The following is a 57335-nucleotide window of genomic DNA, read 5'->3' on the forward strand; positions in this document are numbered from 1 at the left end:
GAAAGCTATTTAGGTAGCGCCTCATGTATCACTGTAGGGGGTAGAGCACTGTTTCGGCTAGGGGGTCATCCCGACTTACCAAACCGATGCAAACTCCGAATACCTACAAGTGCCGAGCATGGGAGACACACGGCGGGTGCTAACGTCCGTCGTGAAAAGGGAAACAACCCAGACCGTCAGCTAAGGTCCCAAAGTCATGGTTAAGTGGGAAACGATGTGGGAAGGCTTAGACAGCTAGGAGGTTGGCTTAGAAGCAGCCACCCTTTAAAGAAAGCGTAATAGCTCACTAGTCGAGTCGGCCTGCGCGGAAGATGTAACGGGGCTCAAACCATGCACCGAAGCTACGGGTATCATCTTTTGATGATGCGGTAGAGGAGCGTTCTGTAAGCCTGTGAAGGTGAGTTGAGAAGCTTGCTGGAGGTATCAGAAGTGCGAATGCTGACATGAGTAACGACAATGGGTGTGAAAAACACCCACGCCGAAAGACCAAGGTTTCCTGCGCAACGTTAATCGACGCAGGGTTAGTCGGTCCCTAAGGCGAGGCTGAAAAGCGTAGTCGATGGAAAACAGGTTAATATTCCTGTACTTCTGGTTATTGCGATGGAGGGACGGAGAAGGCTAGGCCAGCCTGGCGTTGGTTGTCCAGGTTTAAGGTGGTAGGCTGAGATCTTAGGTAAATCCGGGATCTTAAGGCCGAGAGCTGATGACGAGTGTTCTTTTAGAACACGAAGTGGTTGATGCCATGCTTCCAAGAAAAGCTTCTAAGCATCAGGTAACCAGGAACCGTACCCCAAACCGACACAGGTGGTTGGGTAGAGAATACCAAGGCGCTTGAGAGAACTCGGGTGAAGGAACTAGGCAAAATGGCACCGTAACTTCGGGAGAAGGTGCGCCGGTGAGGGTGAAGCATTTACTGCGTAAGCCCACGCCGGTCGAAGATACCAGGCCGCTGCGACTGTTTATTAAAAACACAGCACTCTGCAAACACGAAAGTGGACGTATAGGGTGTGACGCCTGCCCGGTGCCGGAAGGTTAATTGATGGGGTTAGCGCAAGCGAAGCTCTTGATCGAAGCCCCGGTAAACGGCGGCCGTAACTATAACGGTCCTAAGGTAGCGAAATTCCTTGTCGGGTAAGTTCCGACCTGCACGAATGGCGTAACGATGGCGGCGCTGTCTCCACCCGAGACTCAGTGAAATTGAAATCGCTGTGAAGATGCAGTGTATCCGCGGCTAGACGGAAAGACCCCGTGAACCTTTACTATAGCTTTGCACTGGACTTTGAATTTGCTTGTGTAGGATAGGTGGGAGGCTTTGAAGCGTGGACGCCAGTTCGCGTGGAGCCAACCTTGAAATACCACCCTGGCAACTTTGAGGTTCTAACTCAGGTCCGTTATCCGGATCGAGGACAGTGTATGGTGGGTAGTTTGACTGGGGCGGTCTCCTCCTAAAGAGTAACGGAGGAGTACGAAGGTGCGCTCAGACCGGTCGGAAATCGGTCGTAGAGTATAAAGGCAAAAGCGCGCTTGACTGCGAGACAGACACGTCGAGCAGGTACGAAAGTAGGTCTTAGTGATCCGGTGGTTCTGTATGGAAGGGCCATCGCTCAACGGATAAAAGGTACTCCGGGGATAACAGGCTGATACCGCCCAAGAGTTCATATCGACGGCGGTGTTTGGCACCTCGATGTCGGCTCATCACATCCTGGGGCTGAAGCCGGTCCCAAGGGTATGGCTGTTCGCCATTTAAAGTGGTACGCGAGCTGGGTTTAGAACGTCGTGAGACAGTTCGGTCCCTATCTGCCGTGGACGTTTGAGATTTGAGAGGGGCTGCTCCTAGTACGAGAGGACCGGAGTGGACGAACCTCTGGTGTTCCGGTTGTCACGCCAGTGGCATTGCCGGGTAGCTATGTTCGGAAAAGATAACCGCTGAAAGCATCTAAGCGGGAAACTTGCCTCAAGATGAGATCTCACTGGAACCTTGAGTTCCCTGAAGGGCCGTCGAAGACTACGACGTTGATAGGTTGGGTGTGTAAGCGCTGTGAGGCGTTGAGCTAACCAATACTAATTGCCCGTGAGGCTTGACCATATAACACCCAAGCAATTTGCGTCGAATGACCAGATTGCGGTGACTGTGAAGATGACACGAACCGAAAGTTTGCGTCACAAGCGACACCTGAATAACTGACTGTCACATACCCGATTTGCTGAAGCGCGCCGTATGGCACGACTCGGTACCCGAATTTCTTGACGACCATAGAGCATTGGAACCACCTGATCCCATCCCGAACTCAGTAGTGAAACGATGTATCGCCGATGGTAGTGTGGGGTTTCCCCATGTGAGAGTAGGTCATCGTCAAGATTGAATTCCAGAAACCCTCATCGCTTATGCGTTGAGGGTTTTTGTTTTTATGGCGTTCGCCAAACTTCTCCGTTCGATTATGCACCTCAGTTGAACGCTCCCATACCTGTCAGCTTACTGCCAGGGCGCGGATGAAAACTGCGCATCACAGGCAGGCTTCCGTCTGACTGCCGTGGTGCGTCCCAGCCACGGTGTGAGACATCCTCGAAGTCTGCATCTGTTATGGGCTCCGGCAACGTCCACGAGTTGTGTGTCATATCCAGCCCCTCAGTGTTAACCGTCAACCTTCCCTTGTAAGCAATGTTGTTGACCAGATTGCCAAGGGCAATCGGCGAACCGTCCGCTGCGATGCCCAACATGTTGTAATTCGCGCCATTGGAAAAGGCAGTGTTGTTAATGAAATCAAGTGCCAGCGTGTGGTGGTTGGCATAGAAGCCAGCAGACTTATTGTCGAAGGCGACTGAGTTGCGAACGGTATGTTTGACGCCGTTAGGTACATACTTCCCGCCGTAGCCTCCCGCCTTGATGCCGTTACCGTTTCCCGCCTCAAGTTTCGTACGCGTGCCAGGCAGGTAACCTTGCTGCCATGCCCACGAGTTTTCGATAGTTACTGGCGAGAAGGCATTGATCAGGTCAAAACCATCGTCGGAGTTGTCCCAGGCGCGGCAACCGCGGAATATATTGCCTGGGTGGCCCGCTTTGATATGCGCACCGAAGCCATCGGCACTCTGGCCTGCACCGTTTGAGGTGTAAGGGTCGTAGTTGTGGTGGGAGTCAGTGTTCAGCACCAGATTGTAGCCGCCGTTTTGAATGAACAGGCCTGGCCCCATGTTGTGATGCAGATTGAGTTGCTCGAAGGTATTGTGGCTGCCGCTGTTCCAGATGCCCCAGGATTCGTGATTAAGATGGTTTTCCGGTTGCTGCGGGACACCGGTCACCTCCAGCCCTTTCAGGTGTAACCAGCTGCCGGTTACATTGAAACCTTTGACGCGGCAATCGTCTTTCATGGCAGAGAAGTCGAAGACAGGTGTTTCGCCCGGATAGGCCCAGTAGCGGATAGGTTTGTTTTCGCTGCCGCTGTTGTTCAGGGTGATGGCATTGACGGTGTCTGTACGCGTGGCACAGCTGTTTACGCCCGCGGTGTACGCATAGACTCCACCGCGGAAGTAAACCGTGTCGCCAGCCTTTGCGGCTTGCTGCGCACGCATGATGGATCGCAGCGGTGCGGCTTTTGTACCGGCAGCGTGATCATCACCGTTGGGGGCAACGTAATAGTCAGTTGCATGGGCTGTTGCAGCAACGGCCAGCAAGGCCGTCAACAGTATCGTTCTCATGAGGTTACTCCAAGCCTGCCTCATGTGATCGTATGCGTGTTTGCTGCAACCCATTATGAATTCGATGAACAAAGAGCGTCTTCGCCGATGGCCTGCAACAAGGCCTCGCTCTATTCAAAGACAGCAAAAAGGCCGCCTTCTCATGCGGCCTTCTGCTTACAACTTGTCCCGTCCTGAATAAGGTTTACACCTTCTGAACTTTCCTCAGGAGGACTCAATGGATTCGGGTAAAAGGCGCAGCCAGCGCGATTACACGCTAGCCTTTAAATTATCGGTCGTAGATCAAGTTGAAAAAGGCGAGTTGAGTTATAAAGAAGCCCAACGACGCTATGGCATCCAAGGCCGGTCGACGGTGCTGGTCTGGTTACGAAAGCACGGTCGACAGGATTGGAGCCAAGGCGCATCAATTCGAGAGCAGAGGAGCAGGTCCATGACCGAGCCAACCCTCCCGCCGACACCCGAGCAGCGGATTAAAGAGCTTGAAGAACAGCTGGCGCTGAGCAACCAGAAGGCTCAGTTCTTTGAAGCCGTCGTCAACGTTCTGAAAAATGACTACGGCGTTTCTGTCGTAAAAAAGCGACCCGGCAAGTCCTCTCGCAAGGGCAAATCCAAGACCTGAGCATTACCAGGGCTTGCCTGTTCATGGGGATTTCGCGCCAAGCGTATTACAAGCGTAATCGCGCTTTTGACGCGAGGGTCTGCCGAGACCAAGAGGTGGTGGACTTCGTTTTGGAAAAGCGGCGTCGCCAGCCCAGGCTGGGAACGCGCAAGCTGCACTACTTGATGAGCGTCGAAGCTCCTGCGTCGTTGTGCGTGGGTAGAGATCGTATGTTTACCATCCTTCGTGATGCGCGCGAGCTGGTTCCGCGCAAACGGGCTTATCACAAGACCACTCATAGCCATCATCGCTTCCGTCGCCACCCCAACCTGCTCAAAGCAGGTCCGCAACAAGTCGTGGCCCATGGACCCGAACAGGTCTGGGTTGCAGACATAACTTACCTGCCTACGCAGGAAAGCGTGGCCTACATGAGCCTTGTAACAGATGCGTACTCACGCAAGATCGTTGGCCATCACGTGCATGAAAGCCTGCATGCCCAATCGGTGATAAAGGCACTGGAAAAAGCGGTAGGAGAGCGAAAAACCGATCAGATGCTGATTCATCATTCAGATCGCGGCGTCCAGTACTGTTCCGATCTCTATCAGCAGCTGCATACCAGGCATGGAATCCGGTGCTCGATGACGGATGGCTATGACTGCTATCAGAACGCTATGGCCGAGCGAGTAAACGGGATTTTGAAGACCGAGTTTCTACTCCGTCGCCCTAAAGACTTGGCAGATGCAGTGAAAATGGTTGATGAATCAGTGCAGATCTACAATGGGGAGCGGCCACACTTAGCTCTGAAATACAAAACGCCCGATGCGGTGCATCGGGCATTTTGAGCGTGAAACAGGTGTAAACCTATTTCAGGACTAGACAACTGACAGTCCTTACGAAACGACTTCCGGAACCTCCGGCTTCACTTCATCGCGACGCTGAATGTATTTCCAGTCCGCCTCATCGATGTAGATGCCATTCGGTCCGCTGCCGCCTTCCAGGTCGATGGCCACATGAGCTGAAACCTGCGGCTTCACACTTGCAAGGATCGGCACGAAGCCCAGTTGCAGGCTTGTTTCCAGCAGCGCAGCCTGGTTCTTCTCGTCGATGTCTGCCGCTTCGTCGAGGTAGTAGGGCAGGCGCACGCGACCCGCCTGATCTCTATCCATCAAGTGCAGCAACAGGTACATGTTGGTCAGCGCCTTGATGGTCATCGTGGTGCCGTTGGACGCTGCGCCGTCGATATCTGTATGAATAACCGGCTGACCATTGACCTTGGTAATCTCGAACGCCAGCTCAAACAGGTCTTTCAGGCCCAGCTGGTTGTGATTGGCAGCCACCAGTCTTGCCAGGTATTCCTTGGCCTCTTCGTTCTTGTTGTCCTGTTCGGCGCTCTGACTGAGGTCGAAAACCGACAATGTCTCGCCTTCTTCGTACTGTCCGGCGCTGTGGATGATCTGATCGATGTGTTTCAACGCTTCCTTGTTCGGGGCAAGGACGATGCGGAAGCTCGCCAGGTTCGACACCTGGCGCTTGTTGATCTCGCGGTTGAACAGTGCCAGTTGATGCTCGAGGCTGTCGTAGTCGCTGCGGATATTTCGCAGTGTACGAGCGATGTCGGTCACTGCAGCGCGACGAGCCTTGCCCAGCGTCAATGCTTCCTCGCTGCGGTGCGCGTAGGCATTGATCAACAGTTGCAGACGGCGCTCCATGTCGTCTTCACTATCGAACTTGGCCACACCTTTCAGACGAACCTGAGCATACAAGGCTTCTATCTGGCCATCGCTGCGCAGCAGGCCCTGCCAGCTGTCTTGATAGTCATTGAGCAGAGGCAGCAGGTTATCCATCGAGTCGTCGATCGGGTCCATGAACGGCGTGCCGAATGGCAGGTCAGCGGGCAGCAACTGGCGGCGTCGCAGAGCATCGTCCAGCGTGCGCTGCTTGGATTCCATATCGCCGATCTGGCGTGCGATCAGTTGCAGCTTGGCTGACAGTTGCTGAACGCGTTCGGTGAATGCATCACTGGAGCGTTTCAGCTCATCCTGAGCTGCTTCCATCTGTGCCAGTTCTTCCAGCTTGCCGGACTCTTCTGCGCTCAATGTCTGGCAGCGACGGAAATCTTCCAGGGCTTTCTGGGCATCCAGCACCTGCTGATACAGCGCTTCGGTCTGTGTCTTGCTCGCCGAGCGGTCTGCAGCTACCGCCTGTTGGGTTTTCAGTTGCTTGAGCTCTTTCTCCAGGCGTTCCTTCTGGTCACGCAACGCAGCGCGGTCCGCCAGTGCCTGCAATGCAGGAGGCTCGATATTCGACAGGTTGATGTTCAGTCCAGGCACAGCAAACTGCTCGCCTTTGAAGCTGTCCAGAATGGCTTCCAGGGACTTGACCCAAGCACCATTCTCGTCCAGCGAAATACCCTGCTCGCCCAGCGGCAGGCTGAACAACGCGCTGTTGAACAGGCGCATCAACCGCTCTACATCCGGCTGGGAAAACTCTTCACGCAGGCGCGCGTAGCTGTTGTTGTCGGCATGGTCGAGTTGCTGCCTGACTGACTTGAGGCGTTTTTCCAGATCCCGCAGACGCTCGTCCAGGTCTTCCGCGCTGAACTGCCGGGACTGGGCCAGCGCACCGGCGAGTTCGTCGTGGGCATCCTTGGCGGCCAGCAACTGCTGTTCGAGGACCTTGACGTCGTCGACCAGCGCGAAGCGATTCTTGAGCACAGACAGCTCGCCAACCCAGCGCTGAATACTGCTGATTTCACGCTCCAGACGCATCAGCTCTTGAGTGCTGCTGCGCTGGTCGTTCTGCATTTCATCCTGCTGAGCGCGGTAATGCTCGGCCTGAATGACCAACTCTTCCTTGCGCGCACCCGAATAGTCCGACCAGGTGCCCAGCAACGAATCGAGGATGGGCGACAGGCGATGCAGCTTGCCACGCAGCAGGTCGCGTTGTTTGACGCCAGCAGCCAGAGCCTCGACCAGCGGGCCAGCCAGCACCAGCGAATTGTAATCCTGCTCCATGCGCCGCACGTCGCGGAAGGCCTCTTCGCAGGCAGCGATGTAATCGACGCTGCCCGAGCGCAGGCTGTGCTCGAACGCATCCAGAAACAGCTGCTTGAGTTTGGCGGCAGTGATTTCGCGCATGTGCAGCAAATTGATGAACAGCGCGCGGAATGTCTTGAGGCTTTGCTCGCTGGTAGAGCGCAGCGGGATCAGTGTCAGGTCCAGCGGAATCGACGTATGGCCGCCGACCAGCAAGCGGCGCAGCTCGTCCGGCTTGAGTTCGTAGGCCTTCAGCCCTTGGCTTTCCAGATTGCTGAACAGCTCTTTCTGACGCAGGCAGGTGTCGTTCTTTTGGTAATGACCCAGGTCCAGCTCGCCAGCGTACGCGAAGAACTGATGGCCGAAGCCACCCCCCGGGCCGCGTCCTACAACGCCGATCACGTGTGGGCCGTGGGGCAGGGAGACTTCGACCAGAATGTAGCTGGTGTCAGAGGCAAAGTAGAAGCGTCGCGACTGCTCGAGACTGTACTTGCCGAAGCTCATGTCCGACATGCGCGCCAGAATCGGAAACTGCAGGGCGTTGATCGAGGCACTTTTGCCAAGGTTGTTCGCGCCATACACCGACAGCGGGTTTTCCAGCGGGAACAGGCCCAGGCTGTAGCCGGCAGTGTTCAACAGAGCAAAGCGGCGGATGCCATAACGTTCCTGGCTCATGTGTCCATCTCCTGTCGTTGCTCATCGGCAATTGCCCGGGCCAGCGCCTCTTCCTCGGTTTCTTCGCCAAACTCGGCGAGATCCAGAGGATCGTCTGTTTCCAGTAGTTTTTCGTCGCTGTCATCATCGATAAGCACAGGCGTCGGCAGCGGCAGGGCGCTGTGCAGGCTGGCCGCCAGATCGCGGTCCTGTTGCACCGACAGGCACACATCGAGAAAACGGTGCATCGGCGGCAGAAAGCGGTAGATGCCGACTTCTTCGCTGGCGAAACCCAGTTGCGTCATGCGGCGCATGATCTTTTCTTCCAGTTCTTCCTGAGTCTGCACTTCGGCCTGGAGAAACAGGTCGCGGTACTTTTCCAGCATGGAAGGCAATTCGTCGCGTCCCAGGCTGCCGCCGTCCAGCACCGACATAGGGTCACGGCCCTGATCGGCCAGATGCTCGACGAGAATGAAGGTGAACAGCGCCAGGCGCTGAGCGGTCTTGTTGACCTGCGCGGCGGCCAGTTCCGGTACGAAATAATAGAAACCGCGTGTGTCGCAGACCAGCTCGTAGCCCAGAGCCTTGAACAGCGTGCGGTACTGATCCTGACAATTGGACAGTTGGGCGTACAGCTCCGGGTCGCGGCGGCTGATGTGGTAGCCCTTGAACAGCTCGCGAAAGATCGGCGCAAGCTGGGACATTTCGGATAGATCAAGATGCATGAACGGTGCTCTCGGAATTCTCTGGCTGCTCGTCTTGAGGAGCGAACAGGGCAAAGGAGCGCAGGCTGACGCGGTGCTCCCGGGTTAAATATTCGCGACGCTCCAGGCGTTCGCGGACGAAACGCTTGTCACGCGACAACCGCGAGAACCAGTACAGCAGCTCGTCGGTTTCGCCGGTCGGCTCCTGCTCCAGCAACCAGACCATCAGGTCGGGCATCGGCAGGGCGTTTTCGCAGCGTTCAAGCATTTCCTTGACGGTGCGCGGCGCACGTGGCGGCTCGCCTTTGCGTGTGCCGCTGGCCTTGGGGAATTTAGCGGGTTTGGGCTCGAAGCGCGCCAAGGCATATACATAAGCCTCGACCTGGCTCGCGCTGCCCAGAAAGGTACTTTGCGGACGAGTGAACATCGGCATGGCCGCCTGTGGCACCGCGTCCAGGCCTTTGCGGCGGATAGCCGACAAAGCCAGCGCCGCTCCTCGGGTCACCGCATTGTGACGACGGGCCTCTTCACGCAACGGCAGCAGCAGCTCGCGCGCATGACGCAGTGTCAGCTGGGCGCTGGTCTGCATTTCAAGGATGCGCGCATGCGTTCGCAGCAGCATGTCGTCATCGACCAGATGGCCAAGACGCTGTTGCTCGGTCAACAGGCGCAGCAGCACGTTCTCGACCTTGCGCACGCCCTGTTCGAAAGCACCATCGGCGTTGACCAGTTGAATCATCGGCTCGACGTATTCATCCCAGGTGGCCAGCACTTCTGCATAGCGCTGGCGCAACGGGATCTGCCGGTCGCTGGTCTTGGCCCGGTCAGCGACTGCGACCAGTGCCTGCTCGTCGTTGGCCAGCTTCTTGAGCACGTCGCGGACGCGCATGTCCAGCAGCCGCAGCTGTCTGGCCAGGTCGTTGGCATCGCGAACATCGAAGGCGTCCTGAATGTAACCTGCCAGTCGTTCAAGGTGGCGCAGGTAGGCTTCGATTTCCAGGCACAGACCAAGGCGATGCTCGCGGCGCAGATAGGACAGGAAGTCGTGAATCTGCGCGTTGAGCTCGAAGCGGTTCGGGCTTTTCGCGACGGGCACCAGAATGTCCAGACGAATCCACACGTCCAGCAGGTTGGTGATGTCTTGCGGGGTGCTGTCCTGTTGCTGTGCGGCCAGTTGCAGACGCAGTTCGCTCAGGCTCAACGTACCCTGGTCGAAATGTTCGCATAAGGGCTCGAGTAGCGCCCAGTGCTCGGCAAGGGCGCGCAGGACGCGCTTGGGTTCGATCATCGTTAGGCCGGCTTGTTGGCAAGTGAAAAGCGGCAATTGTACTGCATCGGTCGCCTGATATTTCACCTCGCGGCGATATGCTGCAGCGCGAAAACACGAACAAGGCTAGAATTGCGCGCTTAACTTATCCACAGGTGGCTGACCCTTGCTCAACGAGTCCCGTCGCCGCGCTTACTTGACCGCCATGCAGGTGGTCAACTGGCTGCCGCGCACAGAACTGCCATTCGCCGCACCCTCACGCCCTGAACTGCTCGTGCCGTTGCCAGCTTTGGTCGAAACGCAGAGTGTTGCACCTGTTGCTGCACCTGCGGCCCAGGCTGCTCCCGCTGAGGCGTCGAAGGTCGTGCCGATTGCACGTCAGCCCGAACGACCGAAGATCGAGGTGCCTCGTCCTTCGTTGGCCAGCACCCGCACGGCTGCCCCGGTAGCCGAAGAGGCCGAGCCGACGCCGCCCAAGGCGCCGGTCGTGCCGCCCCCGCGCTTTGCTTTGCAATTGTTGCGTGCCGGACGCTGTCTGCTGCTGGTCGAGTTGACGACCGGCCAGCCTTTTCAGAGCCGCGATCCTTCCTATCTGCTGCTCAAGGACATGCTGCGCGCAGCCGGTCTGCCCGACAGCCCGCAGATTATTGGCGAACCGGTTCGCTGGCCGTTGCTGGTACGCGGGCAAATGGACCAGGGGCCGGAAGCGGCGCGCGACTTCGTGCAGGGCTTTGTCGGGGCACGCCTGGAAGACGAAGCCTGCGCCTGCCTGTGGCTGATCGGTCTGCCGTCGATGAAATACGCCGGTGAAGTCGATGCCGAATCTTACAACCGCGAACTGCAGGTCGAGGGTCTGGGCGTTGCCTGGGCACTGCCAGGCCTGGAACTGTTAATGGACGAGCCTGAACGCAAGGCTGATGTCTGGAAAGCCATGCGTCGGCTGATGACGCGCTGGAAATCGATTGATGAGTGACGCCGTAACCTTTCGCCGCATGACCGAAGCCGACATGGACGCTGTGCTGAAAATCGAATATGCGGCGTTTACCCATCCATGGACGCGCGGGATTTTTCTCGACGGGCTCAAATCCTATGAGATCTGGCTGATGTTCGAAGGCGCGCAGCAGGTCGGTCATGGTGTCATTCAGGTCATCATCGACGAAGCACACCTGCTCAACATCACTGTAAAGCCGGAGAATCAGGGACGTGGTCTGGGGCTGCTGCTGCTCGATCATCTGATGAAGCGTGCTTACCAGCTCAATGCACGGGAATGCTTTCTGGAACTGCGCGACAGTAATCGGCCAGCCTATCGTCTGTATGAAAACTATGGTTTCAACGAGATAGGCCGGCGTCGTGATTACTACCCGGCAGCGGACGGTCGTGAAGATGCCGTGGTCATGGCCTGCACGCTGCTGGACTAACCGTTTACATCAGCGCTGATTGCTGTCCAGTGGGTCGATGATCGCCATTTCCTCTTCATCGAGACCATTGCCTGCGCCGATTTCATCTTCATCGACGACGGTCAGATCAAGATCAGCCGGGTCGCCATCGCCCTGCTCGGACGGCGACCGCGCCCCGTCTTCATGGATCAGCGTTTCCGGAGACAGGTCGTCGTCAGTCGAGTGGTGGTCGTCCGTCGAAGCGCCCGTCAGGCCGGCCTCACGTACGCGTTGATCCGGAATTTCATGTTGCAGCTCGCCTTCAGGGATAAGATCGCCGATACGAGCAGGTTCTTCTTCATCGAAATCGAGTGTTTCCATGGAGCCCATGCGATCTTCGTTGTCATCGATGGGTTCCGGTTCGGTCGCTCCGAACGGGCGGCGTGGATCGTTCATAAGAAATCCTCATTTCACGTGGTCGTGAAAAGTGGACCGGCCATGACTTTGAAGATTCCTTTTTGTTGACCGGCAGTTGTTGACTGATGAACCTGTGTGGGTGGCGGTAAGAAAGACGTGACTTGAGGGATTCGACTCCAGTCCAAGGCTGGGCATCATTATCGAGGCGTCAAAGCATGAACGAGCTACAAGACCTGATTGATAACAATGCACGCTGGGCCGACGCGATAAAGCAGGAAGACCCTGACTTCTTCGCCAAGCTGGCCCGCCAGCAAACGCCTGAGTTTCTGTGGATCGGTTGTTCCGACGCGCGCGTGCCGGCCAACGAGATCGTCGGCATGCTGCCCGGTGATCTGTTCGTTCACCGCAACGTGGCCAACGTGGTGCTGCACACTGACCTGAACTGCCTGTCGGTGATCCAGTACGCGGTAGACGTGCTGAAGGTCAAGCACATCCTGGTCACCGGCCACTATGGCTGCGGCGGCGTGCGAGCGTCCATGCAGGACCGTCAGTTCGGCCTGATCGACGGCTGGCTGCGCACAATCCGTGACCTGTATTACGAAAATCGCGAATTGCTGGCCAAACTGCCGACCGAAGAAGAACGTGTCGACCGCCTGTGCGAACTGAACGTGATTCAGCAGGTGGCCAACGTCGGTCATACCAGCATTGTGCAAAACGCCTGGCATCGTGGGCAGAGCCTGTCGGTACATGGTTGCATCTACGGCATCAAGGACGGTCGCTGGAAGAGCCTCGACGTGACCATCAGCGGCTTTGAGCAACTGCCGCCGCAATACCGTCTGCGTCCGCAGGATTGATCGACGCGCAACCGCGCTGTTTCAACGCCAGCCCGCCTGTTTAAATACAAGGGCTGGCGTTGATGCAATCTTCACAGCACGAATCGTTGCACCATCAGGTTCAGGTCGCTGGCCAGCATCGACAGCGCGTTGCTCGCAACGGTTGTCTGCTGTGCGCCCGAGGCTGTCTGGCTCGACAGATCGCGAATGCTGCTCAGGTTGCGATCCACTTCACTCGCTACCTGAGCCTGCTGTTCCGCCGCACTGGCGATCAGCAGGTTGCGATCGTTGATTGTGGCCGTCGAGCTGATGATAACGTTCAGCGCCTCGCCGGTCGCAGCGGCCTGCTCCAGCGTCAGATTGGCCTGAGTTGCGGTATGCCTCAGCGAACTTGCCGTCTGCTGGGTGCTCTGCTGCACGCCGTTGATCAACCCTTCTATTTCCGCTGTGGACGCGCTGGTACGTTGTGCCAATGAGCGCACTTCATCGGCGACCACGGCAAACCCGCGTCCCGCTTCACCCGCGCGCGCGGCCTCGATGGCGGCGTTGAGCGCCAACAGGTTGGTCTGATTGGCGATGGCGCGAATCACGTCGAGAATGCTGCTGATGCTCTGTGTGCGCTCGGCCAGCCCTTCGGCCTGATGGGACGAGTCGAGGACATTTTCGGTCAGTGCCCTGATCGAAATGATGGTCGCCGACAGCTTGTCCTGCCCTTGCGCTGCGGCCTGAGTCGATGCCTGGGACTCGGTCACGGTGTTGCTGGCGTTGCCTGCCACTTCCACGGCAGCCTGGCTCATCTGATTGACTGCGACGGCAGCTTGCTCGATTTCATCGTTCTGCAATTGCAGGTTGAGCGCGCTGGCCTCGGCGATGCTGCCCATCTCCTGCACCGATTGTGACAATTGTGTCGCTGCTGCATAAATCTGATCAATCGTGCCATGCAGGTTGTTGCGCATGCGCCCGAGCGTCATCAGCAGCAGCGCGGTTTCGTCCTTGCCTTCAGCTATCGGATGGTGGGTCAGGTCGCCATCGGCGATGGTGCTGGCGATTTGCAGGGCCTGGCGCACAGGATGAATAATGCTGACGCTCAGGCGCCATGCCAGAAGCAGGGTCAATGCCAGGGCAACCGCGATGGCGCTCAGGGCGATGATCCGGGTCTGCTCGTAGCGGGCGCCGGCTGCCTCCACCGCGCTTGCCGCACTTTGCTTGTTCAGCTCGCGCAGCAGTTGTACCTGCATGTCCATCAGGTCGCCTTGCATCATGAGCATGGTGTTGGCCAGCATTCTGGCTTCATCCAGCTTGTTCTGCTCGACCAGTGTGATCTGACTCAGCAGGCCTGGCATGAAGGCCTTGTAAGCCTCTTGCAGCGCCATGATGGAGTCGTGTTCGGTGCCGGACTGAACACGCGCCAGGTATTCTGAAAAACCTTTATCGACCTCGTTCTTGAGCTGTTCGACGTTGATCTTGCTGTTGATGACCGCCCCCGGGTCATCGGCGTTGGCGATCAGGCGGGTGGTTTCACTGCGCAGCTTGACCAGGCCGATTGCGATGGCATCAGCCACGGCGATACTGGGCAGAGCGCCACTTTCGACGACCTCGCCCTGATTGCGTATCTCCTGCATCTGCAGCAGACAGAAAGCGCCCAGAGCAACCATCAGCAGAGAGGTGATGCCGAAGCAGATCACCAGGCGAGGGGTGATCCTGAAACGACGCAGGATGGTTGTCGTTGTGGTCTGCCGACGTGAGAAACGAGGCATCAATCTTTTCACGGCACACAACCCCTATAAACACACGGACCTTCTAGGAGAGCCGTTTATAGGGCAGTTGTGTGATGTCTTTGTGACATCTAGCGTTTCAAACGAAAACAAACCACAGTTCACGGCAGCGGTTAGCCAATTTCTTCCATCATTTCGTCCAGAAAGCGCTTCAATCGCGCGTGTCTGACCTCTGCCATCTGTTTGCCCGTAGGGGTCTGAAAGCCTTCTGCGAGATGAAGCAGCTTGGTATGGAAGTGGTCGACGGCAAATTCCTTGTCGTCATAGGGGCGCTGGTTGGCGTAAGGATCAACCGGGTCGTAGAGCGATCCGCCCATCCGGCCTGACACATAAAAGGTGCGCGCCACGCCGAGCATGCCCAGCGAGTCAAGCCGGTCAGCGTCCTGCAAGATTTTTGCCTCCAGCGTCAGCGGAGTTATCGCCGCCGAGAAGCTGTGAGCCTCGATGGCATGCGCAACGGCCGCGATGTTTGCTTCGTCCCACCCAATGCTTGCCAGTAGCTCATTGGCCCTGGCGGCCGCCAGTCGTGACGCTCCGGCACGGAACGGCGAGTCTTTCTCGACCGAAACACAGTCGTGCAGCAACGTGGCAGCGATCAGCACCCGCGCATCGCCGCCTTCCCGATCACGGATAGCGCAGACGTTTTTCCAGACGCGCAGCAAATGCGAGGCGTCGTGCGATCCATCGATTTTTTCGGCGTGTGTATACGGGATCAGCTGGTTGGCGAGATCCTCGAATGGGGCGAAGCGTGCGGCGATCATGGGTCGTCCTGAACAGTGGGGCTCGACCAAGGATTGCAGAAAGCACGCCCCTCTGTCATTGGGCAATGATCTGGTTGATCTGCGCAGCAAGCAGCCCGGCACCCTCTGCATTGAGGTGGTTGAAATCCTTGTAATAGGATTTCAGATCGCCTATCAGGCACTGCCCAAGCTTGCAGAATGCGCTGTCCGGGATAATCAGGCGGATCTGATCTGACGCCTGTGCATGCTCGAACAAGGTGCGTGTGAAGTGCTGAAGACGTTCATGCGTTTCCACAGTTACCGATACTTCGCTGATCAGTTGCAGTGTATGTGCTGCGTTTTTCGGGTTGTTGCGAGCCAGCCGGTAGTAAAGGTTTTTCGGCTCGATCAGTTGTTGCGGCACTTGCGCGACGATGATGACTTCACTGCCAATCGCTCGATAAGCCTGAACGGTGGCTTCAAGGGCCTGCGTGAAAACGATTCGCGAAGCTTCGCGGGTGCGCTCCTGCCGAGAGGCTGAAATCAGAAAGTATCTGGCCGAAAGTTTTTTGCCGTAATCGCCGTCGGTGTAAAGCGTCCAGCGGGCGACCAGCACCACTTTTTTGATTTTGTGCTTTTTCACGTAGGCAAATTCACGACCGGCCAGCGCTTCGCACACCCCCGGCGCATGGTTGCCGCTGGCGACGTCCACACCCAGCAGCGGCAGGCAGCCGCCCAGCCCGATATGAACGACGGTTGTGCCCTGGTCGCGTGCGACTGCATCGAAGGTCGACAGCAGGGCTTCAGCATGACTGTCGCCGAACACCGCCAAGGCTGGCGTCTCTGTGCTGTCGCGTTTGCCGAACAGACAGAAATCGATTTCGTCCTGGCCGCAGCGGTCGCGTATCTGTGGGTCGGCGAACTGCCGATACAGAGCCGGGTCGACATCAAAACGCTGGCCAAAGCCGTTGTTCAGGTAGCCGGTCAGCCCCAGAGCGATGAACAGCGCCGATGCGAGACCTGCGAAGGTGAATACCTGCTGACGGCTGAAGCCATCTTTGAAGCCACCTTTTTGGCGAAAAGGCTGTTCGACAAATCGCCAGCTCAGCCAGGCCAGCACCAGCGACAGCAGCGTCAATGCCAGCATGACCGGCAGGCCGGGTTCCGCCAGGCTGCTCTGACGGGCGAAGGCAAAGATGGGCTGATGCCACAGGTAAGCGCTGTAGCTGACCATGCCGATGAGCACTAGGGGTTGACTGCTCAGTACCCGTCCGGCCCAGGTATTTTTGTTGGCGTAAACGATGATCAGCGTTGCGCCCACAACAGGCACCAAGGCATTGAAGCCCGGAAAAGGCGTGTTGCTGTCGAATGCTGCTACAGCGTAAGCGATGAGCAAAATGCCCAGTAGCGCCGCCGCCTGAGCTATAGGGCCAGCGATGTCTGCTTTGTGGGGGCGCCAGGCAAAGTAGAAGGCGATGAACGAACCGGCCAGCAACTCCCAGGCGCGTGCATGCAACAGGTAAAACGTGCTGCTGGCGTCGTGCTGCGCTCCCCGTTGCGCCAGTGTCAGGCTGCCCAGTGCCACAACTATCAGCAGCGCGACGAGCCTGCCGCGACCGATGCGCCAGCCCAGCATCAGCAACAGCGGAAAAAGCAGGTAGTACTGTTCCTCGACCGCGAGTGTCCAGGTGTGTAGCAGTGGCTTGAGTTCAGCCGTTGCGTCGAAATAGCCACTTTCCAGCCAGAACAGCACATTGGAGGAAAACGTCGGTACTGCTACCAGGCTCTTGGCGAAGTATTTCAGGTCAGGCGGGTCAAGGGTCATCCAGGCGACTGGCAGGCAGACGAGCATGACCGCGAACAGCGCGGGCAAAATGCGCCGTGCGCGCCGCTCGTAGAAATTGATCAGCGAGAACGTGCCGCGTGCCATTTCCGCGATGATGATCGAGGTAATCAGGTAGCCGGAAATCACAAAAAATACGTCGACGCCGACAAATCCGCCGCTCAGGAACGGTAAGCCCGCGTGATAAAGCATGACGGGAACGACGGCCAGCGCGCGCAGGCCATCGATCTCAGGGCGATAGCCGAGCGCCGGGTTGTGTGGAATGCCCATGGGGTGTGTTCTCGGGTGGTACAGGGGGATAGGCAAGAACTGCGATAGCTACCGCCAGCGCCGGGCGCAGGACGGAAATGCATAAAGAAGAGGGCAAGGAGGAAGTCGGTTCAGTGGCCTGTATTTTTTAGTTCAGTTGCCTGCATCTGTCCACTCGATGAGGTTGCTCCCGGCTATCCACAAGCAGCGCTTACCCTTAAACCGGAAAAGCCCTTTATAATTCATGGTTTTTACCCCCTGATGCGAGAACCCCTGTGAGCTTACCGTCCTGCCCGAAATGCAATTCCGAATACACCTATGAAGATGGCAGCCTGTTGATCTGCCCGGAATGCGCCCATGAGTGGCCTGCTGACGCCGGTAGTGCCGATGCAGCCGATGACGTGAAGGTCATCAAGGACTCCACCGGCAACGTCCTGCAGGACGGCGACACGATCACCGTGATCAAGGACCTGAAAGTCAAAGGCTCATCGTTGGTGGTCAAGGTAGGCAGCAAGGTCAAGAACATCCGTCTGGTCGACGGCGATCACGATATCGACTGCAAGATCGATGGCATCGGCGCCATGAAGCTGAAGTCCGAGTTCGTCCGCAAAGTTTGATTCGGTCTGGTAATCGCTTTAACGTGAACGCCTCGCCTGTCGCTCGACAGGCGGGGCGTTCGTATTTTCGGCTGCACTTAGCCTGTGCTCTGCTGCAACAGGCGGTTGCTCTTACCAAGGCAGGTAATCATGTCCACAACCCCCGCGCCGTATTTGCAGCCTGATGAGTATGTCGTGCTGTTCGATGGCGTCTGCAAACTGTGCAATGGCGTGGTCAGGTTTCTGATCCGCAACGATCCTCATCGACGTTTGCGCCTTGCAGCCGTGCAGTCGGACGAGGGCCAGGCCCTGCTGAAATGGGCCGGCTTGCCGCTGGACGAATTTCATACCATCGCGGTCATCGTCAATAATCGGGTGTTTGTGCGCTCGGACGCCTTTCTGCACATCATGGGTCTATTGCCTGCGCCGTGGCCGTTGCTCAAGGTGCTGCGTATTTTTCCGCGCGTTCTGCGTGATTGGGCCTACAACCGCATCGCGCTCAATCGTTACCGCCTGTTTGGTCGCTATGATCACTGCCTGCTGCCATCGCCAGAGCACCGGCAGCGCTTCCTCGGAGATTGACGACCGGCGGTCACTTGCAAAATCTCATACCTATGGACGGGTTGTGATCCACCTTGGTGGTCCGTAGAATTCGCGCATCTGGCTGTATTCCCTATATTCACAATAATCCACTTCACACACTGCGCCCGGTCTTGACGGTCGAGCGGAGCGTTTTTGCGTTGGTTTTTCAGTGGGACAGGCCGTGGTTTTATGCACAGGTGCCATGCGTGTTGTGATGCGTGGCGGTCGACCTCCGGGTTTGAATATTTTTAGAGAGCTGTGAATTCTTGATAACGACACCTCCGAACGCCCATGAAAATGAAAGCGCTGGCAGCTGGCTGGGCGTCTTCGCGTTGGCCTTGGCGGCCTTCATTTTCAACACCACCGAGTTCGTGCCGATCGGCCTGCTGAGCAACATCGGCCAGAGCTTCGACATGACGCCGGCACAGGTCGGGCTGATGCTCACGATCTACGCCTGGGTGGTGTCACTGATGTCGCTGCCGATGATGCTGGCGACGCGCAATATCGAGCGGCGCAAGCTGCTGATGTTTGTGTTTGGCCTGTTTGTGGTCAGCCACGTCATTTCTGCGATGGCCTCAAGCTTCGCGATCCTGCTGGTCAGTCGTGTCGGTATTGCATTTGCGCATGCGGTGTTCTGGTCGGTCACCGCATCGCTGGCAGTGCGTATCGCGCCACCGGGCAAACAGGTTCAGGCCCTCGGGTTGTTGGCGACAGGTACCTCGCTGGCCATGGTCCTCGGCATTCCGCTGGGTCGGGTGCTCGGTGAGGCTCTGGGCTGGCGCACCACCTTTCTGGGCATCGCCGGGGTCGCTGCGCTGGTGGTTTTCCTGTTGGCCCGCGCGCTGCCTTTGCTGCCCAGTCAGAACTCTGGCTCGTTGCGCAGCCTGCCGATCCTGTTCAAGCGTCCGCGCCTGATGGCGATCTATCTGCTGACTGCCATCGTGGTGACTGCGCATTTCACCGCCTACAGCTACATCGAACCGTTCACCCAGACGGTGTCCAGGCTCAGTGGCGAAATGACCACGATCCTGCTGCTGGTCTTTGGTGGCGCAGGGATCATGGGCTCGATCATTTTTAGCCTGTTCAGCGATCGGTTCCCGAATGGGCTGTTGATCACTGCCATTGGCACCCTGACGCTGTGCCTGCTGATGCTGTTGCCGCTCTCCGGCGATGCAATCTCGCTGGGTACGCTGACTGTGGTCTGGGGCATGGCGATCATGTGTTTCGGGCTGCTCTTGCAAGCGCGCGTGCTGGCGCTGGCGCCGGATGCGACCGATGTGGCGATGGCGCTGTTCTCGGGCATCTTCAATATCGGTATCGGCGGCGGGGCGCTGCTGGGCAGTGTGGTCAGCAGTCAGCTGGGGGTGGCGGATGTCGGCATCGTCGGCGGTTTGCTCGCCCTGAGCGGGCTGGGACTGTGCTGCTATACGACGCACCACTTCGGCAAGGTCCGGCCTGCGGCTGAGGCGGCTGCCTCGAGCAAGTGATGCTCGCATAAAAAAGCTCGCTGACCGCGCAGGGCGATCAGCGAGCTTTCATGGTCTGACAGTCAGCTCAGGCCTTGAGCCGGCCCAGCCATTCCAGTGAAGTTCTCCAGATGCAGATCCCCAGGAAGTAAGCCGACATGGTCATCCACACGCCCATGACCACGGGGCCATTGTGCGGATGGTTGCTGATCAGCAGGGCGCTGGATAGCAGCCATACGGTGGTCACTGCGATGTTGATCGGCATGAAGCGACGCACACGGAAAGGGTGCAGAAACTTCATGCGGGTCAGGGTCAGCAAAGCCAGAGCGATGATGGTGATGAATGTCAGCCAGGGCGCCGGCGAAAGAATGTAAAGGCACAGTGCGACTACGTTCCAGGCCGCAGGAAAGCCCTGAAAGTAGTTGTCCTTGCTCTTCATGTCGACGTTGCAGAAGCAGAACAGCGACGAGACCAGGATCACCGAGATGCTCAGCAGCAGGGTGTAGTCCGGCACCGGAATGTATCGGTAGATGAACAATGCGGGGATGAACACGTAGGTCAGGTAATCAATCACCAGGTCCAGCACCGACCCATCGAAGTGCGGCAGTACCGAGGTGGTGTTGACCTTGCGTGCCAGCGAGCCGTCTACGCCATCTACGATCAGCGCCGCACCGAGCCACAACAGGCAGGCTTTGGGTTCATTGTTAAACAAGGCAATGGTAGCCAGAAACGCAAGGACGACGCCGGTGGCGGTGAAGCCATGCGCGCCCCAGGCGTTGATTCTGGCTATGCGTTGATTGGTTATCACGGGGCGCTCTCCAGGAAATAATGCTTGCCAGGGTGTGCCGCAAACCTGACGGGTAGCAACTATCGACCCGGCAACTGCCGATAAGTTTAGCGGTGACTATCCCTTGTTTTCTGGTTGTTTTCCAGAAAACTGCGATCTGTTCCCGACCGACCGTCCCTGTATTCTTCCGGTTCGACGAAGCAGGTAGGCGATTCACCGTTGGCATTGAGTTGGTTGATCAGGGTCGGCTGGCCTTGTTCATTGAAGAAAACCTGACCGACACCTGCCGAGTTCCATAAGCGTTCACCAGCCTTGCTGTGCTCGGGCGTGCGCGGGATGACCTTCATCAGGCGGCGCTTGGTGAACCAGTTAAGCGGTGAGCGGGGTGAGTATAACCAGCGATTCAACCGATCAAAAGTATCGAGTAAGCGTCGGGGGAATTCATTCTTGATACCGCTGCTGGTGATCTGCCATATATGAGGCCCGCCACTGCGGTGGCGAATCAGGATTTCGTAGACAAACGAGTAGTGCACATCGCCTGACAGAATCACGTAATTACCAGGGGTTCTGGAGTGGCGAAAGATGTTCAGAATGACGTTGGCTGCGCCCCGGTGGGCCATCCAGTTCTCGGCGTCTACCAGCAGCGGATAGCCGCACCAGCTGAAAATCCGCTGTATTGCTTCGATCAGCTTGACCCCGAACACCGGCGCGGGCGATACGATAATTGCCGATTCATGATCAATCAGCTCCTGCTGCAGTTCGCAGAGCGCCTCCCAGTCCAGCAGACCCGACGGATGGTTGAAATTCGACTCGCTGCGCCAGCGCCGGGTCCGGGTGTCGAGCACCACCAGCGCCGGGCTGGTCGGCAGAACGTAATGCCATTGCTGGAACTTCAGCAACTGATCGATCAATGTGTCCTGCGAGCGGCTGTCCAGCCAGTGGTTATTGCCGACAGCTTCGGCGCTCAATGAATGCGCCTGCCTGATCAGGTCGTTGAGCGCATCCGGATCATTCCCCCAACCCTGGCACAACAGGTAGGCCAGCAAGGCGTTGCCGATGATGCGCTTCGAGAACGGGTGGCCGTAGGCTGTTTCTTCCCAGTTTGCCGACAAATTCCAGTCATCGGTGATGTCGTGGTCGTCGAAGATCATCAGGCAGGGCAGGTGCGCCATGGCCCGCGCTACGCCGCCCAGGCCTGAAATGAAGTCATCGATCAGTTGCTGCTCTTTGGCATAGCGTTCGAGTCCTTCTGCATCGAGGCGCGGCATGCCAGGTTCGATAACGGTCCACGGCACAGGCGACCAGACCAGCAGGTACATCGCCATGACCTCTGCCAGGGTGACCAGATGGTTGTCCGCTGTGCTGCTGGTGAATACAGGTTTGCTGGCGCCACCAAAGAACCGTTCGCGCAGGGTGTCGTTGCTTTTCAGCGCGGGCAACAGGTCGGCGCGCTGATAATAGCTGGCCGGATGCACGTAGAGGCTGGCGCTGTCCTCGACCACTGCGCCGTCGAGCTGCTCGTCGAACAGCCCCAGGCGGTTGATCAGCGCGTGAACGGCGCGCAGCATCGGCCCGGCGACATCGTCGGCGTAGACCTGATCGCCGCTCATCAGCAGCAGGGCGGGGCGCTGCAGCGGGTCCTGGGTGTCGGCCAGCAAGCGGTCCACACACAGCAGGCCGTCCGCTGCGCAATGGTGCGGCTTGCGGCAAGAGCCATGCAGCAGATGATCGATGCTGCTGCGCACCACGAAGTTCGGGTAACTAGCGCCCTCGTAAAGCAAGTGCGGCGCCCAGTCGGCAATACCCCCTGGCTCACCTTCCACCCGCAGGTCGTAATCGATCCAGGTATCTCGCGGCAGATCGGCTTTCAGTTGCAGATCGATCAGATGAACAAAGGCGTGGCGGCCCACCGCAATGACCTGACATTGCTGCTCGGTGAGAGGGTGCTCAATGAACTCGTCCGCCGCACGATCAGTACCAGCATGGCGTAGACGCAGCGTGAGGCTCAGAGGACGCGAGCCCACGAGCCACATCACCAGGCGGTTGGCTTCCTGACGGCGTAACAGCGGGCCTGCGAGAACGGAAGGTAGTGACGCGGGTTGTTCGGCGGACGAAGAGGACATCCTGATTCAAAGCTCTGGCGGACCGTAGGCGCAGAATAGTAACGCAGCAGGGGCGGAACATTCTTGTTACAAAGCGTGCGTAACGGGGTCAGCGTGTTTCTGAACGTTGCAGACAAGTGGACCGCTTCAATGGGCGCTCAGGCAATGAGCCAATTGTTGCAGCGCATGGCGGCGAGCCTCGCCGCAATCGATAATCGCACCAGGCTCGCCGCAAATACCTCAGGGCTGTTCGCTCGACAGGCGCTTCTGGAAAAAGAAGCGTTTGTGCCCGCGCGGGTAGTCATCGAGCTGGCCGAACTCGGTGTAACCGTGACGGCGATAGAAGTCCGGCGCCTGGAAGTCGAAGGTGTCCAGCCATATGCCCACACAGCCTCTCTCTATGGCCAGATCTTCGGCCATCTGCATCAGACGTGAGCCCATCCCCTGTCCACGGACCTGCTCCGGCACGACCAGTAACTCGATGAACAGCCATTCGAACAGAATGCGCATGTGCAGACCCCCGAGAACCTCCTGCGTCTCGTCATCGCGAATGAATATTGCAATCTTCTCGGACTTCCCGTCACCTGCCTGCTCGGCGTTGAAACGCTTCAACGGCTCGAGAATCGCCAGACGATCCTCTTCAGTGGGGTTGTTATTGATGTCAATGTGAACGCCCATGCGATGGCTCCCAGCCAAATGATTGCGCGTCGAGATTAAAGCGGGAAGGGGAGTGGGGTAAAGCCTGGCAAATCACTTACCTGTCGGGTGATCAGGCCTGCCTTGCAACAGCGGATAGCGTCCGCACTTGCCGTTTCTGCCGCCTGGAGGCATCAGGGCTGGCAAAACACAGCATTGCGCCCGGCGCGCTTGGCAGCGTACAGCGCATCGTCTGCAGCGCTGATCAGCGTGTCGTAAGTGGTCAGGGGGGCAATCGCAGACGCGACGCCGAGGCTGATGGTGACGTGCGCGCCTTCCCCCTGCGCAGGGTGCGGCAGCTTTAGGGCAGCCACCGAAGCTTTCAGCGTTTCTGCCATTTTTGTGGCCTGGCCAGCATCGGCATTCATCAAGACCAGCACCTCTTCACCGCCAAACCTGAACGCCATTGCACCACAGGCGGTTGCACTTCGCTGAATCTCGTTGCAGAGCAATTTCAGGCAGACATCGCCTTGCGGATGGCCGTAGTTGTCGTTGTAGGATTTGAAGTGATCAATATCCAGCAGGATGATGGCCACGCTTGCCTGCTTTTTTCGAGCGCGCTCCCAGACCGACGTCAGCACTTCGTCCTGATAGCGTCGATTGAACAGGCGGGTCAGCGCATCGGTACGTGCGTATTCCAGCAACTGCACTTGCAGCAAGCGCCCGCGCAGCGCAAAAAGATAGCTGAGACGGGCTGCCCGCTCCAGAAAATAGGAAGCCATCAACAGCAGCATGACCGTGGAGACGAACAACAGTGCATTGGCCTGCCAGATGAGCACATCACCAAAGTTGGCGATGTAGGTGGTCACTAGCTGGATGATCAGCATGGATGACATTGCAGCAGCTGCGTGGCGCAGCGGCAACTGCTGGATCATGGTGCAATAGACCATGATCAGCAGCATGCCCAGCTGATAAAAGATCTGATAGGGGCTCTCGCTGTAAATCATCACCACCATCGGCATGAGCGAGCACAGCACGGTAGCCACGGCTGCGGTCGTTTCCATCGCCTGACGAGAGGGAAAGCGCCGAGCGAGCACCAACAGAATGATAAACATAGGTGTGATCAGGCACAGACGGCCCAAGGCCACGTACATAAACACATCCCGCAAAATCAGCCAGTCACTGATCAGAAACAGGTTATAGATCAGGCTGCCACCGATGCTCATGACTGTCAGAAACTCACGCCGTTGCAGCCGGGTTTCCACCTGGTAACGCCGCTCGAGAGCGCGGTTGAAGCGCAGCCCGCCCACGCCTGTAACAATCGTTCGCTCGACCTCGGCAAGGGTTTGCGAATCTTCAGGGCTGGGACGATCAAAGGGTGAGGCGAGCATGTTGCACCAAGCATTAACATCGAGAGACATAAGACATTATGCATGATGTCTTAGTGCCATCAATTTGCGTCAGGCTAATTCATAATATCGACCAGCGGTCTGTGTGGCCGCAGCGCCAAGGCGCTATATCAGCCGTCGGACTCGCTGTCTGATCCTCCCCGAGTGATCGCAGAAGTGGCTATTTGAAATTGACCGGCTGCACTTCAGATTCCAGATCTATAGTGATCGGGTGCTTCGACTCAAACTCTGGGTTGTCTTCGAAGCGCGCGTGCTGCTGTTCATCGACACAGCGCACTACAATAACTACACGCCGAGCCAGCCCCAGACCGGAATCCCATTATGACCACACCCACAGAGTCCGTAATCATCACTGGCGTCACAGGCCAGGATGGCGCTTACCTTACTCAGCTTCTGCTGGAAAAAGGCTACAGGGTCTACGGTACTTTTCGCCGTACCAGCTCTGTCAATTTCTGGCGGCTCGAGGAACTCGGTGTCGCCGAACATCCGAATCTGCATCTGGTCGAGCATGACCTGACAGACCTGAGCGCGAGTATCCGCCTGCTGCAAAAGGCTGAGCCCACCCAGATATACAACCTGGCAGCGCTGAGCTTCGTCGGTGTTTCCTTCGATCAGCCCATCACGACAGCGGAAATCACTGGTCTTGGAGCCGTCAATCTGCTTGAAGCCATACGGATCGTGAACCCGAAAATACGGTTTTACCAGGCATCGACGTCCGAGATGTTCGGCAAGGTGCAGGAAGTACCGCAGGTTGAGACGACGTCGTTTTATCCGCGCAGCCCCTATGGTGTCGCCAAATTGTATGCGCACTGGATGACGATCAACTATCGGGAGTCCTACGGCATCTTTGGTGCCAGCGGAATTTTGTTCAATCACGAGTCTCCGCTGCGCGGCAAGGAGTTCGTCACCCGCAAGATCACCGATGCCGCTGCTCGTATTTCACTGGGCATGCCGCAGATTCTGGAGCTGGGCAACCTGGACGCACGGCGGGACTGGGGCTTTGCCAAAGAGTATGTCGAAGGTATGTGGCGGATGCTGCAGGCCGACGAGCCTGACTCTTTCGTCCTGGCAACCCATCGATCCGAAACTGTTCGTGATTTTGTATCCATGGCGTTCAAGGCTGTCGACATCAACCTTGAGTGGGTGGGCAGTGCAGAAAACGAGCGCGGCATCGACGTGAACACAGGCAAGCCTCTGGTGCAGGTCAATCCACGGTTCTATCGACCGTCTGAAGTCGAATTACTGATCGGCAATCCTGAAAAAGCCAGAAACGTGCTGGGGTGGGAGGCAAAGACCGGTCTCGAAGAGCTGTGCCGGTTGATGGTAGATGCCGATGTAAAGCGTAATCAGAACGGGCGCTCGTTCTGATTGAAGCCCTGCGCGCGGCAGGGCTGAGCTTCAAGGCGTCATTGATCATGACGCCTGTGCTGGCAATCCGATGAATATATTCGATTGCTCAAACTACTGTTGATGCCACTTCGTGACGCCAGTAGTTCAGAAGGTTGGCAAGCGTTTCGTTCAGGCTGGTAGTCGGTTTCCAGCCCGTGAAGCCTCGCATCGCGGAGTTGTTGCCGAAGGCGCTGGGTATGTCCGAAGGACGCATGCGCTCCGGGTCGACTTTTACTTCGATGGTGCCTGAGCTTAGTGCCATGAGATGCGCAAGTATGGTTTCGAGGCTGGTGGGCTCCCCGCTGCAGATGTTCAGGCACCCGGGACAGTCTTCTCGCGTGTCGGCCAGCGTCAACAAGGCGATATAGGCCTCGCACACATCATGCACATCAAGAAAGTCTCGCGCCGCCAGCAGGTTGCCGACTTTCAACTCGGGTAGCTGTTTTCCCGCCTCGATCAGGGCGATCTGTCTGGCAAACGACGCGGTAGCAAAATCAGGCGACTGCCTGGCACCAATGTGATTGAAGGGGCGTACGACAACCCCTCTGTGGCCCTGACGCAAATGCTCGTTGAACGCCGCTTCTGCCGCGAGCTTGCTGGCTGCATAGGGGTTCATCGGCTTGCAGACGCTCTCTTCGCCCAGCGCGGTGCCTTGCTTGAAGGTTTCGCCGTATACCTCCGACGAGCTCACGAACAATGCAAAGGCATCGGGAGCCTTTCGTTGCAGTGCCTGTAACAGGTTTACGCTGCCCATGACGTTGGTTTGCCAGGTCAGTACAGGGTCTTTGAAGCTGGTAGGCACATGGGTGACCGCTGCCAGATGCACAACGTGAGTCGGCGCTGTTCGAGACAACGCGTGCTCCAGGCCATCTGCATCGCGAATATCACAGCGTACAGACTCGCTGGCCTGTGCGGACAGCGACGACTCGGCGCCTACCAGTGCAATGACATGATGCCCCGCCTGTTGCAGCCTGCTGCACAGCGTCTGGCCTACAAATCCATTGGCACCTGTAATCAGAATGCGTTGCATCAAAGCTTCCTCAAATGACCGTGCGTCAGGCAACGGAGCTTAACAGACCCTTTCGGCCCGGCAGGACTGGCCCTGCCGCACATCGACATCAGCTTTGCCCCTCTGGTTTCAATCCAAGGCTAGCTCAAATGCGGATTTTCGGTTCTACGTCACGAATGTCAGGCAAAACATAGAATTTCACCTGTCATATTCCGACGAAATGCCTCCACTGCGTCTACGCTTGTGCCGATATATACGTACAACCCTCTCAACGGTGCAGCCATGTTCAATACTCGCTTGAAAAAGGAATTACAGGCACAACAGGCCGAGTTATTCATGTACCGGCAAATGCAGAAAGGTATCGACGCGCGAATGCTGTCGATGACTCTGGATGCCAGCAACCGCATCTCCCACGCCAACGGGAATTTCCTGCAGGCGCTGGGCTATACGCTCGATCAGCTTGTTGGCCGTGACATGGACCAACTGGTGCCGAGTTACGTCAGGCAGCTCGCGTGTTATCGCGACCTGAAGTCAGCGACGCAGAACGGTGAGTCGGTCATCGACAGGTACCGTTTTCTGCATGCCAATGGCAGCCTGGTCTGGATCCGCGCGATGTGGCAGCCGGTTCTGGATGAGCAGGGCAAGCTGACGCACTTGCAGTGTTACGGATCGGATATCACGGAGGTCGTCGAAAAGGCTGCCGAGAATGCTGCGTTCATTCAGGCCCTGTTACGCTCGAGTGCCGTGATCGAGTTCGACCTGAGCGGGCATGTGCTGACTGCCAACGAACAGTTTCTGCGCGGCATGGGTTACAACCTCACGCAAATCAAAGGCAAGCACCACAGCATGTTCTGCGATTCGCATGAAACGTCGCAGGCTGCCTACCGAGATTTCTGGGCAACGCTCAACCGTGGCGAGTTTGTCGCTGGCCGGTTCAAACGCATCGACAGCAGCGGCCGTGATGTCTGGCTGGAGGCGACCTATAACCCGGTCCATGACGCGCAGGGCAAACTCTACAAGGTCGTCAAGTTCGCCACGCTGGTGACTGATCAGGTGGCCCGCGAAGATGAAGTCAGCCAGGCAGCCAGCGTAGCTTTTGAAATATCCCAACGCACTGACGTCAGTGCCCAGCGTGGCGCAGATGTTGTACAGAATACTGTCGATACCATGCGCAAGATCTCCGAAGAAATGCAGTCGGCGTCCTCCGGAATCGAAGCCTTGGGCAAACAGTCAGTGTTGATCAACTCCATCGTACAAACCATTGGCGGCATCGCCCAGCAGACCAATTTGCTGGCGCTGAACGCCGCCATCGAAGCCGCCCGGGCTGGTGAGCAGGGCAGGGGCTTTGCGGTGGTTGCCGACGAAGTTCGTCAGTTGGCAGGCCGCACCAGTGCGGCGACCGAAGAAATCGTCACCGTGGTGCAGCAAAACCAGGCGCTGGCTGATGAAGCCGTGCGCGGCATGGCCAATAGCCGCACTCAGGCCGAGCAGGGCCTGTTGCTGGCCAACGAGGCGGGCGCAGTGATCGTCGAGATTCAGGAGGGTGCGAAACAGGTGGTCGGTGCGGTCGGACGGTTCGCCAATCAGTTGAAATAGTGCGCATTGCCTCGATACTCTGCTTCAGATGCTGCGCGATAGATAGAAGGCTTTTCCGCTGATCTGCGGAAAAGCCTTTTTATTGGGTCGCGATTTTTCCTACAGTAATCTCTCTCGAAACGAAGCGGGTTTGACTGTCGCGCAGGGGTGGACAATAGAAGGGCGCTCAGCGCCTATCCCTCCATAGCCCCCGCCTTTCCGGCTTCTACCATAAAGCGCTTGAGCGTCGACACGCTGGCGGCAGGGTCGAGCACATCCGAAACCACCTGGAAGCGGGCAGACATCTGATGTTCAGTCAGGTCGACGGCGACGTAGCCACGCTGACGACTTTCGAAGAACTTCACGTGCGGGTTGAGCCCGAGAATGCTATTGAAGGCCTCGAACGGCGGCCCGCCGGATGTGACCGAGGTGCCGACGAATTCGGTGGCGATGACGGCTGAGTCCGGGTTGCCTGCATCGGCATGCAGGTCAGTGGTCCAGAACGAATGAATATCGCCGCCCCAGAACACCGGGTTGCGGGTTTGATGGCGTTGCAGAGAAGCCAACATACGCTCGCGAGTGGTTATGTAGCCGTCCCAGCCATCGGTCCAGCGGCCCAGTTCCTGGGTACCCGGATTGCGTTGTATCAGCGGCGCGACCAGCAAATCCTGAGCGATGACATTCCATTGTCCGGGGGATTGAGCAAAGCTGCGGTCCAGCCAGGCTTCCTGCTCCCAGCCGAGCATGGTGCGTTTCGGGTCAGTAAGGTCAGCGCAGTCGCCGCGTGCGACGTAGCCCTTGTGGCTGCCGCTGGCCGGAATACAGGGTTGTTCAGAGCGATATTGCCGACCGTCCAGAACATGAAAACGAGCCAGACGGCCGTAATCCAGATTGCGGTAGATGCGCATATCCGGCCCCTTGGGCAGGCTGCTGGCGCGCAAAGGCATGTGCTCGTAGAAGGCTTGGTAAGCGGCGGCTCTGCGACGCAGGAAGCTTTCTACCGATACGCCCGGATCCTGGGACCACTGCGCTGCGTAGTCATTCTGCACTTCGTGATCGTCCCAGGTGACGACGCTCGGCGCGCAGGCATGCAGGGCTTGCAGGTCCGGGTCGGTCTTGTACTGCGCGTATCGGTTGCGATAGCCGGAGAGGTCCATCGGGTCTGGTGTGGCATGGCGACGCGGGAACTGGATTTTTTCAGAAGATGCGTTCATCTCATAGATATAGTCGCCGAGAAAGAACACCAGATCAGGCCGCTCTGCCGCCAGGTGCCGGTAGGCGCTGAAATAGCCGGCTTCCCAATGTGAACACGACACAAAACCGAATCGCGCCGCGACCATGGCGGTTGCTGGCGGCGCAGTGCACGCCTGGCCCACCGGGCTTTGCGCGCCCAGGCTTTCGAACTGATACCAATAGGGACGGCCTGGCTGCAGACCGCTCGCTTCAACATGCACTGAGTGCGCAAAGCGCGCATGGGCAGTGGTCTGGCCCGAACGCACAATGCGTGTCATGGCCGCGTCGCTGGCAATTTTCCAGCGCACTTCAACTGGCTTGGTCAAGCCATCGTCGCCTGTCGGGGTGACTGGTTTGGGGGCCAGACGTGTCCAGATCACAAAGCCGTCCGGCACCGGGTCGCCAGACGCCACGCCTAGCGTAAACGGATAATCGACACCGGCGCTGCGGGCGAACGGGCTCAGGATCGACAGTAAGGTGGCACCGGCCACTCCCGTGATGATGCGGCGACGGTCCGCGTTGAAATCAGTCATTACATGGTCTCCGACGCTACGTACTGCGAGCGCAATAGCCCGAACAGCAGCATGTCCTTGAATACACCGTTTTTCAGAAACACCTCTTTCATGCATCCCTCGTACGACAGTCCGCACTTCTCCAGCACCCTGGCGCTGGCCGGGTTGTCGCTGAAACACTGACCTGCGATGCGATTGAGGTTCATGTTAGTGAATCCGTGCATCAGCAAGCCCTGAACCGCTTCGCAGATGTAGCCCTTGTTGCGGTAGTCGGCTCCGGTCCAGTAACCCAGGTTGGCGCTGTGATGCGATTTGGAGAAGCGCAACGAGACGACCCCGGTCAGCTCTGAGGTTTCCCTGACGTGAACCCCGAGGGTCAACGTTCGACCTGCGGCAAAATGTTCGGGTATTTCAGCGATGAATGCCTGCGCATGCTCCAGCGTATAGGGGCTGGGCAGCGTCGAGGTCATGGCCGCGATAGTGGGCTCGTCTGCCAGGCGTGACAGGGTCGAAGCCTGGTTCGGGCGCAACGCAGCGAGCAATAGACGCGAGGTTCGGATAGTTGGCAGCAGGACGCTCATCCGTATTTTCCACCGGGTTAAATGCTCAAACGCTGCAGCGTTGTGATGGCGTTTGTGTGACAGATGCAAGAATCATTTATGTGCCACAGGATGTGCGCACAAAAGCCATGTAACAGTCATGTATCGGACTTGTAAAACCAACCGATCGGTCATGTTCGGTTGTTAGATTCTCGGCCTCTTACAAGAGAGCGAGAAGCTGGCATGAGAACGTGGGATGAACCCAAGAAGCGCAAGGCACACATCGAACTGATCCCGATGATCGACGTGATGATGTTCCTGTTGGTGTTTTTTGTGCTGGTAAGCCTGAACGTGATTCCGGCTCTGGGCATGAAAACCCAGCTACCCAGCGCCAGCAGCTCCCAGCAGCTCAAACCGCAGAACAAATCGATCCTGACCCTGGGGCTCAACGGCGAGTTGCAACTCGACGGCAAGGCCACCACCGTCGATGCTCTGGTGCCAGCCTTGAAGGCGCTGGAAAAGCCGGACACCAAAACCACCATCATCGTGAACAGCGACAAAGGCGTCGAAGTCGCACGCCTGGTCGAGGTCATGGACACCTTGCGTCTGGGTGGCTTCACATCCGTTTCCATCGCTACGCGTAAGTCCTGATCATGTACGCCCTGTTTCGCGTACGCCAGTGGCTTGGTGGCCTGCCTGCGCTGCTGGCACTCATTGCAATCGTGATTGGTGTGCAGACTCGCCCGCTGAAAATGGAGCCGGTCTACGACGAGTCTGCAGTGGAACTCGCGCTGATCGAGCCCGAAGCGCCTGCGCCGGAGCCATTGAAGCAGGCCGAGCCGCCTCCGCCTCAGGCCGAAGAGCCGCCGCCTCCGCCACCCGTAGTCGAGAGCGAAGACGCCGAGCCTGCTCCGCCGCCCAAGCCCGTTCCCAAGCCCAAGCCAGAGCCGAAACCTAAACCTTTGCCCAAGCCCAAACCGCCAGTGGCCAAACCCGTCGAGCCGGTTCAGGCACCCAGCAAACCGGTGGTCAGCGCCCCGGTATCGCCGCCGTCACCACCCGCGCCACCCGCACCGCCGAAGGTGGACTCTCAGGGTATTGAAGGGGGTTACCTCAAAGGGCTGCGCAACGAACTGGACGGCTACAAACAATATCCGACCGGACGTCAGGCATCGCTCGAGCGCCCGAGTGGCGAAGTGGTGGTGTGGTTGCTGGTCGACCGTCAAGGGCACGTGCTCGATTCCGGTATTCAGAGCCAGGCCTCCAGCATGCTGCTCAATCGAGCCGCGACCAATAGCCTGCGCCGCATCAAGCAGGTCAAGCCATTTCCTGAACAAGCCTTCGGCGGGCGCAATGAACAGCGCTTTACCGCCACCTTCAACTACAGCGTGCAATAGCACTGACAAGGAACAATGTGATGAAGTTTTCCAGGATTCACCTTGCGTTGGTCGCCGCTGGCATGAGCCACGGCATGGCCATGGCTGACCAGAACGCCAGTGATGTCGGCACCATTGGCGTGCAAGGCAAGGCAACTGCCGGTGGTGGTTACATGGTGCAGGAGGAAAGCATCAAGGCGCGTTCCACTGTCACTAAAGAAGCACTCGACAAGCAGACCGCGACCGGGAATGCGATCGACAAGCTCAAGTACACGCCAGGCCTGAACATCTCCAGCGAAGACGCCACCGGTCTTTCAGGATTCAAGTTCACCATGCGCGGGCTCAACTCCGATCAGGTCGGCATGTCGGTTGACGGCATGCCGATCAATGACTCCGGCAACTACGCGCTGTATTCCAACCTGCTGGGTGACCCGGAAAACATCGATCAGATTTTCGTGACTCAGGGTGCTGCAGAAAGTGACGGCCCGCACATCGGTTCCAGCGGCGGCAATATTGGCATTGTGACCATTCGGCCCACCAAGGAAACCGGCGCATTCGTCAAACAGGTGGCGGGCAGCAACGGCACTTACAAAACCTTCGCGCGGCTCAATACCGGTGAGATAAACGGGCTAAGCAACTGGTTGTCGATGTCTCACACCGAAGGCCAGAAATGGCGCGGTGACGGGGCAGTGCGCGCTGACAAGGTGGAATGGAACAGCTTTTTCGACATGGGGTCGGGCAATACGGCCAACCTGATCCTCAAGTACCACGAGCAAGACAACAACAGTTACAGCCAGCTAACAAAGAGCCAGTTTGAACAAGGCGGCCGCAAGTTCGACCCTTATCCGTCCAGGCCTGCACTGGGCAGCAACGGCAAACTCTCCGGTTATTACGAGCTGGCGCAAAACCCGTTCCAGACCTTCACCGGTGTGCTCAATACGCAATTTAAACTGGCCGACAACCTGTCGCTGTCCGTCATACCTTATTACTTCTGGGGCAACGGCAGCGGTGTAAACAGCTCGTCCTACGCGCTAAACCGCGGCTCTAACCTGGGCGGTGTATTTGACCTGAGCAATCTGCCGACCGCTGCCGCTTATAACGCTGACGGTTCATCGACCACTGGCGTTTATTACCGGCCTTCACGTACCCAGACCTGGCGCCCCGGCATCACCACCAAGTTGAACTGGGACATCAACGACGAACACAGCGTGCAAGTTGGCTACTGGTATGAACGCGCGCGCCAGTTGCAGACCCAGCCTTTCATTCGCCTGAAGAGCAACGGCAAGCCGGAAAGTATCTTGCCGGACTCCGATTACGTGGTCGATGCCAATGGCAACGAGATCCAGGGCCGGGACCGCTATACCGTTACGCCTGCGCAAAAAGTCTGGGCTCAGGACACGTGGTATTTCGCCCCTGACTGGACACTCATTGGCGGCCTGGCCTTCATGAATGTCGAACGAGAAGGCGACAACCACGGCAGCCTCACCGAGCGGCCGGAAAAACGTGACCAGACGTATAACAAGCTGCTGCCCAACGTCGGTCTCAAATATCAGCTCGATGAGCGTGACCAGTTGTTCTACAGCCTGTCGCGCAACATGCGCATACCGCAGAACTACGTGCTGTACGACCCGGGCACCGGCTCCATCAACAGCAAGCCGGAAACCAGCTGGAACCACGAACTGGGCTGGCGCTTTACCGACCAGGACATGACGCTGGCGGCCACCCTGTTTTACATGCAGTTCAAGGACCGTCAGGTGTCTTCGAAGGACGTCAACGGCGACTTTGCCGATATCAACGCCGGCGCAGTGGACAACAGCGGTCTGGAGCTGGAGTGGAGCGGCCTGTTGCCTAACCACTTCAACTACTACACCTCATACACCTACACCCGCGCCAAACAGAAAGATGACCTGACCGTTTTCAATAACGGCGCAGCCATCGAATTGCCTACCAGTGGCAAGCAGTTCACCAACGTGCCGAAGAACATGCTGGCGGCCAATATCGGCTATGACGATGGCAGTTATTACGGCACGTTCGGCGGCAAGGTCACCAGCAAGCTTTACGGCGACCTGACCAACGACGAAAGCATTCCGGGGCGCACCATCTTCAATCTGGGCGGAGGCATCTATTTGCCGGTGGACAAGAAAATCGTCAAGGACGCCACCTTGCGACTGAACGTCGACAACCTGTTCGACAAGAAATACCTGGACGGCGTGTACACCACCAAAACCAACGCAGGCACTTACAGCGGTTTCCGCGATGGCGATCCGGCCTACATCGTCGGGGTCGAGCGTACCGTCACGGTTTCCCTGGAAGCCAATTTCTAACCCTTCATTGACCAGAGGTCTGCGCCATGGACATGAATCAGCTCCACGACATCACTTTCTACGTGATGTATGCCGCCATCGCGATTGCGATCTTTGTCGCGATCGAACGAGGCATCTACTTTGCTTATGTGCGCCGCCAGTCGCGGGCGCTGCAAACAGCGCTCAACGCTTCGGTACACAGTGAAAAGGACCTGCCTGAAGCACTGACGCGCCGGACCAGCCTCCCACTGGAAATGGTCCTGCCGGTGCTTGCCCAGAAAAATGCCCATGGCTCACGCCGGGATCTGGATGACGTCATCGAAACTCAGTATCTGAGCACGCGAGCGCCGTTGTCCCGCAGCCTCTGGCTTATCGAGACCATCACCACGGCCGCGCCATTACTGGGGTTGCTGGGCACTATCCTGGGCATCATCGACACTTTCAAGGCCTTGGCCAGCGCCGGGGTGTCCGACCCAGGGCAGATCTCTGCCGGTATCGGCACTGCGTTGTTCGCGACAGGTCTGGGTATCGCAATCGCCTTGTTCTGCGTGGTCTTTCATAACTTTTTTCAGGACAGCCTTGAGCGCATCAACGATCAGCTCAAGATCCTGTTGATCCGTGCCTCCAGCGGGGCAAGGGTGCAGGATGAAATGTCGCACCCGGTCACGGTTCCCCAGCCCAACTACCGGACGGCATGATTAACCCACAGGCGCATGTCACTGGCATGCGCCTTTTGCCTGTTCTGGCGATGAGACTTCCATGACTTCGTCTATCCGTTTTCGCTCGATGCCCATGCGCTATCGCGGTCTGATCGCTGCGTTGCTGTTGTCGAGCCCGTTGGCACATGCCGACTTCGCTATTCCCGGTTTTGAACTGGTCCACACCGTCCCCGTCGGGACCGACCTGCAAACCCCCGATTTGCGAGCGCCCGGCGATGTCTGGCGCGAGCTGTTCGACGGTGCCACCAAACGCATCGACATCGAGCAGTTCTATGTGGCCGATCAGCCGGGTTCTGTCATGAACAAGGTGCTCGATAGCCTGCAATCAGCCGGGCAGCGAGGGGTGCAGATACGATTTCTTCTCGAAGACAAAGGCCTGAAGATGTCCGACCCCAAGACCCTGGAGCGGTTGCGGGCGATCCCCAATCTCACGCTGAGGGTGCTGCCTTATGCCAAACTTACTGGCAACGGCATCATCCACGCCAAGTTCTTTGTGGTTGATGGCAAACAGGCATTTATAGGCAGTCAGAATTTCGACTGGCGCTCACTGGAGCACATTCACGAAACCGGTTTGCGGATTGATGAGCCGGGTGTGGTGCGACAAGTGCAGTCAGTGTTCGAGCAGGACTGGCTGGCCCAAGCGGCCATTACCGACGGCAAGCCAGTACCGGTTCCTGTTTCGTCTACCAACAGCGTCGCATCGTCAGACGGCAATTATCTGGTCGCCAGCCCGCAACGCTACAACCCGCCTGGTGTCGTCGATTCGCAGGCAGAACTCCCACGCTTGCTGGGCGAAGCCAAGAACGAGGTTCGCATACAGTTGCTGGATTACGCCCCTTTGTCCTATGGTCCGGACAAGACCCGTCCATATTACCCGGTCATTGATAACGCTATCCGCAGCGCAGCGGCACGCGGTGTATCCGTCAAACTCATGGTTTCAGACTGGAACACCGGCATGCCCGAAGTCGCCTACCTGAAAAGCCTGGCCCTGGTGCCCAACGTACAGGTACGCATCGTTACCCTGCCAATGGCCGCGCAGGGCTTCATTCCCTATGCACGGGTGATCCACAGCAAAACCATGGAAATCGATGACCGGATCGCCTGGGTCGGCACCAGCAACTGGCTCGGCGGCTACCTCGACAACTCGCGCAACCTGGAAGTGGTACTGCACGACAGTTCCATGGCCAAACGCATCGGGCAACTGCATGAGCAACTATGGGATGGACCTTACGCCAAGCCCATCGACATCAATCGCGACTACCCGGAACCGCACCCAGGCCAGAGTTCGAAATGAGCTTGATAGTGCGCGCGATGGCTGACAGCGACTGGCCTTCTCTGGCTCTTTTATTCGAGCAGCCGGTATTTCGCTGGTGGACGCTGCGCATGCCGTATCAGTCATCCAGCGATATAAAACGGCTTGTCGAAAACCGGGCCTCTTCCGGCTTGTCCCTGGTTGCCGAGCAGGACGGTGCAGTGGTGGGGTGCGCCATGCTTTATCGATTCCAGGGGCGAAGGCAACACGCCGCCGATTTCTGGATGGGCGTCGCAGACGGACATCATCGTCAAGGCATTGGGGGGCTGATGTTAAAAGAACTGATCGAAACCGCCTCGCGCTGGCAAAACATCAAACGCCTGGAATTGACGGTATTTATCGACAACGAGCCTGCTATTGCGCTGTACGAAAAACATGGCTTCGTCGTAGAAGGCACACACAGGGAATTTGCTTATAGAGATGGCGAGTACATAGACGCGCTCAGTATGGCGGCAGTCTTTTGAGGCGCATAGGCTGAGCCGCGAATGCAGTTCACCCCCTAGGCCACTCAGCCTCATTCAGCCACAATGACGCCTCTTACCCACCAGCCTGCTGTGGGCTGTTAAAGGATTGGTGCTGATGATCTTCTCTTTCAAGTCATTGTCCCGGAGCCTGGCGCTGGCTTTGCCACTCGCCGCTTTACTCACGGCATGTGACAAGTCCGATAAACCGGCAACGCCACCGGCTGCGCCGCACACCACTTACGCCCAGGCCACCTGGGAAGCGCTGCCAGCAGTTTCGGATGCTGATTTGCAGGCAGGTTTCGCCTCATGGCGCAGCGCCTGTTTGCGGCTGAAGGCCGACGCAGTGTGGGGGCCGACGTGTGCTGCTGCGGCGAGCCTTGCAGCGGCGCCGGATGCGGCGCAGATCCGCACATTTCTGCAGGACCAGTTGCAGGTTTACAGCCTGCGCGCAGACAGCGGCAGCGCCGATGGCCTGATCACCGGCTACTACGAGCCTGTTTATCCCGGCAGCCTGACTCGGACGGAGACCGCCAATGTGCCGGTGTATGGCATTCCTGACGATCTGATCGTGGTGAATCTGGATAGCATCTACCCCGAACTCAAAGGCAAGCGCCTGCGCGGTCGTCTTGAAGGGCGTGTACTCAAGCCTTACGACGATGCAGCAACGATCAATGCAAACGGGCTGGCCGCGCCAGTGATTGCCTGGCTGACCGACCCAATGGACTTGCAGTTTCTGCAGATCCAGGGCTCTGGCCGCGTCAGCCTGGAGGACGGTTCGCAATTGCGTCTTGGCTATGCCGATCAGAACGGTCGTCCGTATCGCGCCATTGGTCGCTGGCTGGTCGAGCAGGGCGAGTTGAAGAAGGAAGACGTGACCATGGGCAGCATCGCTGCCTGGGCCAAGGCGCATCCTGAGCGGGTCAATGAACTGCTGTCCAGCAACCCGAGCTATGTATTTTTTGCTCGTAACCCTGACAGCAACGAAGGCCCTCGTGGCTCGCTCAACGTGCCGCTGACACCGGGCTACAGCGTGGCCATTGATCGCAAGGTCATCCCGCTGGGCAGTCTGCTCTGGCTGTCCACTACGCGCCCGGACGGCAGCAGTGTCGTGCGCCCGGTGGCCGCTCAGGACACTGGCGGTGCGATTGCCGGTGAAGTGCGCGCCGATCTGTTCTGGGGCACCGGCGAGGAGGCCGGCAAGCTGGCGGGCGACATGAAGCAGAAAGGCAATATCTGGCTGTTGTGGCCGAAGGGTATGGCCTTGCCGCAGGCGGCTGAGCCAGCTCAGGCGCCCGCAACCCACTGAACGACGGCTGAAAACGTCCCACGGGCAGCGCTATGTTGCATCGGTATCAAACATCGATATCAGGCATAGCGCTACCGGTTATGGCCGCGACTCAGTCCGCTCATTTCAAACGCGGGTCCGCTTCGAATTCCAGCGTTCTGGCCGTGGCAACAACAGCCTGGAACTCCGGGTGCTGGACGTTGAGCAGATAGTTGTACTCGCGCGGGATGATCACGCTGGGTACGGCCAGCGCCAGGCTTTGACCGGAGGCCAGCCAGGCGTCGCCGAATGAGGCGCTGGCCGGCGGGGCAGGCTCTTCACGCCAGTCCGGGGGCAGGGTGTCAGGTCGGGCGTTGAGGATGTGCTCCTCGGCAATCTGCAGCTCCAGCATCGCGTAATGACGGGCCGCGCTGGCGTTATTCAGGTGAACCAGTATTTCCAGTAGCGCAAGGGACTCGCTGCCGGCGCAATAGACGCACGCGTTGCCTTTGCTGTTCCAGCGTCCACCGTAGAGTTTGGCCCCTTCGCCATCAAATGCTTGCGCCAGCCATTTGCGCTTGACCAGACGATAGACCGAAATCACGCTACGACTCCATGCTCCAGTCGACCGATCAGGTCCAGCACAGCCTGGGTTTCGGCTGAAGTGGCGAGCATTTCCAGCGGCCTGCTGTTGCCCAGCCCGTGAACCGGATTCGCCAGCCAGAGTCGGGTGGCCTCGGTGTCGCCTTCGAACAGGTCCAGTGCCGCCTTGTAGACAGCTGCCAGCCGAAACAGACGATCACTTTCTTCGGCGTTGAAGCGACGCACCTTGAGACGACGCTGCAAGGTTGCCGGAGCGATGCCCAGGTGTTCGGCGAGTGTCGAACGATTCAGGTCTGTGTAATGCGCCAGCCGTTCGAACACCTCGTAGGGCAAGCCGCTGTGCAGCGCCGTATAAAGACGGGCGCCACGCTCTGGAATCCCCAAGTCCTCCCAGAAATCGTCCTGCCGGGGCACAGCCGGGTGGTAGTCGCCTATGGGCAGAGACATGTCACACCTCTCTATCGAGTGATTACTATTAAATCTATCACTTGATAATAGTCTCGTTTTAGCGCCAGCGGTAGTGATCTGGCGCAACGGAAAGCGACATAAATTACAGAAACTTCAAACATCGCCGACTAAGGCTATAGTTCTGCTTTAAATGCTGACCATCAAGCGTCCATGCTCGAACCAGCCGTTTTCTAAAAGAGCCAACGAAGACCCGTCAAAACCATACGTGCTGTCCGCCACCGTCAGCCTGATTTTTCCGTAGTGAGAACCACACGATGTCCACGCTTGCGCTATTGATATGCGACGACTCGAACATGGCGCGAAAGCAACTGCTGCGTGCCTTGCCTGCCGATTGGGATGTGTCGGTGACCCTGGCTACCCAAGGGCAGGAAGGCCTGGAGGCCATCCGTAAAGGTCAGGGCGAGATTGTGCTGCTCGACCTGACCATGCCGGTCATGGACGGCTACCAGACGCTGGCGGCAATTCGTGCGGAAAATCTGGACGCCAAGGTCATCGTGGTGTCCGGCGACGTGCAGGACGAAGCCGTGCGCCGGGTCATGGAACTGGGTGCCCTGGCGTTTCTGAAAAAGCCCGCTGACCCGGACGAGCTCAAAGACACGCTGGAACGTCTTGGCCTGCTAGGCAAACCGGCGACATCCCCTGTTGCCTTGCCAGCCCTCAACGGCAAAGGCGGGGTGATCAGCTTTCAGGACGCCTTCCGCGAAACCATCAACGTCGCCATGGGCCGCGCTGCCGCGTTGCTTGCCAAGGTGCTGGGCGTGTTCGTGCAGTTGCCGGTGCCCAACGTCAACATGCTCGAAGTCGGCGAATTGCACATGGCGCTGGCCGACGCCCATAGCGATCAACGGCTGACAGCGGTCTGCCAAGGTTACATCGGCGGCGGTATCGCTGGTGAGGCGCTGTTGATTTTCCATGACTCGGAAATCTCTGGCATGTCCCAGCTGATGGGCGGCGATCACTCCGACAGCTCCAATATGGAGATGCTGCTGGACCTGTCCACGATTCTCATCGGCGCTTGCCTGAGCGGCATTGCCGAGCAGATCGACATCGCGTTCTCCCAAGGGCACCCGCAGTTGCTGGGCGCGCAGGGCGGAATCGACGAACTCATTCGCGTCAATCAGCAACGCTGGAAAAAGACCCTGGCGGTCGAGATCAGTTACAGCGTGGAAGGCCACAATATTCACTTCGATCTGCTGATGCTGTTCACCGAAGACTCGGTCGAACTGCTTACCAAAAAACTCGCCTACATGATGAGCTGACCCATGAGCAACGCTATCGAAATCAACGAGCTTCATTGGTTGCTGGCCGTCACCCAGAACATTGACGTAGGCATCGTGGTACTGGACCTGAACTACCGGATAACGGTCTGGAATACCTTCATGGAAAACCGTTCCGGTGTGGTGCCCTATGTGGCTGTCGACAAGACCTTTTTCGAGGTTTTCCCCGAGGTAAATGCCAAGTGGTTCAGCAAGAAGGTCGATAACGTCGTGACCCTGGGCACGCCGGCGTTCACGATCTGGGAGCAGCGGCCGTACCTGGTGCGTTTCAAGAACTACCAGCCGATTACCGGGCACGAAGAGTTCATGTACCAGAACACCACGCTGTTTCCGCTGCGCTCGACCACAGGCGCTATCAGCCATGTGTGTCTGGTGATCTATGACGTCACCGATGTGGCAGCCAACCGCAACCAGTTGCTGGCCGCCAACGACAAGCTGCAGCAACTGTCCGGCTCTGCGCAAAAGTAAACGGCTGCGCAGGCTCGCGCGTCCAGCAAACCGCCCTGCGGGCTTGATCCCGCTCGTGCTAGGATCGTGGTTTTTCCGCTGACATTCAGGGACATCATGCGACCTCAAGCCACCCTCACTGTTTTGCCTGTCGAGCGCCCGCTGGTCGGGCGCGTCAGCCCGCCGGGCTCCAAGTCGATCACCAACCGCGCGCTGTTGCTGGCCGGCCTTGCCCAAGGCACCAGTCGCCTGACCGGCGCGTTGAAAAGTGACGACACTCGCGTGATGTCCGAAGCTTTGCGGCTGATGGGTGTGCAGGTCGATGAGCCTGACGAAAGTACGTTCGTAGTGACCAGCAATGGGCACTGGAACGCACCGCAACAAGCGCTTTTTCTGGGCAATGCCGGAACCGCGACGCGCTTTCTGACCGCTGCGCTGGCCAATTTCGAGGGCGACTTCGTGGTGGACGGTGACGAGTACATGCGCAAGCGCCCGATCGGCCCGTTGGTTGACGCCTTGCAACGCATGGGCGTGGACGTCAGCGCGCCAAGCGGTTGCCCGCCAGTGGCTATCAGCGGCAAGGGTGGGCTGGCGGCAGGTCGTATCGAGATCGATGGCAACCTGTCCAGCCAGTATGTGTCGGCGCTGTTGATGGCCGGAGCGTGCGGCAAGGGCGCTATTGAAGTGGCCCTGACCGGCAGTGAAATCGGCGCCCGTGGGTATGTCGATCTGACGCTCGCCGCCATGCAGGCGTTCGGTGCAGAGGTACAGGCCATCGGCGACTCGGCCTGGAAAGTATCCGCTACCGGTTACTGCGCCACTGACTTCCACATCGAGCCGGACGCCTCTGCAGCGACCTACCTGTGGGCCGCACAGGCTTTGACCCAGGGCAGTATCGATCTTGGTGTGGCCAGCGACGCATTCACTCAGCCAGACGCGCTCGCCAGCCAGATCATCGACCTTTTTCCGAACATGCCCGCCGTTATCGATGGTTCGCAGATGCAGGACGCCATTCCGACGCTGGCTGTGCTCGCGGCCTTCAATCGCCAGCCAGTGCGCTTTGTCGGCATCGCCAACCTGCGCGTCAAGGAATGCGACCGTATTTCAGCCTTGTCCCAAGGCCTGTGCGCCATTGCTCCCGGCCTGGCAGTCGAGGAGGGCGACGATCTTCTGGTCAATGCCAATCCGGCTCTGGCTGGTACCACTGTCGATGCACTGATCGACACTCACGCCGACCACCGTATCGCCATGTGCTTTGCGCTGGCCGGTCTGAAAATCAAAGGTATCCATATTCAGGACCCCGATTGCGTCGGCAAGACCTATCCGGGCTACTGGGACGCACTGGCTTCGCTGGGTGTGAGTATCCAGCGCTGAGCCCATGCGAGATGGGGTCGGGTACAGAAACGCAACGTGTCGTTCTGTATGACGGGATGCGAGCATTCGATTTCGACTGCTCGCAAGTTTCACCTCAAATCCCGAAGAACGGCTGCATCATCCTCGCCAGCCATCCGTGAAAACGCAGTTTTGAATCCGCAGCCAGCACGCAGATGCACTCCCGATCCGGGTAGGCAATTGGCTGATGCTGGATGTGGCTGTCAAGATCGGCCACATCACCCGGCCCGAACTCACCCAGCACATCGTGATATGCGCCTTTGAGGACCATGGTTATTTCGCCGCTTTCATGGCTGTGAACCGGCATGCTGACGCCCGGAGCGATTTTCAGCAGCATCAGGTTGCCGTGCTCTATACCTTCGGCGCGCACACGCTGCACGCCGGGGATCAGCGTCTTCCATTTCAGCGTGCTCAGATGGCGCCCGAAATACGCCTGCATACAGGTCGGCAGCAGGTCCGGGTCCTGATTGGCTGCGGGTATCGAGTTTATAGGGGGCGCAGAATGTGCAGTCTGTTCATCCAGGCGGGCCAGCATCGCCGAACGGCTCTTGAGCGAGATGACCGTGTTTGCCTGTTGTTGCATCAATACACCACCGATCTGCTCTGCCTGCCGTAGCCGTGCCCTGCACTCGGGGCAACGCTCCAGGTGCGCGGCGGTGACCAGCGTAAGGACCTGCGACAGCGCCCCCGACGCATAGCTGACCAGCGTGGCTTCATCCGGATGATGCGATGGGCCCATCATGATTCCTCCATCCCTGAACGCAGCTTCTGAAACGCCAGGCGCAAGCAGGACTTCACCGTGCCCAGCGGCATGTCGAGGCGTTCGGAAATTTCTCGATGGCTGAGCGCTTCGAAATAGGACATGCGCAGCACCTTGGCTTGATCAGCGGGGAGGTTCTGAATAGCGATGTTCAGGTTGTGCTCCTGACGCTGGCTGTAATCGAGCGTTCTGTCTACCGGTGCCTCCAGACGCTCGAGTTGTTCCAGCGAGTCCTGCACCTGCACCCAGCCGCGGTCCTTGCGCACGCTGTCGATGTACAGATTGCGCGCGATGCGAAACAGCCAGGTGCCCAGGCTCGCTTTGGCCGGGTCAAAGGAATCAGCCTTGTTCCACAGCTTGAGCAGCACCTCCTGTACCACCTCCTCAGCCTGCCCTTCGGGCACATTCAACCCCGTCAGGTAGCGCAACAAGCGCGGCGCGAAGTGATCGTAGATGCGCAGGAAGCTATCGCGGTCCCGTTGCCGGGCCACTGCGGCGACTTCATCAATCCAAAGTCGGGTTGTCGTCGAGTCGCTGTGCGGGTTGGACAAGTGACAGAAGGTCCTGAGACGGGCAGTTATGCGCATGATCCACCTTCTGATCACCAATGTATGGTTTTGGTTCGCGGTCAAAGAGGTTACGAAGATGCAGAGAGGATGGATCACAGCATGCGATGAGCGGGCCGGCAGACTTCTTCAAGAAATGTGATCAAGCGTTCTGTGTCAGAGCCATATAGCTCAGGCTGACCCCAAGCGTCATCGACTCCCCCTGCCGCAGCAGCTTCAAACCCGGATGGCCGGGCAAATGATGAGCATTGACCGGGTGGCTGACCGGCTCGAAACAGAAGAAATCCAGCCCCGGCGGGCAGAACACCAGAAAGTATTCGCTGCCGGTGGCCTCAACGTGCAGCTCGTAGCCCAGGTCTGGCTGGCTGATGAGGCTGTGACCCTCCCAGCCGGTGAAGCCATTGTCGAGGCGCGTGGCGGGCAGGGTGTTGCCGTGCCGGAAGTCCCATTCGGCGGGCAGGTCCTGCAACTCGGTGGGCAAGCCTGCGGGGTCGCACAGCCAGACCTGCGCTGCCTTCACCTGCAAGCGTGTGCGAGGCGTACGTGGCAGGTAAGGGTGCAAGCCCAGACCGTGCCAGGCGGCGCGGCTGTCCTGGTGCGTAGTGGTCAGCTCGATGCTCAGTTTGCCACCGCGCAGGGTGTAGCGCAGTTCGGCGCGGTAGGCGAACGGTGTCTGACTGTCGAGTTGCAGGCAGATACTCTGCTGGGTCTGCTCGACGACCGTCCAGGCTTGTTGCCAGGCGCTGCCATGAATGGGCAGCGGGTCGTTTGCACTGTTGGGCGCCAGCGTCAGCCAGCCATCCGGCGTGTCGAAACCGCTGTTGCCGATCCGGTTCGACCAGGGAGCCAGCGGGTAGCAGGCTAGCCGACGGGGCGTGCCGGCAGCCAGTGCGTACTCGCTGCTGGGGCGCAGCAGTGGATGGCCGCTGGCCAGAGCGGTCCAGTTGACGATACTGGCGCCTATTTCAGGGGCGACGCTCAGACGGGTCAGGCCATCTTCAAGGATCAGAACGTTCACGGGCATGAGGCAGGACCTTGCTGGATGTGTGAGGAACAGGCGAAGGCGTGCGCCGCCAGGTCAGCAGAACAATCCCGCTGACCACAATCAACCCGCCAATGACCTGACCGCTGCTGAGCAACTGGTCCAGAATCAGCCAGCCGAACAGCAGGCTGGCCACCGGTTCGATGTTCATTACCGGCGCATTGCGGCTGATGTCCAGGCGCGCCATACAGATGAACAGCAGCGAAAAGCCCAGCCCGTACAGCAGCACCAGACTGGCCAGCGCAGTCCAGCCGACACGGCTTGCCGGCAGATCCACGCCGCCGGGCAGCAGGCCGCTGGCACCCGCTACCGCCGCCGCGACGAAGACCACCGCCATGGTCAACATGCTGCGCACTGTACCGCGCATGCTGGCCAGTTTGTTGTCGGTAATCCACAGCGCAAAGGCGAACACCACCGCGGCAGTGAATGCATAAGCGATGCCCTCCAGCCACTGTGGTTCGCTGCTGCCGGAGTTAGACAGTCGTTGTGGCACGTCCAGCGCCAGGGTCAGGCCAAACAGGATCAGTCCCATCAGGGCTGCGGCACGCCGCGTCGGCCTGGCTCCGCCCAGCGCCCAGCTCAGCAGGGCCAGCAGGATCGGCGAGACATTGACCACCAACAGCGCCAGAGCCACCGGAATGCGCGCCACCGCTGAATAAATACAGAAACTCTGGGTTGCGATAAGCAGCCCGAGCAACAGTTGCCAGCGCCATGTGCTGGCGGCAAGGCGGGGTTTTTCACGTTGCCACAGCACCAGGCTGACCAACACCAGCAGGGTCACGCCGGAACGACAGAGGATGGCCAGCAGCAGCCCGGTGTCATGACCGAAGGCGATACGCGCCGCGATATGGTTGCCGGCAAACGAGCAGGCCAGCAGCGCCAGAATCATCACAGCGATGTGGCGGGGGAACAGGGCAGGAGCGGACATACGCAACCAGCCTCCTTGGCTGGAAAAACCGGATCGCCTGCCGGAACCCGTTTCCAGGCCCCGGCAGCGTTACCACGACAGACTTAAAGCACGACGCTCGGCAGCCACAGTGAAATGGCCGGAACGTAAGTGACCAGCATCAGCACCATGAACAACGCGATGTAGAAGGGTACCAGTGCTTTTACCGTGGCTTCGATAGTGACTTTGCCCACCGCAGCACCGACGAACAGCACTGCGCCGACCGGCGGTGTGATGAGACCTATCCCCAGATTGACCAGCATGATCATACCGAAGTGCACTGGGTCGATGCCGACGCCGACGATGACCGGCAACAGAATCGGGGTCAGGATCAGGATCAGCGGCGCCATGTCCATGACGGTGCCCAGCAACAGCAACATGACGTTGATGCACATCAGGATCACGTAGCGGTTGTCCGACAGGGTCAGGAACGCGGTAGTTATCTTCATCGGGATCTCCATCAGCGTCAGGATGTAACCAAAGCTGGCAGCGAAACCGATCAGGATCATCACGATGGAAATGGTACGGGCGGCCCGGTGCATCAGTTTGGGCAGATCGCGCCATTTGTAGTCGCGGTAGATGAACATGGTGACGAAGAACGACCACAGCACGGCAATCGCAGCCGACTCGGTGGCGGTGAAAATACCCGACAGGATGCCACCGAGAATAATGACCATGGCCATCATGCCCCAGAGCGCTTCACCGGCAATTTTTAACGCCTGACGCAGCGGTATCACTTCGCCTTTGGGGTAGTTGCGCTTGCGCGCGAAGATCATGCACAAGCCCATCATCACTGCGCTGAGCAACAGCCCCGGCAAAATTCCGGCCATGAACAGCGACGCGATCGATACAGTGCCGCCCGCGGCCAGCGAGTAAAGCACTGAGTTGTGGCTGGGAGGCGTCAGCAGGGCCTGAACCGAGCCGCTGACGGTTACTGCCGTGGAGAAATCGCGTGGGTAACCGTTACGTTCCATTTCCGGGATCAATACCGAGCCCACCGACGCGGTGTCGGCGACTGACGAACCGGAGATTGCGCCGAAGAAGGTCGAAGCAACAATATTGACCAGCGACAGGCCGCCGCGCACGAAACCCACCAGCACCGCCGCAAACGCGACCAGCCGCCGGGACATGCCGCCTTCGGCCATGATTGCACCGGCCAGCACGAAAAACGGAATCGCCAGTAGCGAGAACTTGTTCACGCCACCGGCAATCTGGATCATCAAGGCGTCTGCCGGAATGTCGATCCACCAGGCGCCGATCAAGGCAGAAAGGCCCAGCGCGTAAGCGACCGGCATACCTATCAGGATCAGTGCGATGAAGCTGCCTAACAGTATAAAAGCGTCCATTTATGCGGCACCTTCGCTTTCTTCAATGACGTCGAAGCGCATCACCGCGCGATGACTCTGGTCGCCCAGAAACAGCCGTTCCAGCACGAAAATCAGGGTCACGATGCCGCCAAGGGGAATTGGCAGATAAGAGATCCCGACGCGCAGAAACGGCAACTCGCCGATAAACTGATTCCAGGTGGTGGCGCACAGCTTGAAGCCCTTGACGATCATGAACAGCGCCACAATCGCCATCAGAACCTGCACCACCATTGCGGCGATACGGCGTACCTGCTGCGGCATGCGGTCCACCGCCATCGACACCGCCATGTGCGCCCCGGCGCGGTAGCTGGCTGCTGCGCCGAAGAAGGTAAACACCACCATCAGCAGAATGGCCGTGGGTTCCGGCCAGCTGGAACCGCTGCCGAGGATATAGCGGGCAAAGATTCCCCAGGGAATGATCAGGGTCATGATCAGCACCGACAGACCCGCAATGCCGATACAGACCCGATAAACCGTGTCGTTGATGCGCAAAAGCGTATTTTTCATTGGGCTCACCACTGCGGCGGCGAACGAGCTTGTGCTCGTCCCCGCAGCGTAATCGGACAGGCTTATTGGGCCGTTGGGGTACTGGTCGCCGCTAGCGCCGGGTTGGTCTGTACCGCATTGATACGCTCGATCAAGGCCTTGTAAGGCGCGCCGAACTTGTCGCGTACCGGCTGGGTGGCGTTGTAGAAGGCTTTTTTCTGCTCAGGCGTCAGCGTGATGAACTCCACACCTGCGGCCTTGAGCTTGGTTTCCGCGTCGGCTGAAGACTTGTCCCACAGCACGCGCTCTTCCATTTGTGCTTCACGCGCGAGCTTTTTCACCAGCGCCTGCTGCTCCGGGTTGAGCTTTTCCCAAGTGGTTTTCGCCATCACGATGGGCTCGGGCAGAATCAAATGCTCGGTAATCGTAAAGAATTTGGCGTTCTGGTAATGGTTGTGCTGAAAGTAGGTGGGCGGGTTGTTTTCTGCGCCGTCAATGACGCCGGTCTGCAGCGCGCTGAAGATTTCGCCGGTGGCCATGGCGATGCCGTTGCCGCCCATGTCGTTGATGGTTTCGATGAACACCGGGTTGCCCTGAACGCGTATTTTCATGCCTTTGAGGTCTGAAATCTGCCGTACCGGTTTCTTGGTGTACAGGTTGCGGGTGCCGCCATCCATCCAGGCCAGAGCGACCATGTTGAATTGCGAGTTGGTGATCTTGTCGAGAATTTCCTGGCCAATCTCACCGTCGATGATCGTGCGCATGTGTGCCTGATCACGGAATACGAACGGCAGGTTGAAAACGTTGACGTCCGGCACCACCGGGCCGACGATGCCAAGGCTGACGCGGGTCATCTGCACAGCGCCACTCTGGACCTGCTCGACCACTTCCTTCTCGGAGCCGAGCACGCCGCCAGCGTACATCTTGAAGCTGATTTCACCTTTGGATTGCTCTTCGAGCTTTTTACCCATGTTTTGCTCGGCCACGACCGGCGCGTAGCCTGCGGGGTGGACCTCGGCGAACTTGATTTTGATGTCTTCCTTGGGCGTGCAGGCCACACAAAAGACCAACGGGAGTGCGGCGATGAGAAGCTTGCGTTTGAAATCCATGGATATCTCCAATATTGTTATTTTTGGTCGAGCTATAAGGTTTTCAGCAGGCGCAATCAGCCCTGAAATACGGGTTCCTCCAGGCCTTTGACGCCAGGTCGCAACGCGAACACGCCACCGGCGAGTGGCTGGTCGCCGATATCGCCGCCCGGGCGAATGGAGGTGACGAACAGAGTATCCAGGCCGGGGCCGCCAAAGGCACACATGGCCGGTTTTTTCACCGGCACGGCCAGCGAGCGGTCGAGCTTGCCGTCGGGCGTAAAACGGTGGATCAGGCCGGCATCATTGCCGCAGATCCAGTAGCAGCCATCGGTGTCCATCGCAGCGCCGTCGGGACGGCCCGGATGAAGGTTCATGTCCACGAACAGGCGACGGTTAAGCGGGGTGCCGTTGTCTGGGTCGTAGTCGAACGCCCAGATTTTCTGCACGCTGGGGTGCGAATCGGACAGGTACATGGTCTTGCCGTCCGGGCTAAACGCCAGGCCGTTGGGAACGATGAAGTCCTTCAGCTGTGCGTCCAGCGTTTTCTGATCGGCGCAGTAGCGATACATCGCGCCGACCACTGCGCCAGCGGACATGTCCATCAGCATGGTGCCGGCCCAGAAACGGCCCTGTCGGTCACAGCGGCCATCATTGAAGCGCATGCCGGCCTGCGCGTGTTCGACGCTGGCCAGCAGCGTGCTGATCAGGCTGCCGTCGTCGCAGGGTTGCAGGTGAAAAATCCCGCTTTCCATCCCCGCAATCCAGCCACCGCGGCTGTCTGCTGCGATGCAGGCGAGCATCTGCGGAGCGTCCCAACTGCGTGTGCTGCCAGTTGCATGACTCCAGCAATGCAGACGGCCTGCCGGGATATCTACCCAGTAAAGCGCCTGGTCATGCACGCTCCAGACCGGGCTTTCGCCCGTGGCGTTCTGTGCATCGACTATCAGCTCGGCATCCATGACGATTCTTGTCTCCAGGGTTCTGAAAGAGAGAGACTGATGTTCAGTCGCCGAACGGGCCCGATGCTACAAAAGCGCCGCCCTGATAGACCATCGCCGGGTCATCGGCTGTCGGCAGCGGCTGCGCTTCAACCTTGGCGCGAAATTGTTCCGAGCTGTCTTTGGGGACGTATCCCAGGCTGCTGGCAAGACTGTTGTCCCACCACACGGTCTTGTTGTCCGACACGCCATAGACCACTGTATGGCCTACTTTCGGCGCATACAGGGAGCGCTCGATGAGTTGTGTCAGGTCGCCGAAGCTCAGCCAGGTGCTCATCATTCGACGGTTTTGCGGTTCGGCAAACGATGAGCCGATGCGGATGCTGACAGTCTCGATGCCGTAGCGATCAAAGTAGAAACTGGCCATGTCTTCGCCGTAGGACTTGGACAGGCCGTAATAGCTGTCCGGGCGACGAGGCGAGTGCGCATCGATGGTTTCGTCCTGCTTGTAGAAACCGATCACATGGTTGGAACTGGCAAAGATCACCCGCTTCACGCCATGGCAGCGTGCGGCCTCGTAAATGTGGAAGACGCCACAGATGTTGGCACCAAGGATTTCCTCGAACGGTCGCTCGACCGATACGCCGCCAAAATGGAGAATCGCATCCACACCTTCGACCAGTTGGTGTACCGCGTTCTTGTCGGCCAGATCGCAAACCTGAACCTCTTCTCGGTCGTCGACCGCCGGTGCCATCTCGGCAATGTCGGAGAGGCGCAGCACCTGAGCGTAAGGGCGCAGTGTTTCGCGCAATACCTTGCCCAGGCCGCCTGCCGCGCCGGTCAGCAGGAGGCGATTGAAGGGAGTTGGAGTGGTATGAGCCGATGCCATGAGAAAGTCCTGATTTGTTATTTTTGTCATCTGTTGTCGTATGACTTGCCGGATTATCGACATCGCCCGCGCTGCTTGTCAACGCGGCCAACGTATAAATCGGGCCGTAATATTCCGGGCCGACACAGGTAGTTACAAAGGCAAAGCCTGCAGTGAACGCCAGGCTTCGCCTTCTGCTTCAGAGCAACGAAATCGGGTAGCTGACGAACACACGGTTCTCATCGAATTCGTTGGCACTGAAATCGCGACGCATGCTTGAGTTGCGCCATTTGACGTTCAGGTTCTTGAGCGCGCCGCTCTGCACCGTATAAGCCAGTTCAGACTCGCGTCCCCATTCCTTGCCATCAGTGATCGTGCCGGTGTGTACGTTATCGCCGCTGATGTAGCGGTTCATCATCGTCATGCCGGGCACCCCGAGCACCGCGAAGTTGTAGTCATGGCGCAGCTGCCAGGACTTCTCTTTGGCGTTGTCGTAGCTGGCGTTGTAGCTGTCGTTGGCCAGTGTGCCGCCGCTGGTGCCGTTGACGCGCATCCACGCCGTATCACCAGTAAGCTTTTGCAGGCCGACATAAAACGTGCTGCCGCCGTAGCGGGCCGAGAGCAGTGCGTAGGTGGTCTTGTTGTCCAGATCACCCGCCAGTTTGTTGCCGTCTTCCTTGCCGGTGAAGAACCCCAGGTTTGCGCCCAGGGTCCAGTCGCCGATGGGCTGGCTGTGCAACAGGTTGAAGAACTGCTGCTGGTAAATGTCCTGCAACTCCGAATACCAGACGCCTACCTGAGTACGCTTTTCATTGAAGACATACTCGCCGCCGCCGAAATTGAAGCGGTCGGACGTGAACGCGCCTCGTCCGTTCATCGACATGTCTTCCATGCTGGCGTCATTGCGCGGGCTGTTACCGCGAAACTGCCCGCCGTACAGCGTCAGGCCGTCTATCTCTTTGGACGTCACCTGACCGCCCTGAAAGGTCTGTGGCAATGAACGACCGTCATCGGAGCGCAAAATCGGCAGCACCGGCATCCACTCGCCGACCTTCAATTCGGTCTTGGAAACCCGCGCCTTGCCTGCCACGCCAAGACGTCCGAAATCATCAGCCGGGCGCCCGTCGCTGTGAATAGGCAGCAACTGAGTGCCGCCGGTCCCTTTGCCGCCATCAAGTTTGAGCGAGTACAGGCCCAGCACATCGACCCCGAAACCGACCACGCCCTGAGTAAAGCCGGACTTGGCATCGAGAATGAAACTCTGCGTCCATTCTTCAGCTTTGTTCTGCGGCGCAGCACTGTTGGGGAACGCCGGATTGGTGAAGTTACGATTGAAGTAAGCGTTACGCAGCGTCAGCGTCGCTTTGGTATCGTCGACGAAGCCTTCAGCCATGCCCAGCATCGGGAAAATCAGCGTCATGCCGCCAACACCCAGCAAAATGCGCGAACGGGTAGAGTGAGTTGTCATTATTGTTGTGCTCCCTTTTTTTATTGAAACCGTCCTCTTTTCTGGCCACGTGCAACTGCGACCGACACCTTCGAGGATTACGTGATGCCTGTTGCCAGGCATGGCCCCGACCGACAGGCGATCGAGGACGTTCGCCGTGCTTCAGCGAATACCGAGAATCTGGAAGGGGGTCAGGCAGCGCGACGCGGAGACGTCCGACGAAAATTCAATAATCCCTGGAGCGGGTATGCAGGCAAGCGTTGTCATATAGGTGGCCCAGTCTTGTTTTTATTGTTGGCGTTATAGGTTGTCGTACAACTTGAAGGATATTTGCAGCGCAGCCTGTGTTTGTCAACGAGCTGTTAGTCGGGTTTACCGATTCACCTGATTTTAAACGCTCATGTTGAAGTGACTGAATAGGAGTGAACGGGGCGGGCGGCGCAACGGTCCACCCGGTAACCCCATTGTTTTTTTGGAGCTGCCGCATGAATCGTTTTACTCAAAAAGTCGTTGTCGTCACTGGAGCAGGTTCCGGGATAGGCGAGGCCACCGCCAAGCGTTTCGCACAGGAAGGCGCGAGCCTGGTACTGGTTGGCCGCAATCAGGACAAGCTTGCCAAAGTGGCTGCACAACTGGCCGGCGCAGGGCATTTGGTCAGGGCTACTGACGTGGCGGACCTGACGGATGTGGAAGCGCTGTTCAAGGAAGTGGCTGAGCGCTTCGGTCGCCTGGACGTTCTGGTCAACAATGCCGGTGTCGTCAAATCCGGCAAAGTTACCGAGCTGGGAGTAGAAGACTGGAAAGAGTTGATGTCGGTGGACCTCGACGGCGTGTTCTATTGCACCCGCACGGCCATGCCTGCGTTGATTGCCAGCAAAGGCAACATCGTCAACGTGTCATCGGTATCCGGCATGGGCGGTGACTGGGGCATGAGTTTCTACAACGCGGCTAAAGGTGCGATCACCAATTTTACCCGGGCACTGGCCTTGGATCATGGCGCTGATGGCGTGCGGGTAAACGCTGTATGCCCATCGCTGACTCGCAGTGAGCTGACCGAAGACATGTTTGACGATGAGGCGCTTATTGCCAAGTTCATGGAGCGCATTCCGCTGGGTCGACCTGGCGAAGCGGAAGACGTTGGCGATGTGATTGCCTTCCTGGCGAGCGACGATGCGCGCTTCGTAACTGGCGTAAACCTGCCGGTGGATGGCGGGTTGTCAGCGTCCAACGGGCAGCCGCAGCAGGCTTGAGGCTGGTCTTGCCGCCTGATGAGGCCCTGAGAAGCGCTATCGATCCTTGCGCGTGAACCTTGGGCGCACAAAAAAGCCCGGTAAAAACCGGGCTCCTGAGTTGTTATGGCTATTGCGAGAGATCAGATCCTGAAGTGACTGACCATTGTCTGCAACTGGCCGCCGAGGCGAGCCAGTTCGACACTGGAAGCCGCTGTTTCTTCACTGGCTGACGCAGTCTGCTCGGATACATCGCGAACGTTGACGATGCTGCGGCTGATCTCTTCAGCCACAGCGCTTTGCTGTTCGGCGGCTGCAGCGATCTGCTGGTTCATGGCTTGAATGCTCGAAACTGTGTGGGTGATGCTGCCCAGCGATGTACCTGCCTGACGACTCAACTGCACGCTGCTGACCGTCAGTTCGCGGCTGTTGAGCATGATGCTGGACACTTGGCGTGTACCGCTTTGCAGGGCAGCCACCAGGGTTTCGATTTCCACCGTGGACTGCTGCGTGCGTTGAGCCAGGCCACGGACTTCGTCGGCAACCACGGCAAAGCCACGTCCGGCTTCCCCGGCGCGTGCTGCTTCAATGGCGGCGTTGAGGGCAAGCAGGTTGGTTTGCTCGGCCACAGCCTTGATCACGTCCATGACCTTGCCGATCTTGTCGCTTTCCTGCTCCAGGTGGTTCATGGCATCGGCGGAGCGACCCACTTCAGCTGCCAGACGCTCGATCTGAGCGATCGCTTCACCAACGACCTTGTCGCCATCGCGTGCTTCGCGGTCGGCATTCGACGCTGCCTGCGAGGCCTGTTCGGCATTACGGGCCACTTCTGCAACGGTGGCGGACATTTCGTGCATGGCAGTGGCCACCTGATCGGTTTCCACTTTCTGGCTGTTGACGCCGGCACTGGTCTGCTCGGTGACTGCGGAGAGCTCTTCAGCAGCGCTGGCGATCTGTACCACGCTGTCGCGAATCCCGCCGATCAGCTCGCGCAAGGTGCTGCCCATGCGCTGAATGCCTTGCTGCAGAACACCCAGCTCGTCGCGGCGAGTTACCGCCAGTGTCTGGGTAAGGTCGCCGGACGCGATGCGATCGACCACTGCCAGGGTTTCCTTGAGCGGGCGAGTAATCTGTCGAGTGATGATCACCGCCGCAATGATGCCCAGGATCATGGCCAGCAGCGTGCAGACGATCTGTGTGGTGCGAGCCTGCGCGCTTTCCTGATCGCGGCGATCCAGTTGCAGTCGGTACATGTCTTCACTGATCTTGACGATGTCCTGACCCTGCACGGTCATTTCCTTGCGCGCCTGGGCAATCTGCGCGCTGGCGGTTTTGAAATTCTGCAGGGTAGCGCGGTACGCCAGAAGCGAGGTTTCCAGCTGCCTGAGCTGATCGGCCTCAGCACTGTTAAACGTGGCTTTCAGAGTGCCCAGATCCTTGATGGCGGTATCCAGTTTCGCAAAGGCTGCCTGCTCGTTCTCTGGCGTGACATTGGTGGTATAGCCACGCACGTCATACCGGGCAAGCCTCAGGTTGTCCTTGGCGTCGGTGATGATCCGGTATTGCTCGAACCGGTTGGCATCGGCTGGATCCATATTTTTGACTTCAGTCTGCAACTGCTCGAACACGTTGAGGCTTTTGACGGCATGCGTGGTCAGTTCATCACGCGCCGCATTGCTGGCCTTGTAACCGCTGCGCATGTTGTTCAGGGAAGTCTGATAGTCGTTGATGACGGCAGACAGTTGTTCAAGCATCTTCACGTTCTCGGGACTCTTGAACGTGGCCAACAGTTTTTGCTGCTGTGCCTTGAAACTTTCCAGCGAAGTCTGCACAGTCTCGGCAACTTTCTCGTCACCGTCGGCGACCATGTATTGCAGGCGGGTAACACGCAGCTTGGTCAACTGTGCATTGAGCGAAGTGATGTCGCTCATCCAGTTGCTGCGGTTAATCAGTCCACCCATGCTGGTCCAGCCAGTCAGCGCAATAATGGCAGTAAAAACAAGTACCAGACCGAACCCGACGGCCAGCTTCATGTTGACACTGATGTTTGCAAACCAGCTACTCATCCATTTCTCCAGAAACAGCCATTAAAGCAATTGCCCCCTGAATGGCATGGCATACAGGACAGGGGTAGCGTGTGATATACAGACCCTATCGGCAGGCGTCCGCCAAGCTGAAATAAAAAAAGCTGAAAGTCTGAAAAAGCCGACAGACGTTGGTTCGACCCGGTCATGCGCCCTTGGACATCGGGATAAAAAGTTGCCGCAAAGCGTGAAATAGAGCGTTGCCTTCCTGCAGTAAAAGGTAAACGATGTCTGTACGCGGGCCGTTAAACCTTATCTTCTTTGGGCTTATTGTTTTGCCGAGAACACGCCCCTCATGTGAGACACGTTGCGCTGCGATTTGAACCTCCCTCTGTCCTGTTGAGATGCCTCATTATGAATTTGAAGTTCCGTCAGAAGATTCTTCTGGCTGCGTCCTGTGTCGTGGTATTGGCATTTGCCTTGTTCACGTTCTACAACGATTACTTGCAGCGCACTACCATCAATCAGAACCTTGAGTCTTCGGTAGGGCAGGCGGGGCAACTGACGGCCAGCAGTGTGCAGAACTGGCTCGGCGGGCGCATCCTGGTGCTGGAAAACCTTACCCAGAACGTGGCTTATCAGGGCGTGAATTCAGACCTCAGCGGCCTGCTGTCTCAATCCTCGCTGGCCTCGACTTTTCAGTTCACTTACGTGGGTGATAGCAAAGGCGCGTTCACTCAGCGACCAAACGTTGATATGCCGGCAGGCTACGATCCTCGTCAACGGCCTTGGTACAAGTCCACGGTCGATGCTGGCAAAACCATTCTGAGTGCGCCTTACCTGGCTTCCGTCGGTGGCCTGGTGGTGACGATCGCCAGCCCGGTCAAGACGGATGGTCAGGTGTCCGGTGTGGTGGGCGGCGACCTGAGCCTTGATACGCTGGTCAAGATCATCAACTCGGTCGAGTTCGGTGGCATCGGCTACGCTTTTCTGGTCAATGGTGATGGACAGATCATCGTCAGCCCCGACAAAGAGCAGGTCATGAAAAACCTGAAGGATATCTATCCCGGGCAGACCCTCAGCCTGGACGCGCGCTTGCGTGAGGTCACGTTAAACGGCCAGCAGAGGCTGCTGTCGTTCACCCCGATCACCGGGCTGCCTTCGGCCAACTGGTACATCGGCCTGTCGATCGACAAGGAAAAGGCATATGCCCCCCTGAGCCAGTTTCGCAGCTCGGCGATCGTGGCGGTGCTGATTGCCGTGGCTGTCATTGCCTTGCTGCTGAGCCTGCTGATTCGTGCATTGATGCGCCCGCTGACCGATATGGGCCGTGCAATGCAGGATATTGCTCAAGGGGAGGGCGACCTGACCCGTCGTCTGAGTATTCAGGGCAAGGACGAGTTTGCCGAACTGGGCGGCTCGTTCAACCAGTTTGTGGAGCGTGTGCACGCGTCCATCGCTGAAGTGTCATCGGCCACGTTGCAGGTGCATGACCTGTCGCAACGTGTCGTGAACTCTTCCAATTCCTCGATCGTCGGTTTCGATGAGCAGAGCGCGCGTACCAACAGCGTCGCGGCCGCGATCAATGAACTGGGTGCTGCAACTCAGGAAATCGCCCGCAATGCGTCCGATGCCTCTATCCAGGCCAGTGAAGCCCGCACGCAAGCCGAAGACGGTCAGGTGGTGGTGGAGAAAACCATCCACGCCATGAGCGAGTTGTCGACCAAGATCAGTGAGTCCTGCACGCAGATCGAACAGCTCAATGCCAGCACCGACAACATCGGTCATATCCTTGATGTCATCAAGGGCATTTCGCAACAGACCAACCTGCTGGCCCTCAACGCAGCCATCGAGGCAGCGCGCGCCGGTGAAGCCGGACGTGGGTTCGCCGTCGTGGCCGATGAAGTACGCAACCTGGCCCATCGCACGCAAACATCTGCCGACGAGA

The 57335-nt window shown here is 58.2% G+C and carries 49 protein-coding genes, 2 rRNA genes and 3 pseudogenes (2 of these 54 cut by a window edge); 24 read left to right on the forward strand and 30 right to left on the reverse strand.

The window, feature by feature from the left end:
* Positions 1-2086, forward strand: a 23S ribosomal RNA gene (locus I9H09_RS04125) (it extends 808 nt beyond the left edge of the window).
* Between the two features lie 157 nt (positions 2087-2243).
* A 5S ribosomal RNA gene (rrf, locus tag I9H09_RS04130) occupies positions 2244-2359 on the forward strand.
* An 86-nt stretch (positions 2360-2445) separates the two neighbouring features.
* Here rrf and I9H09_RS04135 read toward each other — a convergent pair.
* A complete protein-coding gene (locus I9H09_RS04135; RefSeq protein WP_055003716.1) occupies positions 2446-3693 on the reverse strand; it encodes a right-handed parallel beta-helix repeat-containing protein in 1248 nt (415 codons plus the stop codon).
* A 217-nt stretch (positions 3694-3910) separates the two neighbouring features.
* Here I9H09_RS04135 and I9H09_RS04140 point away from each other — a divergent pair.
* A protein-coding gene (locus I9H09_RS04140) for an IS3 family transposase (RefSeq protein WP_183136713.1) occupies positions 3911-5133 on the forward strand; the annotation gives its coding sequence in 2 pieces (ribosomal slippage) (positions 3911-4262 and positions 4262-5133; 1224 coding nt in all).
* A 48-nt stretch (positions 5134-5181) separates the two neighbouring features.
* Here I9H09_RS04140 and mksF read toward each other — a convergent pair.
* From mksF to mksB, 3 genes are read right to left on the reverse strand one after another with little or no spacing between them, the layout of a single operon-like run.
* Positions 5182-8001: an Mks condensin complex protein MksF gene (mksF, locus tag I9H09_RS04145; protein ID WP_024691726.1), complete on the reverse strand. Its 2820-nt coding sequence runs from the start codon at positions 7999-8001 to the stop codon at positions 5182-5184.
* Entirely contained in the window at positions 7998-8705 is a 708-nt protein-coding gene (gene mksE, locus I9H09_RS04150; protein WP_005890955.1) for an Mks condensin complex protein MksE, read from the reverse strand. The genes mksF and mksE overlap by 4 nt, the downstream gene beginning before the upstream one ends.
* A complete protein-coding gene (mksB, locus tag I9H09_RS04155) occupies positions 8695-9972 on the reverse strand; it encodes an Mks condensin complex protein MksB (protein ID WP_122346355.1) in 1278 nt (425 codons plus the stop codon). Before mksB ends, mksE begins: the two co-directional genes overlap by 11 nt.
* Before the next feature lie 145 nt (positions 9973-10117).
* Between mksB and I9H09_RS04160 the strand changes: the two genes are divergently transcribed.
* Positions 10118-10924, forward strand: a complete 807-nt coding sequence (locus I9H09_RS04160; protein WP_005890957.1) for a hypothetical protein — start codon at positions 10118-10120, stop codon at positions 10922-10924.
* Entirely contained in the window at positions 10917-11369 is a 453-nt protein-coding gene (gene rimI, locus I9H09_RS04165; protein WP_005890959.1) for a ribosomal protein S18-alanine N-acetyltransferase, read from the forward strand. The genes I9H09_RS04160 and rimI overlap by 8 nt, the downstream gene beginning before the upstream one ends.
* 9 nt (positions 11370-11378) lie before the next feature.
* On the opposite strand, the gene I9H09_RS04170 is transcribed toward rimI, so the two are convergent.
* Complete coding sequence (locus tag I9H09_RS04170; protein ID WP_024669604.1) at positions 11379-11783, reverse strand: hypothetical protein; 405 nt, start codon at positions 11781-11783, stop codon at positions 11379-11381.
* A 176-nt stretch (positions 11784-11959) separates the two neighbouring features.
* On the opposite strand from I9H09_RS04170, the gene can reads away from it, so the two are divergent.
* Complete coding sequence (gene can / locus I9H09_RS04175) at positions 11960-12598, forward strand: carbonate dehydratase (protein ID WP_005890963.1); 639 nt, start codon at positions 11960-11962, stop codon at positions 12596-12598.
* A 71-nt stretch (positions 12599-12669) separates the two neighbouring features.
* Here the strand turns inward: can and I9H09_RS27055 are convergent, their stop codons facing one another.
* The 4 genes and pseudogenes from I9H09_RS27055 to I9H09_RS04190 all read right to left on the reverse strand — a co-directional run bounded on the left by I9H09_RS27055 (position 12670) and on the right by I9H09_RS04190 (position 17184).
* A complete protein-coding gene (locus I9H09_RS27055) occupies positions 12670-13548 on the reverse strand; it encodes a methyl-accepting chemotaxis protein (RefSeq protein ID WP_371906475.1) in 879 nt (292 codons plus the stop codon).
* Positions 13528-14334 (reverse strand): annotated as a pseudogene (locus I9H09_RS27060) (MCP four helix bundle domain-containing protein); the annotation flags it as partial. The pseudogene I9H09_RS27060 and the gene I9H09_RS27055, both read right to left, overlap by 21 nt.
* Before the next feature lie 131 nt (positions 14335-14465).
* On the reverse strand, positions 14466-15113 hold the full coding sequence (locus I9H09_RS04185) for an HD domain-containing protein (protein WP_122347666.1): 648 nt from the start codon (positions 15111-15113) through the stop codon (positions 14466-14468).
* Positions 15114-15168: 55 nt separating this feature from the next.
* A complete protein-coding gene (locus I9H09_RS04190; RefSeq protein WP_122347665.1) occupies positions 15169-17184 on the reverse strand; it encodes an acyltransferase family protein in 2016 nt (671 codons plus the stop codon).
* A 254-nt stretch (positions 17185-17438) separates the two neighbouring features.
* Here I9H09_RS04190 and I9H09_RS04195 point away from each other — a divergent pair, with 254 nt between their 5' ends.
* The 3 genes from I9H09_RS04195 to I9H09_RS04205 all read left to right on the forward strand — a co-directional run bounded on the left by I9H09_RS04195 (position 17439) and on the right by I9H09_RS04205 (position 19828).
* The gene (locus I9H09_RS04195) at positions 17439-17780 is read left to right on the forward strand and encodes a zinc ribbon domain-containing protein YjdM (RefSeq protein ID WP_236502406.1); all 342 of its coding nucleotides are present in this window, start codon (positions 17439-17441) and stop codon (positions 17778-17780) included.
* A gap of 129 nt (positions 17781-17909) precedes the next feature.
* On the forward strand, positions 17910-18341 hold the full coding sequence (locus tag I9H09_RS04200) for a thiol-disulfide oxidoreductase DCC family protein (RefSeq protein ID WP_236502407.1): 432 nt from the start codon (positions 17910-17912) through the stop codon (positions 18339-18341).
* A 266-nt stretch (positions 18342-18607) separates the two neighbouring features.
* The gene (locus tag I9H09_RS04205; protein ID WP_005890976.1) at positions 18608-19828 is read left to right on the forward strand and encodes a sugar transporter; all 1221 of its coding nucleotides are present in this window, start codon (positions 18608-18610) and stop codon (positions 19826-19828) included.
* 67 nt (positions 19829-19895) lie between these two features.
* Here I9H09_RS04205 and pcsA read toward each other — a convergent pair whose 3' ends face one another.
* The 4 genes from pcsA to I9H09_RS04225 form a co-directional block, all read right to left on the reverse strand.
* Complete coding sequence (gene pcsA / locus I9H09_RS04210) at positions 19896-20615, reverse strand: phosphatidylcholine synthase (protein ID WP_005890977.1); 720 nt, start codon at positions 20613-20615, stop codon at positions 19896-19898.
* A gap of 86 nt (positions 20616-20701) precedes the next feature.
* Positions 20702-22717 (reverse strand): alkaline phosphatase D family protein, encoded by a 2016-nt coding sequence (locus I9H09_RS04215; RefSeq protein WP_122323632.1) that lies wholly within the window; start codon positions 22715-22717, stop codon positions 20702-20704.
* 219 nt (positions 22718-22936) lie between these two features.
* Entirely contained in the window at positions 22937-23374 is a 438-nt protein-coding gene (locus I9H09_RS04220; protein WP_055002199.1) for a GNAT family N-acetyltransferase, read from the reverse strand.
* A gap of 152 nt (positions 23375-23526) precedes the next feature.
* Entirely contained in the window at positions 23527-24723 is a 1197-nt protein-coding gene (locus tag I9H09_RS04225) for a GGDEF domain-containing protein (protein WP_005890980.1), read from the reverse strand.
* 339 nt (positions 24724-25062) lie between these two features.
* On the opposite strand from I9H09_RS04225, the gene gmd reads away from it, so the two are divergent.
* Entirely contained in the window at positions 25063-26109 is a 1047-nt protein-coding gene (gene gmd / locus I9H09_RS04230; protein WP_024690780.1) for a GDP-mannose 4,6-dehydratase, read from the forward strand.
* 88 nt (positions 26110-26197) lie between these two features.
* On the opposite strand, the gene I9H09_RS04235 is transcribed toward gmd, so the two are convergent.
* The gene (locus tag I9H09_RS04235) at positions 26198-27160 is read right to left on the reverse strand and encodes a GDP-mannose 4,6-dehydratase (RefSeq protein ID WP_054998007.1); all 963 of its coding nucleotides are present in this window, start codon (positions 27158-27160) and stop codon (positions 26198-26200) included.
* Positions 27161-27421: 261 nt separating this feature from the next.
* Here I9H09_RS04235 and I9H09_RS04240 point away from each other — a divergent pair, with 261 nt between their 5' ends.
* Positions 27422-28735 carry a methyl-accepting chemotaxis protein gene (locus I9H09_RS04240; RefSeq protein WP_024690778.1) on the forward strand — a complete coding sequence of 438 codons (1314 nt, stop codon included), beginning with the start codon at positions 27422-27424 and terminating at the stop codon, positions 28733-28735.
* A 173-nt stretch (positions 28736-28908) separates the two neighbouring features.
* Here I9H09_RS04240 and I9H09_RS04245 read toward each other — a convergent pair whose 3' ends face one another.
* Entirely contained in the window at positions 28909-30480 is a 1572-nt protein-coding gene (locus tag I9H09_RS04245) for an alkaline phosphatase D family protein (protein ID WP_122347664.1), read from the reverse strand.
* Positions 30480-31040 carry a GNAT family N-acetyltransferase gene (locus tag I9H09_RS04250; RefSeq protein WP_024690777.1) on the reverse strand — a complete coding sequence of 187 codons (561 nt, stop codon included), beginning with the start codon at positions 31038-31040 and terminating at the stop codon, positions 30480-30482. Before I9H09_RS04250 ends, I9H09_RS04245 begins: the two co-directional genes overlap by 1 nt.
* A gap of 201 nt (positions 31041-31241) precedes the next feature.
* On the opposite strand from I9H09_RS04250, the gene I9H09_RS04255 reads away from it, so the two are divergent.
* From I9H09_RS04255 to mltA, 7 genes are all read left to right on the forward strand, one after another.
* The gene (locus tag I9H09_RS04255) at positions 31242-31649 is read left to right on the forward strand and encodes an ExbD/TolR family protein (RefSeq protein ID WP_005898009.1); all 408 of its coding nucleotides are present in this window, start codon (positions 31242-31244) and stop codon (positions 31647-31649) included.
* 2 nt (positions 31650-31651) lie between these two features.
* Positions 31652-32395 (forward strand): energy transducer TonB family protein, encoded by a 744-nt coding sequence (locus I9H09_RS04260; RefSeq protein ID WP_054998009.1) that lies wholly within the window; start codon positions 31652-31654, stop codon positions 32393-32395.
* Positions 32396-32415: 20 nt separating this feature from the next.
* Positions 32416-34698, forward strand: a complete 2283-nt coding sequence (locus I9H09_RS04265) for a TonB-dependent receptor (protein WP_005890993.1) — start codon at positions 32416-32418, stop codon at positions 34696-34698.
* A 26-nt stretch (positions 34699-34724) separates the two neighbouring features.
* Entirely contained in the window at positions 34725-35375 is a 651-nt protein-coding gene (locus tag I9H09_RS04270; RefSeq protein ID WP_005890996.1) for a MotA/TolQ/ExbB proton channel family protein, read from the forward strand.
* A 61-nt stretch (positions 35376-35436) separates the two neighbouring features.
* Positions 35437-36690 (forward strand): phospholipase D-like domain-containing protein, encoded by a 1254-nt coding sequence (locus I9H09_RS04275; protein WP_005890999.1) that lies wholly within the window; start codon positions 35437-35439, stop codon positions 36688-36690.
* Positions 36687-37172: a GNAT family N-acetyltransferase gene (locus tag I9H09_RS04280; protein WP_005891002.1), complete on the forward strand. Its 486-nt coding sequence runs from the start codon at positions 36687-36689 to the stop codon at positions 37170-37172. Before I9H09_RS04275 ends, I9H09_RS04280 begins: the two co-directional genes overlap by 4 nt.
* A 115-nt stretch (positions 37173-37287) precedes the next feature.
* The gene (gene mltA / locus I9H09_RS04285; protein ID WP_054998011.1) at positions 37288-38478 is read left to right on the forward strand and encodes a murein transglycosylase A; all 1191 of its coding nucleotides are present in this window, start codon (positions 37288-37290) and stop codon (positions 38476-38478) included.
* A 100-nt stretch (positions 38479-38578) separates the two neighbouring features.
* On the opposite strand, the gene I9H09_RS04290 is transcribed toward mltA, so the two are convergent.
* Positions 38579-39040, reverse strand: coding sequence for an RES family NAD+ phosphorylase (locus I9H09_RS04290; RefSeq protein ID WP_024690773.1), 462 nt, complete (start codon positions 39038-39040; stop codon positions 38579-38581).
* On the reverse strand, positions 39037-39486 hold the full coding sequence (gene parS / locus I9H09_RS04295) for a type II RES/Xre toxin-antitoxin system antitoxin (protein ID WP_005891013.1): 450 nt from the start codon (positions 39484-39486) through the stop codon (positions 39037-39039). Before parS ends, I9H09_RS04290 begins: the two co-directional genes overlap by 4 nt.
* Positions 39487-39761: 275 nt before the next feature.
* Here parS and I9H09_RS04300 point away from each other — a divergent pair, with 275 nt between their 5' ends.
* From I9H09_RS04300 to aroA, 3 genes are all read left to right on the forward strand, one after another.
* Positions 39762-40766: a response regulator gene (locus I9H09_RS04300; protein ID WP_005891015.1), complete on the forward strand. Its 1005-nt coding sequence runs from the start codon at positions 39762-39764 to the stop codon at positions 40764-40766.
* Positions 40767-40769: 3 nt separating this feature from the next.
* Positions 40770-41252 carry a PAS domain-containing protein gene (locus tag I9H09_RS04305; RefSeq protein ID WP_005891018.1) on the forward strand — a complete coding sequence of 161 codons (483 nt, stop codon included), beginning with the start codon at positions 40770-40772 and terminating at the stop codon, positions 41250-41252.
* A 96-nt stretch (positions 41253-41348) separates the two neighbouring features.
* Positions 41349-42605 carry a 3-phosphoshikimate 1-carboxyvinyltransferase gene (gene aroA, locus I9H09_RS04310; RefSeq protein WP_005891019.1) on the forward strand — a complete coding sequence of 419 codons (1257 nt, stop codon included), beginning with the start codon at positions 41349-41351 and terminating at the stop codon, positions 42603-42605.
* A 94-nt stretch (positions 42606-42699) separates the two neighbouring features.
* Here aroA and I9H09_RS04315 read toward each other — a convergent pair whose 3' ends face one another.
* From I9H09_RS04315 to I9H09_RS04360, 10 genes are all read right to left on the reverse strand, one after another.
* A complete protein-coding gene (locus I9H09_RS04315) occupies positions 42700-43362 on the reverse strand; it encodes a ChrR family anti-sigma-E factor (RefSeq protein WP_024669622.1) in 663 nt (220 codons plus the stop codon).
* Positions 43362-43874, reverse strand: coding sequence for a sigma-70 family RNA polymerase sigma factor (locus I9H09_RS04320; RefSeq protein ID WP_024669623.1), 513 nt, complete (start codon positions 43872-43874; stop codon positions 43362-43364). Before I9H09_RS04320 ends, I9H09_RS04315 begins: the two co-directional genes overlap by 1 nt.
* A gap of 217 nt (positions 43875-44091) precedes the next feature.
* A complete protein-coding gene (locus I9H09_RS04325) occupies positions 44092-44973 on the reverse strand; it encodes an aldose 1-epimerase (RefSeq protein WP_024669624.1) in 882 nt (293 codons plus the stop codon).
* Positions 44948-45919 carry an EamA family transporter gene (locus tag I9H09_RS04330; RefSeq protein ID WP_122347662.1) on the reverse strand — a complete coding sequence of 324 codons (972 nt, stop codon included), beginning with the start codon at positions 45917-45919 and terminating at the stop codon, positions 44948-44950. The genes I9H09_RS04325 and I9H09_RS04330 overlap by 26 nt, the downstream gene beginning before the upstream one ends.
* A gap of 83 nt (positions 45920-46002) precedes the next feature.
* Positions 46003-47283: a TRAP transporter large permease gene (locus I9H09_RS04335; protein ID WP_005891039.1), complete on the reverse strand. Its 1281-nt coding sequence runs from the start codon at positions 47281-47283 to the stop codon at positions 46003-46005.
* Positions 47284-47811, reverse strand: coding sequence for a TRAP transporter small permease (locus tag I9H09_RS04340; protein ID WP_005891042.1), 528 nt, complete (start codon positions 47809-47811; stop codon positions 47284-47286). It abuts the gene before it with no gap.
* Positions 47812-47873: 62 nt separating this feature from the next.
* Positions 47874-48899 (reverse strand): TRAP transporter substrate-binding protein, encoded by a 1026-nt coding sequence (locus I9H09_RS04345; RefSeq protein ID WP_054998013.1) that lies wholly within the window; start codon positions 48897-48899, stop codon positions 47874-47876.
* A 56-nt stretch (positions 48900-48955) separates the two neighbouring features.
* Positions 48956-49840, reverse strand: a complete 885-nt coding sequence (locus tag I9H09_RS04350) for a glucurono-1,5-lactonase (protein WP_122347661.1) — start codon at positions 49838-49840, stop codon at positions 48956-48958.
* 43 nt (positions 49841-49883) lie between these two features.
* Positions 49884-50708 carry an NAD-dependent epimerase/dehydratase family protein gene (locus tag I9H09_RS04355; protein WP_122347660.1) on the reverse strand — a complete coding sequence of 275 codons (825 nt, stop codon included), beginning with the start codon at positions 50706-50708 and terminating at the stop codon, positions 49884-49886.
* A gap of 178 nt (positions 50709-50886) precedes the next feature.
* A complete protein-coding gene (locus I9H09_RS04360; RefSeq protein ID WP_024669627.1) occupies positions 50887-52155 on the reverse strand; it encodes an OprD family porin in 1269 nt (422 codons plus the stop codon).
* 464 nt (positions 52156-52619) lie between these two features.
* On the opposite strand from I9H09_RS04360, the gene budC reads away from it, so the two are divergent.
* Positions 52620-53384: a meso-2,3-butanediol dehydrogenase gene (budC, locus tag I9H09_RS04365; protein ID WP_005891056.1), complete on the forward strand. Its 765-nt coding sequence runs from the start codon at positions 52620-52622 to the stop codon at positions 53382-53384.
* Positions 53385-53506: 122 nt separating this feature from the next.
* On the opposite strand, the gene I9H09_RS27065 is transcribed toward budC, so the two are convergent.
* A complete protein-coding gene (locus tag I9H09_RS27065; RefSeq protein ID WP_371906476.1) occupies positions 53507-54370 on the reverse strand; it encodes a methyl-accepting chemotaxis protein in 864 nt (287 codons plus the stop codon).
* A 39-nt stretch (positions 54371-54409) separates the two neighbouring features.
* Positions 54410-55429, reverse strand: a pseudogene (locus I9H09_RS27070) (methyl-accepting chemotaxis protein); the annotation flags it as partial.
* Between the two features lie 372 nt (positions 55430-55801).
* Here I9H09_RS27070 and I9H09_RS27075 point away from each other — a divergent pair.
* Positions 55802-56776: pseudogene (locus I9H09_RS27075) on the forward strand (cache domain-containing protein); the annotation flags it as partial.
* Between the two features lie 120 nt (positions 56777-56896).
* A protein-coding gene (locus I9H09_RS27080; protein ID WP_413469779.1) for a methyl-accepting chemotaxis protein crosses the window boundary here: on the forward strand, positions 56897-57335 show its 5' portion. It continues 347 nt past the right edge of the window; the window shows 439 of its 786 coding nt (coding positions 1-439); it begins with the start codon at positions 56897-56899; the stop codon falls past the right edge of the window.

The organism is Pseudomonas tremae (genome assembly GCF_023278125.1).
Classification (GTDB): domain Bacteria; phylum Pseudomonadota; class Gammaproteobacteria; order Pseudomonadales; family Pseudomonadaceae; genus Aquipseudomonas; species Aquipseudomonas tremae.

Excerpts from the sequence above, each read along its gene's own strand:
- I9H09_RS04360 (WP_024669627.1), bottom strand. The coding sequence starts at position 52,155 with ATGACAACTCACTCTACCCGTTCGCGCATTTTGCTGGGTGTTGGCGGC.
- I9H09_RS04270 (WP_005890996.1), top strand. The coding sequence starts at position 34,725 with ATGGACATGAATCAGCTCCACGACATCACTTTCTACGTGATGTATGCC.
- I9H09_RS04275 (WP_005890999.1), top strand. The coding sequence starts at position 35,437 with ATGACTTCGTCTATCCGTTTTCGCTCGATGCCCATGCGCTATCGCGGT.
- I9H09_RS04220 (WP_055002199.1), bottom strand. The coding sequence starts at position 23,374 with ATGGGCGTTCACATTGACATCAATAACAACCCCACTGAAGAGGATCGT.
- mksF (WP_024691726.1), bottom strand. The coding sequence starts at position 8,001 with ATGAGCCAGGAACGTTATGGCATCCGCCGCTTTGCTCTGTTGAACACT.
- gmd (WP_024690780.1), top strand. The coding sequence starts at position 25,063 with ATGACCACACCCACAGAGTCCGTAATCATCACTGGCGTCACAGGCCAG.
- I9H09_RS04170 (WP_024669604.1), bottom strand. The coding sequence starts at position 11,783 with ATGAACGATCCACGCCGCCCGTTCGGAGCGACCGAACCGGAACCCATC.
- I9H09_RS04325 (WP_024669624.1), bottom strand. The coding sequence starts at position 44,973 with ATGCCCGTGAACGTTCTGATCCTTGAAGATGGCCTGACCCGTCTGAGC.
- I9H09_RS04240 (WP_024690778.1), top strand. The coding sequence starts at position 27,422 with ATGTTCAATACTCGCTTGAAAAAGGAATTACAGGCACAACAGGCCGAG.
- parS (WP_005891013.1), bottom strand. The coding sequence starts at position 39,486 with ATGTCTCTGCCCATAGGCGACTACCACCCGGCTGTGCCCCGGCAGGAC.
- I9H09_RS04340 (WP_005891042.1), bottom strand. The coding sequence starts at position 47,811 with ATGAAAAATACGCTTTTGCGCATCAACGACACGGTTTATCGGGTCTGT.
- I9H09_RS04350 (WP_122347661.1), bottom strand. The coding sequence starts at position 49,840 with ATGGATGCCGAGCTGATAGTCGATGCACAGAACGCCACGGGCGAAAGC.
- I9H09_RS04315 (WP_024669622.1), bottom strand. The coding sequence starts at position 43,362 with ATGGGCCCATCGCATCATCCGGATGAAGCCACGCTGGTCAGCTATGCG.
- I9H09_RS04305 (WP_005891018.1), top strand. The coding sequence starts at position 40,770 with ATGAGCAACGCTATCGAAATCAACGAGCTTCATTGGTTGCTGGCCGTC.
- I9H09_RS04235 (WP_054998007.1), bottom strand. The coding sequence starts at position 27,160 with ATGCAACGCATTCTGATTACAGGTGCCAATGGATTTGTAGGCCAGACG.
- I9H09_RS04200 (WP_236502407.1), top strand. The coding sequence starts at position 17,910 with ATGTCCACAACCCCCGCGCCGTATTTGCAGCCTGATGAGTATGTCGTG.
- rimI (WP_005890959.1), top strand. The coding sequence starts at position 10,917 with ATGAGTGACGCCGTAACCTTTCGCCGCATGACCGAAGCCGACATGGAC.
- I9H09_RS04190 (WP_122347665.1), bottom strand. The coding sequence starts at position 17,184 with ATGGGCATTCCACACAACCCGGCGCTCGGCTATCGCCCTGAGATCGAT.
- I9H09_RS04300 (WP_005891015.1), top strand. The coding sequence starts at position 39,762 with ATGTCCACGCTTGCGCTATTGATATGCGACGACTCGAACATGGCGCGA.
- I9H09_RS04255 (WP_005898009.1), top strand. The coding sequence starts at position 31,242 with ATGAGAACGTGGGATGAACCCAAGAAGCGCAAGGCACACATCGAACTG.
- mksB (WP_122346355.1), bottom strand. The coding sequence starts at position 9,972 with ATGATCGAACCCAAGCGCGTCCTGCGCGCCCTTGCCGAGCACTGGGCG.
- I9H09_RS04185 (WP_122347666.1), bottom strand. The coding sequence starts at position 15,113 with ATGATCGCCGCACGCTTCGCCCCATTCGAGGATCTCGCCAACCAGCTG.
- I9H09_RS04215 (WP_122323632.1), bottom strand. The coding sequence starts at position 22,717 with ATGTCCTCTTCGTCCGCCGAACAACCCGCGTCACTACCTTCCGTTCTC.
- I9H09_RS04135 (WP_055003716.1), bottom strand. The coding sequence starts at position 3,693 with ATGAGAACGATACTGTTGACGGCCTTGCTGGCCGTTGCTGCAACAGCC.
- budC (WP_005891056.1), top strand. The coding sequence starts at position 52,620 with ATGAATCGTTTTACTCAAAAAGTCGTTGTCGTCACTGGAGCAGGTTCC.
- I9H09_RS04225 (WP_005890980.1), bottom strand. The coding sequence starts at position 24,723 with ATGCTCGCCTCACCCTTTGATCGTCCCAGCCCTGAAGATTCGCAAACC.
- mltA (WP_054998011.1), top strand. The coding sequence starts at position 37,288 with ATGATCTTCTCTTTCAAGTCATTGTCCCGGAGCCTGGCGCTGGCTTTG.
- I9H09_RS04265 (WP_005890993.1), top strand. The coding sequence starts at position 32,416 with ATGAAGTTTTCCAGGATTCACCTTGCGTTGGTCGCCGCTGGCATGAGC.
- I9H09_RS04330 (WP_122347662.1), bottom strand. The coding sequence starts at position 45,919 with ATGTCCGCTCCTGCCCTGTTCCCCCGCCACATCGCTGTGATGATTCTG.
- I9H09_RS27065 (WP_371906476.1), bottom strand. The coding sequence starts at position 54,370 with ATGGGCAGCACCTTGCGCGAGCTGATCGGCGGGATTCGCGACAGCGTG.
- I9H09_RS04345 (WP_054998013.1), bottom strand. The coding sequence starts at position 48,899 with ATGGATTTCAAACGCAAGCTTCTCATCGCCGCACTCCCGTTGGTCTTT.
- can (WP_005890963.1), top strand. The coding sequence starts at position 11,960 with ATGAACGAGCTACAAGACCTGATTGATAACAATGCACGCTGGGCCGAC.
- I9H09_RS04250 (WP_024690777.1), bottom strand. The coding sequence starts at position 31,040 with ATGAGCGTCCTGCTGCCAACTATCCGAACCTCGCGTCTATTGCTCGCT.
- I9H09_RS04335 (WP_005891039.1), bottom strand. The coding sequence starts at position 47,283 with ATGGACGCTTTTATACTGTTAGGCAGCTTCATCGCACTGATCCTGATA.
- I9H09_RS04355 (WP_122347660.1), bottom strand. The coding sequence starts at position 50,708 with ATGGCATCGGCTCATACCACTCCAACTCCCTTCAATCGCCTCCTGCTG.
- aroA (WP_005891019.1), top strand. The coding sequence starts at position 41,349 with ATGCGACCTCAAGCCACCCTCACTGTTTTGCCTGTCGAGCGCCCGCTG.
- I9H09_RS04260 (WP_054998009.1), top strand. The coding sequence starts at position 31,652 with ATGTACGCCCTGTTTCGCGTACGCCAGTGGCTTGGTGGCCTGCCTGCG.
- I9H09_RS27055 (WP_371906475.1), bottom strand. The coding sequence starts at position 13,548 with ATGACGCTCGGGCGCATGCGCAACAACCTGCATGGCACGATTGATCAG.
- mksE (WP_005890955.1), bottom strand. The coding sequence starts at position 8,705 with ATGCATCTTGATCTATCCGAAATGTCCCAGCTTGCGCCGATCTTTCGC.
- I9H09_RS04245 (WP_122347664.1), bottom strand. The coding sequence starts at position 30,480 with ATGACTGATTTCAACGCGGACCGTCGCCGCATCATCACGGGAGTGGCC.
- I9H09_RS04280 (WP_005891002.1), top strand. The coding sequence starts at position 36,687 with ATGAGCTTGATAGTGCGCGCGATGGCTGACAGCGACTGGCCTTCTCTG.